The 56,772-nt window shown below is 62.4% G+C and carries 58 protein-coding genes (1 of these 58 only partly in view); 46 read left to right on the top strand and 12 right to left on the bottom strand.

Going from position 1 to position 56,772, the window contains the following annotated elements; all coding sequences use genetic code 11:
* From MU551_RS21710 to MU551_RS21745, 8 genes are all read left to right on the top strand, one after another.
* Positions 1–341, top strand: a 341-nt coding sequence (locus MU551_RS21710) for an HNH endonuclease signature motif containing protein (RefSeq protein ID WP_247048641.1), incomplete at its 5' end; no start/stop codon positions are given.
* Between the two features lie 230 nt (positions 342–571).
* Positions 572–1,582: a bifunctional riboflavin kinase/FAD synthetase gene (locus MU551_RS21715; protein ID WP_247048642.1), complete on the top strand. Its 1,011-nt coding sequence runs from the start codon at positions 572–574 to the stop codon at positions 1,580–1,582.
* Between the two features lie 29 nt (positions 1,583–1,611).
* Positions 1,612–2,466, top strand: a complete 855-nt coding sequence (kynA, locus tag MU551_RS21720) for a tryptophan 2,3-dioxygenase (protein WP_247048643.1) — start codon at positions 1,612–1,614, stop codon at positions 2,464–2,466.
* Positions 2,467–2,534: 68 nt separating this feature from the next.
* Positions 2,535–3,743, top strand: a complete 1,209-nt coding sequence (gene kynU, locus MU551_RS21725) for a kynureninase (RefSeq protein ID WP_247048714.1) — start codon at positions 2,535–2,537, stop codon at positions 3,741–3,743.
* A gap of 245 nt (positions 3,744–3,988) precedes the next feature.
* Positions 3,989–4,258: a 30S ribosomal protein S15 gene (gene rpsO, locus MU551_RS21730; protein WP_247048644.1), complete on the top strand. Its 270-nt coding sequence runs from the start codon at positions 3,989–3,991 to the stop codon at positions 4,256–4,258.
* Between the two features lie 247 nt (positions 4,259–4,505).
* Positions 4,506–6,773 carry a polyribonucleotide nucleotidyltransferase gene (locus MU551_RS21735; RefSeq protein WP_247048715.1) on the top strand — a complete coding sequence of 756 codons (2,268 nt, stop codon included), beginning with the start codon at positions 4,506–4,508 and terminating at the stop codon, positions 6,771–6,773.
* Positions 6,774–6,907: 134 nt separating this feature from the next.
* Positions 6,908–8,251, top strand: a complete 1,344-nt coding sequence (locus MU551_RS21740; RefSeq protein ID WP_247048645.1) for a M16 family metallopeptidase — start codon at positions 6,908–6,910, stop codon at positions 8,249–8,251.
* Between the two features lie 100 nt (positions 8,252–8,351).
* Complete coding sequence (locus tag MU551_RS21745) at positions 8,352–8,813, top strand: DUF1579 family protein (RefSeq protein ID WP_247048646.1); 462 nt, start codon at positions 8,352–8,354, stop codon at positions 8,811–8,813.
* Between the two features lie 48 nt (positions 8,814–8,861).
* Here the strand turns inward: MU551_RS21745 and MU551_RS21750 are convergent, their stop codons facing one another.
* Entirely contained in the window at positions 8,862–9,128 is a 267-nt protein-coding gene (locus MU551_RS21750) for a MoaD/ThiS family protein (protein ID WP_247048647.1), read from the bottom strand.
* Positions 9,129–9,132: 4 nt separating this feature from the next.
* Complete coding sequence (gene moaA, locus MU551_RS21755; protein ID WP_247048648.1) at positions 9,133–10,266, bottom strand: GTP 3',8-cyclase MoaA; 1,134 nt, start codon at positions 10,264–10,266, stop codon at positions 9,133–9,135.
* A 132-nt stretch (positions 10,267–10,398) separates the two neighbouring features.
* Between moaA and MU551_RS21760 the strand changes: the two genes are divergently transcribed.
* Genes MU551_RS21760 through MU551_RS21800 form a run of 9 tightly spaced genes read left to right on the top strand, consistent with a single transcriptional unit; the run spans position 10,399 to position 18,014 of the window.
* Positions 10,399–11,184 (top strand): response regulator transcription factor, encoded by a 786-nt coding sequence (locus MU551_RS21760; protein WP_247048649.1) that lies wholly within the window; start codon positions 10,399–10,401, stop codon positions 11,182–11,184.
* Positions 11,171–12,397 (top strand): sensor histidine kinase, encoded by a 1,227-nt coding sequence (locus MU551_RS21765; protein WP_247048650.1) that lies wholly within the window; start codon positions 11,171–11,173, stop codon positions 12,395–12,397. Before MU551_RS21760 ends, MU551_RS21765 begins: the two co-directional genes overlap by 14 nt.
* Positions 12,384–14,045 (top strand): molybdopterin-dependent oxidoreductase, encoded by a 1,662-nt coding sequence (locus tag MU551_RS21770; protein WP_247048651.1) that lies wholly within the window; start codon positions 12,384–12,386, stop codon positions 14,043–14,045. The genes MU551_RS21765 and MU551_RS21770 overlap by 14 nt, the downstream gene beginning before the upstream one ends.
* A gap of 23 nt (positions 14,046–14,068) precedes the next feature.
* Entirely contained in the window at positions 14,069–15,310 is a 1,242-nt protein-coding gene (locus MU551_RS21775) for a molybdopterin molybdotransferase MoeA (protein WP_247048652.1), read from the top strand.
* Positions 15,298–15,792 (top strand): cyclic pyranopterin monophosphate synthase MoaC, encoded by a 495-nt coding sequence (gene moaC / locus MU551_RS21780; protein ID WP_247048653.1) that lies wholly within the window; start codon positions 15,298–15,300, stop codon positions 15,790–15,792. Before MU551_RS21775 ends, moaC begins: the two co-directional genes overlap by 13 nt.
* Positions 15,789–16,301 (top strand): MogA/MoaB family molybdenum cofactor biosynthesis protein, encoded by a 513-nt coding sequence (locus MU551_RS21785; RefSeq protein ID WP_247048654.1) that lies wholly within the window; start codon positions 15,789–15,791, stop codon positions 16,299–16,301. The genes moaC and MU551_RS21785 overlap by 4 nt, the downstream gene beginning before the upstream one ends.
* Positions 16,291–16,749 (top strand): molybdenum cofactor biosynthesis protein MoaE, encoded by a 459-nt coding sequence (locus MU551_RS21790; protein WP_247048655.1) that lies wholly within the window; start codon positions 16,291–16,293, stop codon positions 16,747–16,749. The genes MU551_RS21785 and MU551_RS21790 overlap by 11 nt, the downstream gene beginning before the upstream one ends.
* A 23-nt stretch (positions 16,750–16,772) precedes the next feature.
* On the top strand, positions 16,773–17,531 hold the full coding sequence (gene dapB, locus MU551_RS21795) for a 4-hydroxy-tetrahydrodipicolinate reductase (protein ID WP_247048656.1): 759 nt from the start codon (positions 16,773–16,775) through the stop codon (positions 17,529–17,531).
* A 6-nt stretch (positions 17,532–17,537) separates the two neighbouring features.
* Complete coding sequence (locus MU551_RS21800; protein WP_247048657.1) at positions 17,538–18,014, top strand: hypothetical protein; 477 nt, start codon at positions 17,538–17,540, stop codon at positions 18,012–18,014.
* Positions 18,015–18,125: 111 nt separating this feature from the next.
* Here the strand turns inward: MU551_RS21800 and MU551_RS21805 are convergent, their stop codons facing one another.
* The gene (locus tag MU551_RS21805; protein WP_247048658.1) at positions 18,126–19,361 is read right to left on the bottom strand and encodes a heparan-alpha-glucosaminide N-acetyltransferase domain-containing protein; all 1,236 of its coding nucleotides are present in this window, start codon (positions 19,359–19,361) and stop codon (positions 18,126–18,128) included.
* 103 nt (positions 19,362–19,464) lie between these two features.
* On the opposite strand from MU551_RS21805, the gene MU551_RS21810 reads away from it, so the two are divergent.
* Positions 19,465–19,962 carry a hypothetical protein gene (locus tag MU551_RS21810; protein ID WP_247048659.1) on the top strand — a complete coding sequence of 166 codons (498 nt, stop codon included), beginning with the start codon at positions 19,465–19,467 and terminating at the stop codon, positions 19,960–19,962.
* A 9-nt stretch (positions 19,963–19,971) separates the two neighbouring features.
* Positions 19,972–20,724 (top strand): carbon-nitrogen hydrolase family protein, encoded by a 753-nt coding sequence (locus MU551_RS21815; protein ID WP_247048660.1) that lies wholly within the window; start codon positions 19,972–19,974, stop codon positions 20,722–20,724.
* 80 nt (positions 20,725–20,804) lie between these two features.
* Here MU551_RS21815 and MU551_RS21820 read toward each other — a convergent pair whose 3' ends face one another.
* Entirely contained in the window at positions 20,805–21,629 is an 825-nt protein-coding gene (locus MU551_RS21820) for an alpha/beta fold hydrolase (RefSeq protein WP_247048661.1), read from the bottom strand.
* A 161-nt stretch (positions 21,630–21,790) separates the two neighbouring features.
* On the opposite strand from MU551_RS21820, the gene dapA reads away from it, so the two are divergent.
* On the top strand, positions 21,791–22,699 hold the full coding sequence (gene dapA, locus MU551_RS21825) for a 4-hydroxy-tetrahydrodipicolinate synthase (RefSeq protein ID WP_247048662.1): 909 nt from the start codon (positions 21,791–21,793) through the stop codon (positions 22,697–22,699).
* A 42-nt stretch (positions 22,700–22,741) separates the two neighbouring features.
* Positions 22,742–24,433 (top strand): ribonuclease J, encoded by a 1,692-nt coding sequence (locus MU551_RS21830; protein ID WP_247048663.1) that lies wholly within the window; start codon positions 22,742–22,744, stop codon positions 24,431–24,433.
* A gap of 95 nt (positions 24,434–24,528) precedes the next feature.
* On the opposite strand, the gene MU551_RS21835 is transcribed toward MU551_RS21830, so the two are convergent.
* Positions 24,529–26,421: an anthranilate synthase family protein gene (locus tag MU551_RS21835; RefSeq protein ID WP_247048664.1), complete on the bottom strand. Its 1,893-nt coding sequence runs from the start codon at positions 26,419–26,421 to the stop codon at positions 24,529–24,531.
* Between the two features lie 259 nt (positions 26,422–26,680).
* Between MU551_RS21835 and MU551_RS21840 the strand changes: the two genes are divergently transcribed.
* The 4 genes from MU551_RS21840 to MU551_RS21855 all read left to right on the top strand — a co-directional run bounded on the left by MU551_RS21840 (position 26,681) and on the right by MU551_RS21855 (position 31,314).
* On the top strand, positions 26,681–29,596 hold the full coding sequence (locus MU551_RS21840) for a DNA translocase FtsK (protein WP_247048665.1): 2,916 nt from the start codon (positions 26,681–26,683) through the stop codon (positions 29,594–29,596).
* Between the two features lie 9 nt (positions 29,597–29,605).
* Positions 29,606–30,232 carry a CDP-diacylglycerol--glycerol-3-phosphate 3-phosphatidyltransferase gene (pgsA, locus tag MU551_RS21845; protein WP_247048666.1) on the top strand — a complete coding sequence of 209 codons (627 nt, stop codon included), beginning with the start codon at positions 29,606–29,608 and terminating at the stop codon, positions 30,230–30,232.
* Positions 30,229–30,708: a CinA family protein gene (locus MU551_RS21850; protein ID WP_247048667.1), complete on the top strand. Its 480-nt coding sequence runs from the start codon at positions 30,229–30,231 to the stop codon at positions 30,706–30,708. Before pgsA ends, MU551_RS21850 begins: the two co-directional genes overlap by 4 nt.
* Before the next feature lie 153 nt (positions 30,709–30,861).
* Positions 30,862–31,314: a helix-turn-helix domain-containing protein gene (locus MU551_RS21855; protein WP_247048668.1), complete on the top strand. Its 453-nt coding sequence runs from the start codon at positions 30,862–30,864 to the stop codon at positions 31,312–31,314.
* Between the two features lie 162 nt (positions 31,315–31,476).
* On the opposite strand, the gene MU551_RS21860 is transcribed toward MU551_RS21855, so the two are convergent.
* Entirely contained in the window at positions 31,477–32,007 is a 531-nt protein-coding gene (locus MU551_RS21860) for a MarR family winged helix-turn-helix transcriptional regulator (RefSeq protein WP_247048669.1), read from the bottom strand.
* A gap of 41 nt (positions 32,008–32,048) precedes the next feature.
* Here MU551_RS21860 and MU551_RS21865 point away from each other — a divergent pair, with 41 nt between their 5' ends.
* The 6 genes from MU551_RS21865 (at position 32,049) to dapF (ending at position 37,658) form a co-directional block, all read left to right on the top strand.
* Positions 32,049–32,273 (top strand): DUF3046 domain-containing protein, encoded by a 225-nt coding sequence (locus MU551_RS21865; protein WP_247048670.1) that lies wholly within the window; start codon positions 32,049–32,051, stop codon positions 32,271–32,273.
* 186 nt (positions 32,274–32,459) lie between these two features.
* The gene (gene recA, locus MU551_RS21870; protein ID WP_247048671.1) at positions 32,460–33,512 is read left to right on the top strand and encodes a recombinase RecA; all 1,053 of its coding nucleotides are present in this window, start codon (positions 32,460–32,462) and stop codon (positions 33,510–33,512) included.
* Positions 33,499–34,032: a regulatory protein RecX gene (locus MU551_RS21875; protein ID WP_247048672.1), complete on the top strand. Its 534-nt coding sequence runs from the start codon at positions 33,499–33,501 to the stop codon at positions 34,030–34,032. The genes recA and MU551_RS21875 overlap by 14 nt, the downstream gene beginning before the upstream one ends.
* Positions 34,033–34,114: 82 nt before the next feature.
* Positions 34,115–35,671: a tRNA (N6-isopentenyl adenosine(37)-C2)-methylthiotransferase MiaB gene (miaB, locus tag MU551_RS21880; protein ID WP_247048673.1), complete on the top strand. Its 1,557-nt coding sequence runs from the start codon at positions 34,115–34,117 to the stop codon at positions 35,669–35,671.
* A 3-nt stretch (positions 35,672–35,674) separates the two neighbouring features.
* Entirely contained in the window at positions 35,675–36,610 is a 936-nt protein-coding gene (gene miaA, locus MU551_RS21885; RefSeq protein WP_247048674.1) for a tRNA (adenosine(37)-N6)-dimethylallyltransferase MiaA, read from the top strand.
* Positions 36,611–36,713: 103 nt separating this feature from the next.
* Positions 36,714–37,658 carry a diaminopimelate epimerase gene (gene dapF / locus MU551_RS21890; protein ID WP_247048675.1) on the top strand — a complete coding sequence of 315 codons (945 nt, stop codon included), beginning with the start codon at positions 36,714–36,716 and terminating at the stop codon, positions 37,656–37,658.
* Here dapF and MU551_RS21895 read toward each other — a convergent pair.
* Positions 37,639–38,253, bottom strand: a complete 615-nt coding sequence (locus MU551_RS21895) for a class I SAM-dependent methyltransferase (RefSeq protein ID WP_247048676.1) — start codon at positions 38,251–38,253, stop codon at positions 37,639–37,641. The two genes, dapF and MU551_RS21895, sit on opposite strands and share 20 nt — an antisense overlap.
* 579 nt (positions 38,254–38,832) lie before the next feature.
* Between MU551_RS21895 and hflX the strand changes: the two genes are divergently transcribed.
* A complete protein-coding gene (gene hflX / locus MU551_RS21900; protein WP_247048677.1) occupies positions 38,833–40,401 on the top strand; it encodes a GTPase HflX in 1,569 nt (522 codons plus the stop codon).
* A complete protein-coding gene (locus MU551_RS21905) occupies positions 40,394–42,460 on the top strand; it encodes an ATP-dependent DNA helicase (RefSeq protein ID WP_247048678.1) in 2,067 nt (688 codons plus the stop codon). The genes hflX and MU551_RS21905 overlap by 8 nt, the downstream gene beginning before the upstream one ends.
* A 14-nt stretch (positions 42,461–42,474) precedes the next feature.
* Here the strand turns inward: MU551_RS21905 and lexA are convergent, their stop codons facing one another.
* Positions 42,475–43,224 (bottom strand): transcriptional repressor LexA, encoded by a 750-nt coding sequence (gene lexA / locus MU551_RS21910; RefSeq protein ID WP_247048679.1) that lies wholly within the window; start codon positions 43,222–43,224, stop codon positions 42,475–42,477.
* A gap of 583 nt (positions 43,225–43,807) precedes the next feature.
* Here lexA and MU551_RS23680 point away from each other — a divergent pair.
* The 8 genes from MU551_RS23680 to MU551_RS21950 all read left to right on the top strand — a co-directional run bounded on the left by MU551_RS23680 (position 43,808) and on the right by MU551_RS21950 (position 49,967).
* The gene (locus MU551_RS23680) at positions 43,808–44,113 is read left to right on the top strand and encodes a LysM peptidoglycan-binding domain-containing protein (protein WP_247048716.1); all 306 of its coding nucleotides are present in this window, start codon (positions 43,808–43,810) and stop codon (positions 44,111–44,113) included.
* Between the two features lie 76 nt (positions 44,114–44,189).
* The gene (locus MU551_RS21920; RefSeq protein WP_247048680.1) at positions 44,190–45,308 is read left to right on the top strand and encodes a histidinol-phosphate transaminase; all 1,119 of its coding nucleotides are present in this window, start codon (positions 44,190–44,192) and stop codon (positions 45,306–45,308) included.
* Between the two features lie 61 nt (positions 45,309–45,369).
* Positions 45,370–45,996: an imidazoleglycerol-phosphate dehydratase HisB gene (gene hisB, locus MU551_RS21925; protein WP_247048681.1), complete on the top strand. Its 627-nt coding sequence runs from the start codon at positions 45,370–45,372 to the stop codon at positions 45,994–45,996.
* Positions 45,993–46,781: an imidazole glycerol phosphate synthase subunit HisH gene (gene hisH, locus MU551_RS21930; protein WP_247048682.1), complete on the top strand. Its 789-nt coding sequence runs from the start codon at positions 45,993–45,995 to the stop codon at positions 46,779–46,781. Before hisB ends, hisH begins: the two co-directional genes overlap by 4 nt.
* On the top strand, positions 46,781–46,939 hold the full coding sequence (locus MU551_RS21935; protein WP_247048683.1) for a CG2302 family histidine operon protein: 159 nt from the start codon (positions 46,781–46,783) through the stop codon (positions 46,937–46,939). Before hisH ends, MU551_RS21935 begins: the two co-directional genes overlap by 1 nt.
* A gap of 55 nt (positions 46,940–46,994) precedes the next feature.
* On the top strand, positions 46,995–47,741 hold the full coding sequence (gene priA / locus MU551_RS21940) for a bifunctional 1-(5-phosphoribosyl)-5-((5-phosphoribosylamino)methylideneamino)imidazole-4-carboxamide isomerase/phosphoribosylanthranilate isomerase PriA (protein WP_247048717.1): 747 nt from the start codon (positions 46,995–46,997) through the stop codon (positions 47,739–47,741).
* A gap of 2 nt (positions 47,742–47,743) precedes the next feature.
* Positions 47,744–48,613 (top strand): SseB family protein, encoded by an 870-nt coding sequence (locus MU551_RS21945; RefSeq protein ID WP_247048684.1) that lies wholly within the window; start codon positions 47,744–47,746, stop codon positions 48,611–48,613.
* A gap of 55 nt (positions 48,614–48,668) precedes the next feature.
* Positions 48,669–49,967: an MFS transporter gene (locus MU551_RS21950; RefSeq protein ID WP_247048685.1), complete on the top strand. Its 1,299-nt coding sequence runs from the start codon at positions 48,669–48,671 to the stop codon at positions 49,965–49,967.
* 138 nt (positions 49,968–50,105) lie between these two features.
* On the opposite strand, the gene MU551_RS21955 is transcribed toward MU551_RS21950, so the two are convergent.
* Positions 50,106–50,492: a DUF1844 domain-containing protein gene (locus MU551_RS21955; protein ID WP_247048686.1), complete on the bottom strand. Its 387-nt coding sequence runs from the start codon at positions 50,490–50,492 to the stop codon at positions 50,106–50,108.
* 386 nt (positions 50,493–50,878) lie between these two features.
* Between MU551_RS21955 and infC the strand changes: the two genes are divergently transcribed.
* The 4 genes from infC to MU551_RS21975 all read left to right on the top strand — a co-directional run bounded on the left by infC (position 50,879) and on the right by MU551_RS21975 (position 53,810).
* Complete coding sequence (infC, locus tag MU551_RS21960; RefSeq protein ID WP_247048687.1) at positions 50,879–52,000, top strand: translation initiation factor IF-3; 1,122 nt, start codon at positions 50,879–50,881, stop codon at positions 51,998–52,000.
* 114 nt (positions 52,001–52,114) lie between these two features.
* Positions 52,115–52,309 carry a 50S ribosomal protein L35 gene (gene rpmI / locus MU551_RS21965; protein WP_009358635.1) on the top strand — a complete coding sequence of 65 codons (195 nt, stop codon included), beginning with the start codon at positions 52,115–52,117 and terminating at the stop codon, positions 52,307–52,309.
* Between the two features lie 117 nt (positions 52,310–52,426).
* A complete protein-coding gene (gene rplT, locus MU551_RS21970) occupies positions 52,427–52,876 on the top strand; it encodes a 50S ribosomal protein L20 (protein ID WP_247048688.1) in 450 nt (149 codons plus the stop codon).
* Between the two features lie 37 nt (positions 52,877–52,913).
* A complete protein-coding gene (locus MU551_RS21975; protein ID WP_247048689.1) occupies positions 52,914–53,810 on the top strand; it encodes a TrmH family RNA methyltransferase in 897 nt (298 codons plus the stop codon).
* Positions 53,811–53,935: 125 nt separating this feature from the next.
* Here the strand turns inward: MU551_RS21975 and MU551_RS21980 are convergent, their stop codons facing one another.
* Both MU551_RS21980 and MU551_RS21985 read right to left on the bottom strand, forming a co-directional pair.
* Entirely contained in the window at positions 53,936–54,205 is a 270-nt protein-coding gene (locus MU551_RS21980) for a GlsB/YeaQ/YmgE family stress response membrane protein (RefSeq protein ID WP_247048690.1), read from the bottom strand.
* 260 nt (positions 54,206–54,465) lie between these two features.
* The gene (locus MU551_RS21985; protein ID WP_247048691.1) at positions 54,466–55,713 is read right to left on the bottom strand and encodes an MFS transporter; all 1,248 of its coding nucleotides are present in this window, start codon (positions 55,711–55,713) and stop codon (positions 54,466–54,468) included.
* A 150-nt stretch (positions 55,714–55,863) separates the two neighbouring features.
* Here MU551_RS21985 and MU551_RS21990 point away from each other — a divergent pair, with 150 nt between their 5' ends.
* Complete coding sequence (locus MU551_RS21990; RefSeq protein WP_247048692.1) at positions 55,864–56,319, top strand: (deoxy)nucleoside triphosphate pyrophosphohydrolase; 456 nt, start codon at positions 55,864–55,866, stop codon at positions 56,317–56,319.
* Here MU551_RS21990 and MU551_RS21995 read toward each other — a convergent pair.
* Positions 56,306–56,772, bottom strand: partial view of an Rv2578c family radical SAM protein gene (locus MU551_RS21995; RefSeq protein ID WP_247048693.1) — the end only. 697 nt of this gene lie beyond the right edge of the window; 467 of the gene's 1,164 nt are visible here — the last part of the coding sequence; the start codon falls outside the window, past its right edge; its stop codon occupies positions 56,306–56,308. The genes MU551_RS21990 and MU551_RS21995 overlap by 14 nt on opposite strands.

Consider the following 56,772-nt stretch of genomic DNA (forward strand, 5'->3'; position numbering starts at 1 on the left):
CCATCCTCCTCGGCAGCGAAGGCCGCATCCTGGACATCGGCCGCACCACCCGGATCTTCCCACCCCACATCCGCAAAGCCATCACCGCCCGCGACCAAGGCTGCACCTTCCCCGGCTGCACCATCCCAGCCCCCTGGTGCGAAGCCCACCACACCACCTACTGGTCACACCACGGACCCACCAGCACAGAAAACGGCACCCTCCTCTGCAGCCACCACCACCACCTCATCCACCAAGAACAATGGACCATCCACATGCCCCACGGCACCCCCTGGTTCATCCCCCCACCACACATCGACCCCACCCAACAACCCAGACAAAACCACTACTTCCACCAATAACCACCGGAAGCCAAGCCGCAACAGAAAGGTGGTTCCACTACGGATTGTCGCCATGCGCGCCGAGGCTCCCGCTCGCAGATGCATCTCGTTCCGGCCCTCACATCCCGTGAAGCAGGGATGCAGGCAACGGCTGCCGGGTCGGTTGGCGCCGGCATTTGCGGGTAATCTAAAAGTGTTCCGGGCCCAGAGCGGCCCGGTGCGATTCCATGGCAGGCAGTAAGGCGAGGTTGATGGCCCACATCTGGAACGATCTGACTGAGGTCCCGGCGGACTTCGGCCCCTCGGTTGTAACAGTCGGAAATTTCGACGGCGTGCACCGCGGGCACCAGCAGGTGCTGTCGCAACTCATCCGCACAGCCCGACTCAATGGCGCAAAGTCCGTAGCGGTCACTTTCGATCCTCATCCCGCGCAGGTGCACAGGCCTGAATCCGCTCCCGAACTCATCATGGGTCTGCAGGACAAACTTGATGCCCTGGGAGAACTTGGCCTGGACGCCATACTGGTCATGAAGTACTCACTGGAACTCGCGAGCCTGACCCCTGAGGAATTCGTCGAGCAGGTCCTCGTTGGTGCCTTGAAGGCCAGCCATGTAGTGATCGGCCATGATGCCCGCTTCGGCCGAGGGAATTCCGGTGACCTCTCCACCATGCAGCAACTGGGGGAGAAGTTCGGCTTCAACGTCCAGGTCATCAGCGAGTTTGGTTCCGAGGGCTACCCCCTGCATTACCCCGAACCCGGGGAGGGCAACAACACCAGCGACGACGGAAACCGCCGCTGTTCCTCCACTTGGGTAAGGGAAGCACTGCGCGACGGCGACGTCGCCACCGCCGCTGCTGTGCTCGGACGTCCCCACCGGATGCGCGGCCAGGTGGTCCATGGCGCAGCCAGGGGACGCGCCTTGGGATTTCCTACCGCCAACCTGTCATCGGATGCCACTGGCTACATTCCTGCTGATGGCATCTACGCCGGCTGGCTCGTGGATCAGGCGGGCACGCGGTGGCCCGCCGCCATTTCTGTTGGCTCCAACCCCACTTTTGAAGGTGTCAGCCGCCAGGTGGAAGCACACGTCATAGACAGGCCGGAAGAATCGGTCGATGACTTCGATCTGTACGACCAGACAGTAGTGGTTGAATTTGTGGCCAGGCTGCGGGGCATGGTGGCGTACCGTGGGCCTGAAGCGCTCGTGGAGCAGATGCGCCTGGACGTCGTCCAGGCTCACGATCTGCTTGTGAGGCGCTGATTTCCGGTCCTTGGAAGGAAGGCGGCACTGTGGCTGTCGAAAACAACACCAGAAAGCTGGACAAGGGGATTGTGCGCGACTTCAGTTCGCGCATGAGCTATGCCTCGTACCTCCAGCTGCCGACACTGCTTAGCGCACAACAGCCTGTAAGCAGCCCCGAACACCACGATGAGATGCTCTTCATCATCCAGCACCAGACCACCGAGCTCTGGCTCAAGCTGGTGCTTCACGAACTCCAGAGCGCTGCCGAACACCTCCGTGCGGACAATCTCGGTTCGGCCCTGAAGGAAATAGCACGCGTTAAGCACATCCAGAAGACGTTGACCGAGCAGTGGTCCGTCCTGGCTACCCTCACGCCAACCGAATATTCCCAGTTCCGCGGCTTCCTCGGTAACTCTTCAGGGTTCCAATCCAGCCAGTACCGGGCCGTGGAATTCGTGCTGGGGAACAAGAACCGCAAGATGCTGCCCGTCTTCGAGTCCGATCCGGAAGCGCACGAACAACTGCGGCTCCTCCTGGAGGCCCCGAGCATCTATGACGAGTTTCTCGCTTATCTGCACCGGCAGGGTTTCGATATTCCCGAGTCGGTGTTGAACCGGGACGTGACCCGTGCCCACGAATTCAGCCCTGAGCTGGTCCCCGTCTTCAAGTACATCTACGAAAATGCTGTGGACAACTGGGGCGCCTATGAGGCGTGTGAGGAACTGGTGGATCTTGAGGACAACTTCCAGCTGTGGCGATTCCGGCATCTGCGGACCGTCCAACGGACCATCGGGATGAAAACGGGCACAGGCGGATCCACAGGTGCTGCCTTCCTGCAGAAGGCCTTGGAACTGACCTTCTTTCCTGAGCTTTTCGCTGTACGGACGGAGATCGGCCAGTGAAGCGACCAACACCCGTAGGCGCAGGATCGCACACATTCGTCGAGCCGGGCTCCAGCGATGACACCCTCTTGGCCCGTGCAAGGCAACTCGACGCCGATGATCCCCTGGCCGCGTATCGAGGCCACTTCATCGGCGCAGAGAGCTCGTTGTCCTACCTGGACGGCAATTCTCTGGGCCGCCCGTTGAAAAGAACGCGGGACGACATCAGCCGCTTTATTGAAGAAAGCTGGGGCGGACGTCTCATCCGGGGGTGGGATGAGGAATGGCTTGACCTGCCCCAGGCCATCGGCGACCAACTGGGACGCGCTGTTCTCGGCGCCGCCGCAGGACAAGTAACTATCGCTGACTCCACCACCGTGGTGCTCTACAAGCTGATCAGGGCAGCGCTTGCCGCCAGCACCGGTCCCGGCCGAAACGAAATCGTCCTGGACACCGAAAACTTCCCCACGGACCGGTACCTCGTTGAAGGAATCGCAAAGGAGCAGGGGCTCACCCTGCGGTGGATCACTCCGGATGCGGCCGCGGGCGTCACCCTCGAAGAGGTGCGCGCCGTCACGGGGCCGGCCACCGCCGTCGTCGTCCTGAGCCATGTGGCCTACCGCTCCGGCCACCTTGCGGACCTGCGGGGGATTACGGAAGCAGTGCACGACGCCGGTGCCCTGGTTGTCTGGGACCTTTGCCACTCAGCGGGGTCGGTAGAGATTGGGCTGGACGCCAGTCAAGTGGATTTCGCTGCCGGCTGCACTTACAAGTACCTCAACGGCGGGCCAGGGTCACCGGCGTTCGCCTACGTCAATGCCCGGCACCTTCCCGGACTGGCTCAGCCGATCTGGGGCTGGATGGGCCGCAAGGATGCTTTCGAGATGGCCGCGGGCTATGAAGCCGCGCCTGGAATCCGGGGCTTCCTCAGCGGAACGCCTACAGTATTGGCCATGATCCCCATGCGCGGCATGGTGGACCTGATTGAGGAGGCCGGCATTGAGTCAGTCCGCCGGAAGTCGAGTCTGCTCACTGCTTTTGCCGTGGAGCTGTACGACTCGTGGCTGGCGCCGCGGGGAGCCCAACTCTCCACGCCACGGGACCCAGACCAGCGGGGTAGCCACATCACGGTGGACCACCCGGCCTTCCGGGAGATGACGTCGGTGCTCTGGGAACGGGACATCATTCCGGACTTCCGGGCCCCGCATGGGCTCAGGATCGGTTTGTCGCCGCTGAGCACGTCGTTCAGCGAGCTGTACGACGGCATGGCCGCCATTCGCCAGCTGGTGGATGGCTGACGGGTGAACGACGACAGACGAGTGAACGGCTGAAGGCTGCACGACCAACATTGCTCGACAGCTTCTGCTCAGAGAGCCCTTGTTTCGACAAGATTAGGCCGCTGCCGGTAAACTAAACGATGGATCCGGCTGCAGTCCGTGGCGGCTGGTTCCTGTTGTGTTACGGCCTTCTCCGGAAAGTCGTAACAGCATCCCCGGCAGTGAGTTACTGATTCGGGCCTCACGGCACATCTCTAGGAGTTATTGTGGCACTTGACGCCGCTGTAAAGCAGTCCATCATCAAGGATTTCGCAACGTCCGAGGCCGACACCGGCTCACCGGAGGTCCAGGTTGCAGTCCTGACTCAGCGGATCAAGGATCTCACTGAGCACATGAAGGAGCACAAGCACGATTACCACACCCAGCGCGGCCTGCTGGCCATGGTTGGGCGTCGTAAGCGCATGCTGACCTACCTCAAGAACACTGACATTGCCCGCTACCGTGCGCTCATCGAGCGCCTCGGCCTGCGCCGCTAGTCAGACTTAGGGGGCGGCCCTTTCCTGCACGGAACGGGCCGCCTTCTTCACAAAAAATTCAATAGGAGGATCAACCGCATCACGCATTCGCGGTCCTCGGTAGTGATCCCCGGGAACGGCTTTGAAGAACGAAGCCCTGGCCCGTGGGTCTCGATCGATGACCGGGTGCAGTGCAATCCAGTAGACAGATGCTGGGTTGGGTTGATGCGGCTGGACTTCCGTTAAACAAGAAACGGAGGTGACTCTCTTGGAGGGTCCCGAAATCCAGTTCTCAGAAGCAGTAATTGACAATGGCCGCTTCGGCAAGCGTGTAATCCGCTTCGAAACCGGCCGCCTCGCCAAGCAGGCAGCCGGCGCAGCAATGGTGTATATCGATGAAGACACCGCGCTGCTTTCCGCAACCACCGCAGGCAAGCAGCCGCGCGAAGGTTTTGACTTCTTCCCGCTGACGGTCGACGTCGAAGAGCGTATGTACGCTGCGGGCCGTATCCCGGGTTCGTTCTTCCGCCGCGAAGGCCGCCCGTCCACCGAGGCCATCCTGGCCTGCCGCCTCATGGACCGCCCCCTGCGTCCGGCCTTCGTTAAGGGCCTGCGCAACGAGGTCCAGATCGTGGTGACCGTCCTCGCAATCAACCCGGACGAGCTCTACGACGTTGTAGCCATCAACGCTTCCTCGATGTCCACGCAGCTCTCGGGCCTGCCCTTCTCCGGCCCCATCGGCGGCGTGCGCGTTGCCCTCGTGGCCGACGAGAACGGCTCACAGTGGGTCGCGTTCCCGAAGCACTCGCAGCTCGAAAACTCCGTGTTTAACATGGTTGTTGCCGGCCGTATCGCGGGCGACGACGTTGCCATCATGATGGTCGAAGCCGAAGCAACTGACAACTCCTGGAACCTCATCAAGGAACAGGGCGCCACTGCCCCCACCGAAGAGGTTGTTTCCGAGGGTCTTGAGGCAGCCAAGCCGTTCATCAAGGCACTGTGCGACGCCCAGGCTGACCTGGCCGCACGGGCAGCCAAGCCCACCGTCGAGTTCCCGGTCTTCCTGGACTACGAAGACGACGTCTACGCAGCAGTTGAGTCGGCTGCCGCTGACAAGCTGGCCGCGATCTTCCAGATCGCCGACAAGACGGAGCGCAACGACGCTTCGGACGCGCTCAAGGACGAGGTCACCTCCTCGCTCGCCGGCCAGTTCGAAGGCCGCGAGAAGGAGCTCTCTGCAGCATTCCGCTCGGTCACCAAGCAGGTTGTGCGCCAGCGCATCCTCAAGGACCAGATCCGCATTGACGGCCGTGGCCTGACGGACATCCGCCAGCTCACCGCCGAAGTTGAGGTTCTGCCCCGCGTTCACGGTTCCGCGATCTTCGAACGCGGCGAAACCCAGATCATGGGTGTCACCACCTTGAACATGCTCAAGATGGAACAGCAGATTGACTCGCTGTCACCTGTCACGCGCAAGCGCTATATGCACAACTACAACTTCCCGCCGTACTCCACCGGTGAGACCGGCCGCGTCGGTTCCCCGAAGCGCCGCGAAATCGGCCACGGTGCCCTTGCCGAGCGCGCGCTCGTGCCGGTGCTGCCGTCCCGCGAGGAGTTCCCGTACGCCATCCGCCAGGTGTCTGAGGCTCTCAGCTCCAACGGTTCGACGTCGATGGGTTCAGTTTGTGCATCAACCCTGTCGATGCTCAACGCAGGTGTGCCGCTCAAGGCAGCCGTTGCAGGTATCGCCATGGGCCTGGTCTCCGACCAGGTTGACGGCCAGACCCGCTACGCAGCGCTGACCGACATCCTCGGTGCAGAAGACGCCTTCGGCGACATGGACTTCAAGGTCGCCGGTACGTCCGAGTTCGTCACCGCCATCCAGCTGGACACCAAGCTCGACGGCATCCCGGCGTCGGTCCTTGCAGCAGCCCTGAAGCAGGCCCGCGAAGCCCGCCTGCACATCCTCGAGGTCATCAACGCAGCGATCGACACTCCGGACGAACTCTCCGAGTTCGCTCCCCGCGTCATCGCCGTCAAGATCCCCGTAGACAAGATCGGCGAGGTCATTGGCCCCAAGGGCAAGATGATCAACCAGATCCAGGAGGACACCGGCGCTGACATCTCCATCGAGGATGACGGCACGGTCTACATTGGCGCCACCAACGGTCCGTCTGCAGACGCAGCACGTTCCGCCATTAACGCCATTGCCAACCCCCAGGTTCCGGAAATCGGCGAGCGCTACCTCGGTACGGTCGTCAAGACCACCACCTTCGGTGCGTTCATCTCCCTGACCCCGGGCAAGGACGGTCTCCTGCACATCTCCGAGCTGCGTAAGCTGGCCAGCGGCAAGCGCGTGGACAACGTCGATGACGTTGTTTCGGTGGGCCAGAAGATCCAGGTGGAAATCACCAAGATTGATGACCGCGGAAAGCTGTCCCTGTCTCCCGTGGTTGCCGAGGAAGAAGGCGCGGGCGAAGAATCCGACGGCGTTCACGCTTCGGCTCCTTCCGAGGGCGCTGACATCTCCGAGTAGTCAGTAACACCAGCAATAACGGCGGGGCCGGTGGATAATCCACCGGCCCCCAGCCGTTAAGCCCCTGAACCTTTAGAACAGCAGCCGCTGATAGCATTGCAGGCAGATTTGACCTGCATCATTGAAAGGCCTTAATGACTGTCGTACCCCTGCCGCTCAAGCAGAACCAGCCCGGTGACACCCTGATCCACGGAGCCGACGGCGGGGCCGTGGTCCGGCGCTCGGTGTTGCCAGGTGGTGTGCGCGTCCTGACGGAGGAGATGCCGGGGCAGCGTTCAGCAACCATCGGGTTCTGGGTGGGGGTCGGGTCCCGGGATGAGGCTCCGGGCCAGCACGGTTCAACCCACTTCCTTGAGCACCTTCTGTTCAAGGGGACCCGCAGGCGCACCGCCCTTGAAATCGCGTCCGCCTTTGACGAGGTGGGAGGGGAGTCGAACGCTGCCACTGCCAAGGAAAGCACGTGCTACTTCGCCCGGGTGCTGGACTCAGACCTCCCCATGGCCATTGACGTCATCGCCGACATGATCACCGGTGCTGTCCTGGACCCCCAGGAGATGGAGCAGGAGCGGGACGTCATCCTGGAGGAGATCGCCATGGACAGCGACGACCCCACTGACGTCGCCCACGAGCATTTTGTGGCGGCGGTGCTTGGAACGCATCCTCTCGGCAGGCCCATCGGCGGAACCCCTGAAGCAATCATGGCAGTGGCACGCGACTCCGTCTGGGACCACTACCGGCGCTATTACCGCCCTGACGAGCTGGTGATTACGGCCGCCGGCGGTCTTGATCACGACGTCGTCTGCCGCCTTGTGGTGGACGCTCTGCGTGCCGCTGGCTGGGAACTCGAAAGTGGCGCGGAGCCCGTCCAGCGGCGCTCCACAGCACCGGCCCAAATCACGGGCACGGCGGGGCTGCACGTCGTCAAACGACCAGTGGAACAGGCCAACATCATTGTGGGTTGTCCCACGATTGTGGCAACGGACGACCGCCGGTTCGTCATGAGCGTGCTGAACGCTGTCTTGGGCGGCGGGATGTCGTCCAGGCTGTTCCAGGAGGTCCGTGAGAAGCGCGGGCTTGTCTATTCCACGTACTCCTTCGCGTCCTCCTACGCCGATGCCGGGTACTTCGGCATGTATGCAGGCTGCACCCCGTCCAAGGTGCGGCAGGTCCTCCAGCTCCTGGGAGCAGAGCTCGATAAGCTCGCCCAGGATGGAATTTCAGAGGATGAACTTCGCAAGGCTGTGGGTCAACTTTGCGGCGGAATCGTCCTGGCCTTGGAAGATACCGGATCCCGGATGTCACGGCTGGGCCGGGCCGAGTTGGTTTCGGGGGAGTACCAGGACATCGATGAGACCCTTCGCCTCATCAAGTCCGTGACCGCAGCCGAGGTCCAGATGCTGGCACGCGAGCTTGCCTCCGCTCCACGAACAGTGACTGTGGTGGGACCTTTCGAGGAGAGCGAAACGTTCGGGCTCTGACCCCCTCGTCGTCGTTGGGCCTTCGGATTGTGACTGCTCTGGACACCGTCTGTTGCTATGGCAATGATGGTGCCATAGGCCGCGCCAGTCGGGAGGAAGCATGGACGGTGGGCAGCCAGGCAAGGGGAACTCTGCCCTGGAGGTGTTCCTCGGACACTGGACGGGCGTCACTGAGCTTGCCGCAACTGCATGGAGCCCGGGGCGGACAGCGCAGGCAGAGGTGACCTTTACACGCGCAGCAGGAGGCTTCGCCGTCGTGCAGAGCTACCGCCACGTCGAGGCAGACGGTACCCACTTCGAAGGGCATGGAGTCTTCACGGTGGATCCTGACCATCACGACACCCTGTGGTACTACGTCGACAGCATGGGAGGACCCCCTGGGGTTCCCGCCCGCGGCACCTGGCACGAAGGAACGCTGACAGTTGAGCGTCGCAGCGAGGATGGAACGGCAAGGCACCGTTTCCGAGTGGACGACGGCGTGTTGACGCACACAGCCGACCTTAGGCTCCGGGATGACCACGGTTTCCGCCCGTTCATGAGGTCAGTCTGTCGACGCGTCTGACTGATCGGCCACGTCTGACTGATCCGCGGTGTGCGCCTGCAGTTGAAGCTAACCGCCCGCGAAGGGCGGAAGTACATCCACGACGTCGTCTTGACTCACCACAACGGACCGGTCGCGGACAGCTACCTCGTTCAACAGGAAACTGCTCCGTGACAGGAGGCGGGCAAGCGGAGGGGTCCCGGCAGGAGGCTCTGGACGTGCCACCTTGAGCACGGCTGCGAGGAGGTCCTCCACGGAAGATCCCGCGGGGAGTTCGAAGCGCTCTTCCTCCACACCTGCCGCGGCACGCGCGGCAGCGAAGTAACGGACGTTCAAGGGTTCAGCCTCCGATGGCGCTCATGCTGCGGTCCGGCTGGACGAAGTCCGGGGCGTCGAGTCCTACATGTTCCATGCCGTGAGCCTTGGGCTTGAGCCACATCGCATCCTGCCACCGTTCGGCGAGCTGTTGGTCAGTCGCTCCTGTCCTTAAGAGTCCCAGAAGGTCGAATTCCTCCCGGGAGAACAGGCAGCTCATGATCTTGCCTTCGGCTGTGATGCGCGTCCGGCGGCAATCCGAACAGAACGGTTCCGTGACCGAGGCAATGATGCCGACAGTGCCCAGCACGGGCCCGGTGGCGTCACCGGAACCAGCATCCCGCCGTCGTACTTCAAAGCGTTCGGCTGGAGCACCGTCCCGGGCACGCGGGTCCGGACCCAGGACGTAATCCACCGAAAGCAGTTCGCGGATTTCAGCGGCTGTGATCATGTTCCGGCGGGTCCACCCGTGGTCGGCGTCGAGAGGCATCTGTTCGATGAAACGCAGCTCGTAGCCGCGTTCCAGTGCCCATGCGAGCAATGAGGGGGACTCTTCGTCGTTTATCCCGCGCATCAGGACGGCATTGAGCTTCACCGGTCCCAACCCGGCAGCCCATGCGGCGTCGACCCCGGCGAGCACCCTGTCCAGGAAGGGGCGGCGGGTCAACTGGGCGAAAGTCTCTTCGTGGAGGGAATCGAGGGAGACGTTGATACGGGAAAGCCCCGCTGACTTCAAGGCAGCGGCCTTCTTGTCGAGGCCCACTCCGTTGGTGGTCATCGAAATGGGAAGTTCCGGATGCGCCTTGCGCAGGGCGGAAATGATATCAATCAGGTCGGCCCGGACGAGGGGCTCCCCGCCAGTGAGGCGCAGTTCGCGGACTCCCAGGTGGTCCACACCGATACGGACAATGCGGACAATCTCTTCCGCGGTCATCACGGCCTGCTTGGCCAGCCATTCGAGGCCTTCGGCGGGCATACAGTAGGTGCAGCGCAGGTTGCATTTGTCTGTCAGCGACAACCGCATGTCGGTGGCACGGCGACCGTAGCGGTCCACCAGGCCGGGGGCGAGACCGGCCGGACGGGCGGCGGGCAGAGGTGTCCGGTCACCCGAACCGGAGCCGCCTTCTCGCGGCTGCGGCATGCCTAGCTGAACACTCATGAAATCAGGCTACGCCACCAGCGGGGCATCCATCACGCCTGTGACTTCCGTGGATCTTACGGAATGCGAACGGTTGGCCCTTCGGGTGCTGAAACGGATGCCCGGCAGCGGACACGAACCTATGCTGAAGACGTGACCAAGTTCCCGGTGCCAGCCCACGAAAGCGGGAATCTGGCCGAAACAGGCAATCGGCGTATCCTCCTTGTCGAAGACGAACAGATCCTCGCGGATGTCGTCCGGAATTACCTGCTGCAGTCCGGATTCCAGGTGGACGTCGCGGGGGACGGGTTTACCGCTTTGCGGTTGGCGTCCGAGCGTAATCCGGACCTGGTCATCCTGGACCGCATGCTGCCGGGCCTGGACGGCGTTGAGGTGTGCCGCCGACTCCGGCGAAGCATGGAAGTCCCCGTCATCATGCTCACAGCGCTCGGGACCGAAGACGACCGGATCCTGGGTCTTGAAGCCGGCGCGGACGACTACATAACCAAGCCTTTTTCACCCCGCGAGCTGGTGCTGAGGGTCAAATCCGTCCTCCGGCGCAGCATCCAGGCCTTCAGCCCGGAACCTCCCGTTGAAATTGGCGGGTTTGATCTCAATCCAGCTGCCAGAACCGTGACGCATAACGGCCAGCCGCTCACGCTCACAGCCAGGGAGTTCGACCTGTTGGCCTTCTTCCTCCGCCGGCCAAACCAGGCCTTCAGCCGGGAGGACCTTATCCGTGCAGTGTGGGGATGGGATTTTGGCGATCTTTCCACTGTCACGGTCCATGTGCGGAGGCTCCGGGAAAAGATTGAACGCGATCCGGCCCGGCCCATGCTCCTCAAAACGGTATGGGGGGTCGGCTACAGGCTGGATCCCTCTACCGTGAGCGAGCCTCGGCTGGCCGGAGACGAGGGTGTTGCAGATGCAGGCCGCTGAGCTGTTCGGCATCGTCGCGTGGGCCTTGCTGTGGGCGGTGGTGATCGGTGGCGCCTCCATGCTGGTCCTCAGGTCCCTGCGCCGGACCTCCCTTGCCATCCAGATTTCCGTCGCTGTTCTTGCCACGGTCGCAGTGCTGACGGCGGGCATGGTGAGCGCCTTCAACGCGATGTTTATTTCCGCCCGGGACCTCGAAGTCATGTGGTACATCCTGGCCATTGCCGCCGTCGTCGCCGTAGCCATGTCCTTGATGCTGGGGGCACGGGTATCTCGGAACGCACGCGCCCTGGCTGATGCTGCCCGCGATCTTGGCCACGGGAAGGAGGCCGGCACCGCCGTTCCCGTCATGAGTTCCGAACTGGCAGCGCTCGCCGAGGAACTGCAGCTGAGCAGCAGACGGCTGGAAGAATCCCGCCAGCGTGAGGCGGCGGTGGAGAAATCGCGCCGGGAGCTGGTCTCCTGGATTTCCCACGACCTTCGGACGCCGCTGGCCAGCATGCGGGCCATGGCCGAAGCGCTGGAGGACGGAATGGCGGAGGACGCCGGCAGCTACCACCGCCAAATCATCTCCCAGACAGACCAGATGGCAGGAATGGTGAATGACCTCCTGGAGCTGTCCAAGATCCAGGCCGGTACCCTGCAGCTGACTTCCGAGCCACTTGACCTTTATGACCTTGCCAGTGACGCCATCGCGGATCTCGCGCCGTTGGCTGCCCAAAGGAACATAAGGCTCGACGGCGGAGGGGAACGCGAGTGCCTTGCCGTGGCGGACGGTCCATCGCTGGGGCGGGCCATCCGCAACGTCGTGCTCAATGCCATCCTGTACAGCGCCAGGGACTCACTGGTGCACGTAGAGGTTGGCCGCGACGGGAAGGATGCAATGGTGTCCGTCAGGGACAGCTGCGGCGGGATAGCCGAGGAGGACCTGAAGCATGTTTTCGAGACCGGTTGGCAGAAGGACCTTGCCCGGAGCCGTGCCGGGCAAAATCGGGGGACAGTCACCGGCACTCTGGAAGACGGACGGACGCCTTACAGCGGGGCCGGGGTCGGATTGAGCATGGTGGCAGGGATTGTCCGCTCTCATGGAGGCACGGTATCCGTGCACAATGTGGGGGAGGGATGCCGCTTTTCCATCCGTATCCCGGCGGAGGGTTCGAAGCAGACGGGATTGCCAGGCGACGGAAATCAAGGAGGCAGCCATGGAAAGGCCTGAGCGGTGGGCGGCGTCAGCGGGCATCGTGGCCATCGGAGCCGGTGTGGCAGGTGGTGAGCTCGTAGCTGGTTTTCTGAGTCCTTCCCTTACCCCTATGACAGCGGTAGGCGGAGCGGTCATTGATGCCGTGCCTCCTGCCGTTAAGGACTGGGCGATAGCGGCGTTCGGCACCGCGGACAAGCTTGCATTGCTGGTCGGCATGATCGTAGTTATTGCTGCGCTCGCGGCTGTGGCCGGTGTCGTGGAACAGCGCCGGCGTTTCGCAGGCGTATGGCTGATCGGCATCTTCGGCGTGGTGGGATTCCTCGCAGTGCTTGGCCGTGCTCAATTCACCGGACAAGCCCTTGCCGGGCCTCTGGTCGCGGCTGTTCTGGGTGTCGTCCTTCTGCGCCGGCTCATTCAACAACTGGAGAATTGGCAAGCGGCAGCACTGATCTCCGGAGGCGTCCTTGCGGCCCCTGGCCTCCAGGGGCAGGCGGGCCAGGAGCGGGCGGGCCAGGAGCCTGCGGCCCGAAAGCCAGCGGCCGAAGGGCAGACACTTCAAAAGTCCGCGCTCCGCGAAGACGCACGCAGCCAACCTGCCCGGCGCCGGTTTCTGCAGGGTCTGGGATGGGCAGGAGCCTTGGCCGCCGGCGGGGGTGTCCTGGCGGCCGTCCTGAACAGTGCTGTTGTCGGAGTGAATGACGTGCGGCGGAAGCTGGTCCTTCCCCCGCCGCGCTCCTCAGCTCCGCCTATCCCGACCGGTGCCGAAGTGGCCGTGGACGGAGTCGGCCCGCTTGTGACCCCCAACGCCGACTTTTATCGGATCGACACCGCCTTGAGGGTGCCTGCGCTGGATGCCGACGCCTGGACCCTCAAAGTCACGGGAATGGTGGAGCGGGAGGTTCAGCTGGATTTTGCTGAACTTCTGGCCAAGCCGCTGATTGAACGCCATGTGACCATCGCGTGTGTTTCCAATGAAGTGGGTGGGGATCTCATCGGCAACGCCTTGTGGCTTGGGTGGCCTCTGCGTGAGCTGCTGTTGATGGCCGGGGTTAAGAGCGGCGCAGATATGGTGCTGTCCCGGAGCGCCGATGGCTGGACGGCGGGGACTCCGCTGGAAACGCTGACGGACAGCAGGGATTCCCTTCTGGCGGTAGGCATGAACGGCGAACCCCTGCCCCTGGAGCACGGGTTCCCGGTCCGCATGATCGTCCCGGGGCTCTACGGCTACGTGTCGGCCACAAAATGGCTCACCGAGCTGAAGGTGACCAGGTTTGCGGACGACGTCGGCTACTGGACTCCGCGGGGCTGGAGCGAACGGGGTCCCATCAAGATGTCATCCCGGATCGATGTGCCCACCACGGACAGGGTGGTGAAGACGGGCGCAACCACCTTCGCCGGCGTGGCCTGGGCGCAGCACACGGGGATCAGTAAGGTGGAGCTCCGTGTGAACAGGGGGAAGTGGCAAGAGGCGCGGTTGGCCCCGGGCATTTCCCGCGATACGTGGTACCAGTGGCAATTGCCCCTGGAGTTCACACCGGGGCAGTACGAAGTGCAGGTTCGTGCAACCGATCTGGACGGCGCTGCGCAGGTGGAAGAACGCCGGCCCGTCGCCCCTGACGGAGCTACCGGCTATCACACAGTTAGAGTGGTCGTGACGTCGTAGCAGCTCCCACCGAAGGCAGGATTATGGACTCCACCCCGCACAGGCACAGCAGCGTGGAGGCGCACAGATCGGTGGGCGAGCACAGGTCAGCAGTCAGGGATCTGCTGAAACCGCTCACATCATCCGGCCGGACAGAACGCCTCCCCCTCCTCGATGCGCTGGGCCGGGCGCTCGCGGACGACGTCCACGCACCCCTCGACCTGCCGCCGTTCGCTAACTCCCAGATGGATGGCTTTGCCATCCGCAGTGCTGACGTTCCTCCCGGAGGCACTGAACTGCGGGTGGCCGCTCCGGTTCCTGCAGGTGCCGGCGCATCGATCCTGGAGCCCGGAACCGCCGTCCCCATCATGACCGGGGCCATGATGCCCGTGGGGGCCGACGCCGTCGTGCCTATTGAACGGGCAGTTCCCGATTCCTTTCCCGCCCCCGGTGCCGAGGCGCTGGTCCGGTTGCCCGCCACCGCGGCGGGAACTTTTATCCGCGCAGCTGGCAGCGATATCGCTTCAGGCGAGCTGGCGCTTTCTGCAGGAACGCATCTGGGCCCGGGCCAGCTCGGGCTCCTCGCCGGACTGGGGATGGCGGATGTGGAGGTGTACTCACCGGCAAAGGTACTGCTGATCACCACCGGAGACGAAGTAGTGGAACCAGGGCTTCCGCTTGATCCCGGGAAAATCTATGACGCCAACGGCACCCTCCTGGCGGCCTCCATGGAGCAGGCCGGCCTCCACGTGACCCGCACCGGAATCGCCACCGACGACCCGCAGGAACTACAGGCACTGCTGCGCGACCATTCCCAGGGGATGGACCTCATTGTTTCCACCGGAGGCGTCAGCAAGGGCGCCTACGAAGTGGTCCGCCAGGCCATGGAGGATTACGACGTTGAATTTCTCCACGTCGCGATGCAACCCGGCGGTCCGCAGGGGATAGGAACCTTCGACGGCGTGCCCTTCCTCGGCTTTCCCGGGAACCCCGTCAGTTGCCTCGTTTCCTTCGAGATGTTCCTCAGGCCAGTGCTGACCTCCTTGCTGGGGGCTCCGGCCGCGCGCCCGGCGGTCAAGGCCCGCCTGGCGGAGCCGCTCACATCCCCTGAAGGGAAGCACCAGGTCCGCCGCGGCACCTTCCTTGCTGACGGCAGTGTCAGGCTTGAGGGCGGGCCGTCGTCCCACCTGGTCCATGCCCTGGCCCATTCCAATGCCCTGGTACATGTCCCTGCCGGGACCGCGGCGCTCGCTGAGGGCGCAGAAGTGGAAGTATGGATCCTGTGAACGATCAAGACAACGCCGCCGCCCTGACCCATCTGCGAAGTGACGGAACCGCCCAGATGGTCGATGTTTCAGCGAAAGCGGAAACAACCCGCGAGGCAACAGCGACAGCCACAGTGCGCAGCACCGCCGAAGTCCTCTCCCTGCTTGGGTCAGGCGGCCTGCCCAAGGGAGATGCCCTGGCCGTTGCCCGGGTGGCAGGGATCATGGCCGCAAAAAAGACGCCTGAGCTCATTCCGCTGTGCCACCCCTTGCCCATTTCCAAAGTGACAGTGGATTTTGAGCTGGCAGAGGATTCAGTGGTCGTGCTGTCGACCGTCCGGACCCGGGGGGTCACCGGCGTCGAAATGGAAGCCCTTACGGCGGCGTCGGTAGCCGCCCTCAGTGTCTACGACATGATCAAGGCAGTGGACAAGCACGCAGTCCTGACCGACATCAAAGTGCTCGCCAAAAGCGGCGGCAAGAGCGGGGACTGGGCACTGTGAGCACTTCCGAACCACACCGCCACGGAGAGATCACCGGGCGGAAGGCCGGCGTCGTCATCGCCTCAACGAGGGCTGCGGCAGGGATCTACCAGGACGAAACGGGACCGGTCATCATCGATTGGCTGACCGAGCACGGCTTCGAGCCGTTCCCTGCCATGGTGGTTCCGGACGGGGAACCCGTGGGGGCCGCTATCCGCGCGCTGCTGACCCAGCGGCCCGCCGTCGTCATTACCAGCGGAGGCACTGGACTCAACGCTGACGATCTCACCCCCGAGATGACCCTTCCCCTGCTTGATCGTGAAATCCCGGGAATCATGGAGGGCATGCGGCAGGCTGGCCGGGCGAAGACGCCTATGGCCATGTTAAGCCGCGGTTATGCGGGGGCGGCAGGGTCAACGTTCATCGTGAACCTGCCGGGATCGCCGAAAGGTGTCATGGACGGATTGACGGTGCTTGATCCGGTCATCGGGCACCTCTGTGATCAATTGGAGGGAAGCAATGGGCATTGAATCCAGCTTCGAAGTGGTACATGCCGTCTTGAGCGACCAACCCATTTCGGTGGATCAGGCCATCGCCGCTGTCGAATCGGATACGGCCGGCGCCGTGGTCAGCTTCAGCGGAGTCGTTCGGAACCACGACGGCGGCAAGGCGGTTGAGCGTCTCAGCTACAGCGCCCACCCCACGGCACACCAGGTAATGGCCGACGTCGTCGCACAGCTTGTTGCCGAATATTCCGCTGGAGCGGAGGGACCCGTCGTGAGGATCTGGGCCGCCCACCGGGTGGGAACACTGGAAATTGGCGACCCCGCCCTGGTTTGCGCCGTTTCAGCAGCGCATAGAGGCCAGGCGTTCGCCGTGTGCTCGGAATTGGTGGACCGGATCAAGGAACAGGTTCCCATCTGGAAGGAACAGTTTTTCAGTGACGGGACTGTTGAGTGGGTGGGCGCAGGCGCCTGACCCCCGGCGGTAGGGTTAACGCCATGACCGAACAACTCGCAGTCGCCGTCCTGGGCGCGAACGGGCGCATGGGCGCCGAAGCCGTCAAAGCGATCGAAGCCGCGCCGGACCTGTTGCTCGTCGCGGCATTGGGACGCAAGGATTCCCTCGACTCGCTCGTTGACTCAGGTGCCGCTGTTGTAGTGGACCTGACAGTCCCCGAGAGCACCGAGGCAAACGTCCGGTTCGCCGTCGAACACGGTATGCACGCGGTGGTCGGCACCACGGGTTGGAACGGGGAACGCCTTGAAGGCCTCCGCTCCCTCCTGGCTGGCTACCCTGCTGTCGGGGTTCTTATCGCACCAAACTTCGCGCTCGGTTCGGTCCTCGCTTCCGCGTTTGCAGCCAAGGCCTCCAAGTACTTCGAGTCAGTGGAGATTATTGAACTGCACCACCCGGACAAGGTGGACGCGCCGTCGGGTACAGCGTTCCGCACCGCCCAGTTGATCGCCGCCGAGCGCAGCGCCGCCGGTGTCTCTGCAAGTCCCGACGCCACGACCTCGGAGCTCCAAGGGGCCCGCGGATGTGACGTCGATGGCGTGCGGGTCCACAGTGTGCGCCTGCGGGGTCTGGTGGCCCATCAGGAGGTGCTGCTGGGTGGCCCGGGGGAGCAGCTGACATTCCGCCATGATTCGTTCGACCGCGCGTCATTTATGCCCGGCGTGCTGCTGGGCGTTCGCGGTGTCAGCGGCAGGCCCGGCCTCACACTGGGGCTGGACGGCTACCTGGATCTCGGGCTGTAAGCCGCCGTGCCCAACATCCTGGCGAGTTTGAGAAAAAGCCGCACAAAAATCTGGGTGGGTGCTGTCACGCTCCTGCTCGTCTTCTACCTCGTGGTCGCGTTCCAGCGCTCTGTCCTGCTGCTGCTTGATCCCAACCTTGTTGCCAAGGCCATCGGGGCCGGCTATCTGGTCCTTCCAGTCATCGGCGCCTGGGCATTGATCCGGGAGCTGATGTTCGGTGCCCGTACAGAGCAGATGGCCAAGGTCCTGGAAGCCGAGGGCGGGCTTCCGGTGGATAACCTTCCCCGCACCCCTGCCGGCCGGATCATCAGGGAAGCGGCTGACCTCGAGTTCGAGAAGTACCGTGAAGAGGCTGAGGCAGCCCCCGGGGACTGGCGTTCGTGGTTCCGGCTGAGTTGCGCCTATGACGCGGCCGGGGACCGGAAGCGGGCCAGGGCGTCCATGAGGGATGCCGTGAAACTGTTTCGGGGCATGCCCGGCTAGACGTGCCGATGAGCCCGGTCATCGGCACAGATGCGCCGGTGGCGGCCGGACTGGGGCCGGCTACCGGAGTGGCGGTCACGCGACGCGCTGTGGTTACCGGACGCGCTGTGGTTACCGGACCTGTGCCGGTTGGTAGCGGCCTACCTGGTTTGCCGCGTGCGCTACCCATTCAAGCGGCCCGCGCCATTTGAGGATGGCGAAGAGGGTTCCAACCAACACTGCAGTGGCCGCATGGGCGAAGTACATGCCATCCTCGGTCCACCCCTGTGGCAGAGGTTGGCGGTACATGGCGGCAACGACCCACACGTGCGCTGTGTAAAGGGTCAGGGTCATGGCTCCCGCACCCCTCAAAGGGAGGAGAAGGTCCAGGGCAAGCCATTCCCCGAGCCTTCCCAGCAAGAGGCAGGCGCCAACAACTGCTGCCGCCACTGCCGAGGTGTGAATCAGGTCCAGCGTGGTCCCCGAGTGTGGAGCGCTTGATGCGAGCCACCACCACGAACCGGTTTGTTGCACGCCGGACAGATTGACCTGAAGCACACTGTCCAGGGGATAGGAAGGATCCCCGATCAGTGCCTGCAATGCATCCTTGCCGCCCCAGTCATTCATCATCACCACGCCGAACCACTTGGCGACGACGGCAACCCCCGTTCCAACGGCCAGCAGCAGAACGGGGACTGCGGCCTTGGTCAGGGCAAGCCGTCCGATGACCAGGCCGACGAGCAGGTAGCTGAGCCACTGGAAGACCGGGTAATACCCCGTGAACAGCAAATCACCCAGGAGTTGGGCCGGCGTCCCCAGATCCTCCCATTTCGGATTGTGCCCCAGCTTCAGGGGAGGGGAGGCCGAAAGAAGCCAAGGCCTCAGCATGAATGCGACAAGGGGAGAGACCAGGATCCAAGTACCTGCCGTGATGCAAAGACGCTTCACGCTCATCCCCAGGAATGGCAGCACGCACAGGAACAACAATGCGTAGTGGACCAGGATCACAGCGACGTTGACATCGAGGCCACCAAGGAAGAGCCCGACGACGGCAATCACCAAAGCCCTGAGCGCCACACCGCGCCTCGCGGCCCACAGTTGGTCCCGCGCCAGTGGGCGCTCTTTCCCTGTGGACAGGGCAAGCCCGATTCCTGCCAGCACCGCAAACAGGGCAGCAGCCCGGCCCGAGAAGGTCAGGCCAACCCATGTCGGGGTCAGAGCCGCGGTCCGCTCAAAGGTGGGCAGTAAATGGGTGGCCATCATGCCGAGCAGCGCCAGGCCCCGGGCTGCGTCAATACCGGCCAGCCTGCCAGTTGATTGACCGCGCTTGGTGGTCCGGCCGGCTGCAGCGGTGCCACGGGAGGTCATGAGCCGATCGTCTCACATCCCGTCCCCGCAGGTCCGGTTGATACTCCGGGCGCCCAGGAACAGGCACTTGTGTTCGAATATATGTTCGAATAGCATGAACGGCATGAGCAGTCCTATGGAGCCGGTTTTTCCTGAACGCAGCGTTCCTCAACACAGCTTTTCTGAGGGCCGCTTGCCTGAACGCAGCTTGCCTGAACGCGGTTTTCGTGAGGGTGGTCTTCCCGGACGTGAGCCCGATCCGTCAGGAGTCCTGAAAGCCATGAGCCCCGGTGTTGTGGATTTCCTGTTCCGGCGGCTGGTAGCCGGCGAGTCTTCAGAGGATGTCCAGTGGAACGGGGAAGGCGCCGCGCTGGCGGCGCAGCCAGTGGGAGCTGAGCTGGCACGGAGGCTTGCTGAGACTGATGTGGAGGCACTGACCCCCACGGAACTTTTCCACTATGTCCGGGCCGCCCAACGCCTCGCGGCGTGGGCTGAGTCGCTGAAGGAGGAGGCTGTTCAGCGATACTGCGGCGGGCCTGATTCCGGCAAGGGCCTGCCGCTGCCGGAAGGAAGGGATGCCGGTGCCGGCAACAGTGGACGGCGCCGGGGCATTTCGACCTAAACTGGCGCTGTGACTTCCCCCTTGACCGTCTCTGTCATCCAATACCGAGCCCTCTACGGGGGTGTGGCAGCCAACGTGCCCGAACATGTGGCGCTCATTGAGGACGCCGCTTCCCACGGCACGAGGTTTGTCGTTTTTCCGGAGCTCTCGGTTACTGGCTATTCCCTGGCACTGCTCCAAGAGCCGCAGCAGTGGATCACCGATGGTGATCGGCGTCTGGATCCGATCAGAGAGATCTGTCGCCGGACGGGAATCACAGCAGTAATTGGTGCGCCCTGGGCGGAGGAAGACGGTACCCGGCGGCTTGCGGCACTTGGCATCCATCCTGAAGGAACAATTGATCTCGCCTTCAAATCCCGACTCCACGGGCCGGAACTGGAACTGTTCACGGCGGGCGACGGGGTCAGGTTGATCGAGGTGGATGGCTGGAAGGTGGCCCTGGCAATCTGTTACGACGCTGCGCACCCTGACCACGCCGATTCTGCCGCCCAAGCGGGAGCCGATATGTATGCTGTGTCTGCTCTCTACACCGACGTCGAAAGCCACCGGCTCGGTCTGCATCTGGGCGCCCGCGCCATGGACAACAGGATGTTCACGCTGGTAGCCAATCTCGGAGGCATCACGGACCTCGGAAGCTCATGCGGGCTCAGCGGGTTCTGGGGGCCGGACGGACTCCTGATCAAGCAGGCGGCCGGAGTTGGCTCCGAGGTGCTCACCACCACCTTGCGTCACGGCGCGATTGAACGCTACCGCGCCGGATAGCCCGCCTCATCGCTTAGCCGGCGTCATCGGTTGGTCCGCCTCATCGCTTAGCCGGCGTCAGACAGGTCGAGGCCCGGATCTCAGACCGGGATGTCCGCCAGGAAGCGATTTACATCAGAGGAAATTTGCTCCGGATTCTCCCAGAGGAGCACGTGCCCCGCTTCTTCGTAGATCCGAAGACGTGACTGCGGAATCCGTTGGGCCAAGGTTTCCTCATCCTGACGGGACAGCAGATCGTCTCTTCCGCCCCAGAGAATCAGGGTCGGGGCAAGAATTTCTCCAGCCTCCGTCGGTGGAACGGCGTTACCGAGTCCAGCCAGGCTGCTCTTCCAGATCCGGGCGGGCACTTTGCTGCCATCGCGGACCCGGTCCTCAAGGTATTCCTTGGGAACGGGCTGAAACAGCGTGAACCAGGAGAGGGAGTCGCGCACCCAGCTTTCCGGTACAGGATCGGGCAGCTGGTCAACTTCGTCGGCAAAAGGAGCCCTGCCATGGAGGCTAAGTGGGGAGCCAATCAACACAAGTGCTGCGACCCGTTCCGGATGCGAAACGGCAAGCTGCTGGCCGACATACCCTCCGCTGGAGGAGCCGATGACCACGGCCTTGGGCAGAGCAAGCGCGTCCAGAAGAGCGGCAAGATCGTCCGCCACCTCGGGCAGGGAGTAGCCGGTCTCCGTCTTATCGGAATCTCCGTGGCCTCGAAGATCCGGGGCCACCACGCGCCTCCCCGCTAGCAGCGGACGCAGGCGATCAAAGCTGCCCCTGGATTCCGTCCAGGCATGAACAAGGAGCAGAGGAGTGTCAGTCAGGTTCCCAGCGCCGCTGCTGTCGCGTTGACGGTCTTCGATCAGGCACGCCAACGACACCCCGGTTCGCAAGCGTATCGAGCGGACTTCCGGCCTCATCGCCCTAGTCTAGGAGGCTGGCTGCCGGCAAGAGAAGCTCTTCCGGACCCTTCGCAGTGACAAAAGAGTGGACACAAGAGTACTGACTTCTCAACGCGTTTGACGTTCATCACCCCGATGCCGTTGTTCTAACACGCTGCAGACAAGGTAACGTTTTTCCTATGGCTGACTCTGACATTCGCTCGCACCGCTTCGGGACCCTCCTGACCGCTATGGTCACCCCTTTCACTTCCGACGGTGAGGTCGACTATAAGCAGGCCGCAGAGCTCGCCAACAAGCTGGTCGACGACGGCTGCGACGGCCTGGTGGTAACCGGAACCACAGGGGAAACCTCCACCCTCACCGACGCGGAAAACCTCGGAATGTTCCGTGCCGTAAAGGAAGCAGTCGGAGGCCGCGCCGCTATTATTGCCGGCACCGGGACCAACGACACAGCACACTCAGTGCATCTTTCCCAGCAGGCTGCAGCCTTGGGCGTAGACGGCCTCCTGATCGTCACGCCTTACTACAACAAGCCCAGCCAGGGTGGCGTCCGCGCCCACTTCGAGAAAATCGCATCATCTACCGATGTCCCAGTCATGGTCTACGACATCCCGGGCCGGTCCTCCATCCCGATCCAGCCCGAAACCATGATCCGTCTTGCCCAGCACCCGAATATTGTCGCCGTCAAGGACGCCAAAGCAGATTTCGCTGCCGCCACACGGGTTATGGCTGAGACCGACCTCCTCTTCTACTCCGGCGACGACGGACTGACCCTTCCTTGGATGGCCATGGGCGCCGTGGGGCTGGTGGGGGTCACCACCCACGTTGCCACCCGCCGCTTCCGCGAACTGATCGACGCCGTCAACGCCAACGACCTGGGAACTGCGCGCAAGATCCACTTGGAGCTTGAGCCCGTAGTGCGCGCAACAATGACCCGCGTCCAAGGGGCCGTCGCGGCCAAACAAATTCTTAAATGGCAGGGAGTCCTGCCCAACTCGATTGTCCGTTTGCCCCTCGTGGAGCCGGACGAAGCCGAGATCGAAACCATCCGCGAGGATTTGGCGCAAGGAGGGCTGGTCTTTTCCTGACGGATTAGGACCAGCACTCTTCCGCCTGGAAAGAAGTGCATTATGACCCAAGTAGCCCTACCCGGCCTTGTCACGCCTCCGAAACTTCCGCAAGGCACTCTTCGTATTGTCCCGCTGGGAGGACTTGGCGAGATCGGCCGCAACATGGCGGTCTTCGAAATCGACGGCAAGCTCCTCGTTGTCGACTGCGGTGTCCTCTTTCCTGAGGAAACCCAGCCGGGCGTTGACCTGATCCTGCCCGATTTCTCTTACATCGAGGACCGGATGGATGACATCGTCGCTGTCGTCCTCACGCATGGCCACGAGGATCACATCGGTGCGGTTCCCTACCTCCTGCGCCTCCGCAACGACATCCCCCTGATCGGATCGCAACTGACGCTTGCCCTCATCGAGGCGAAGCTGCAGGAACACCGCATCAAGCCCTACACCCTCACTGTCACCGAAGGGCAAGTAGAGAAGTTCGGCCCCTTCGAATGCGAATTCGTGGCCGTGAACCACTCGATCCCCGACGCTTTGGCTGTCTTCATCCGCACGGCCGGCGGCACGGTCCTGCACACGGGCGATTTCAAGATGGATCAGTTGCCCCTGGACGGCCGGATCACCGACCTTCGTCACTTTGCCAAGCTGGGCGAAGAGGGTGTCGACCTGTTCATGTCGGACTCCACCAACGCCGACGTTCCCGGGTTCACCACCGCTGAAAAGGAAATCGGACCCACCCTGGACCGCCTCTTCGGCCAGGCAACGAAACGTATCATTGTCGCCTCGTTCTCATCGCACATCCACCGGGTGCAGCAGGTACTGGACGCTGCGGTCAAACATAACCGCAATGTCGCCTTTGTGGGCCGTTCGATGGTCCGCAATATGGCAATTGCCGCGAAACTTGGCTACCTGGACGTGCCGGACGGCGTCGTCGTCGATATCAAGAACATCGACAACCTTCCCGACAACCGCGTGGTCCTTATGTCCACCGGCTCACAGGGCGAACCGATGGCTGCATTGTCCCGGATGGCCAACGGAGACCACCGGGTAATCGTGGGCGAGGGTGACACCGTTATCCTGGCGTCCAGCCTCATTCCGGGCAACGAGAACGCCGTCTACCGCATCATCAACGGGCTGCTCAAGCTCGGTGCCGACGTAATCCACAAGGGCAACGCCAAGGTCCACGTGTCCGGCCACGCCGCCGCAGGCGAACTCCTTTATTGCTACAACATTCTTGAGCCGCTGAACGCCATGCCGGTGCACGGCGAAACCCGGCACCTGATCGCCAACGGCAAGATCGCCGAGGAATCGGGAGTGCCGGCCGAAAGCATCCTGCTCGCCGACAACGGCACTGTAATCGACCTTAAAGACCATCGGGCCGACGTTGTTGGCCAGGTGGAGGTTGGCTTCGTCTATGTCGACGGTTCCAGTGTCGGTGAGATCACAGACGCCGATCTGAAAGACCGCCGTGTCCTCGGGGACGAAGGCTTCATCTCCATCATCACGGTCATCAACCGGGCAACCGGCAAGGTTGTCTCCGGGCCGGAAATCCATGCCCGCGGCGTTGCCGAGGACGACTCTGTGTTCGATGACATCATTCCGAGGATCAATGCAGCACTGGAAGAAGCAGTGCTCAACCACACAGATCACACAACCCATCAACTCCAGCAGGTTGTCCGCCGCGTGGTCGGGACGTGGGTCAACCGCAAGCTCCGCCGTCGCCCCATGATCATCCCGGTGGTTCTGGAGGCATAGTCTCAGAACACCGTTTCATGCTCCATCAAGTACGAAAAGACCCGGTTCTGAGAACCGGGTCTTTTTCGTATCCTCCGCCTGAGTCCTATACCGGCTCAGTCATATACGGGAGCTCTATCCCTCGCCAACGTGTATCCCACGAGGCACTCCAGTGTCGCGAGGCCATCGGACGAAAGAACCGACTCCAAGTGTCCCTGAATCGAGGCGACTCCAGCGCCTCTCAGGGCCACGACAAAACCGTCCTCTGCCGAGATATCGAGATTGAGCCTTGGGGTGACAAGCTGGTCGCCTTCCGCCACCGGGCTGAAGGTGTTGTAGAAGCCAAGGGCAGCGCCCGTCCCGAACACATTTGTCTGCAGCCGCACCCCCTGACGTGGTGTCGGCAAGGCCTCGACTGGAAGCCCGGCAAGCATCGACAGAATCTGGTGGCTCAGGCAGACAGCCAGCAAAGGCCTGCCGAGATCCAGCCGGGAACGCAGGAGAGCGCGCACCGTCTCGAGCCGGACGTTATCGAGGTCGCGGGGGTCTCCCGGACCAGGACCGAACACCACCAGATCCGGCGTCAAAATGTCTTCCACCGAATCCCAGCGGGCCACAGAAGTCCGCAGCCCCAAGTGGCGCAGCTGGTGGGCAAGCATCTCGGTGAACTGGTCCTCGCAGTCAATGACCAGGGCTGTAGTGCCGGCGAAGGGAGGATGTTGTTCCCATCCTTGGGAGCGGATCCAGAAGCTCGCCAGCTGATGATTCCGCTCCACGAGCGCTTCAGCAACTCCTGGCTGGGCGTTCAGGTTGATTGCCGGCTGCGGTGGAGCCTGCGGGATAAGCCCCAGGGCAGCGAGCATCCCCGACGCCTTTGCGTGCGTCTCCGCCACCTCGCCTTCCGGGGTGGACAACCGAACAAGAGTCGCTCCTGCTGACAAAGTGACAAGTCCATCGCCGTCGAGATGGGCGGTGCGAATAAGGATCGGTGCATCGAGCTCATAGGAAACGGCACCACTGCCATCCGTCCGCGACTCGAAGAACGCCAGGACGCCTGAGTAGTATCCCCGCCCACCCTGTTCATGGCGTTGGATAACGGTGCAGGCGTTTTCCATAGGGGACCCGGTGACTGTCGGGGCGAACATTGTGGCCCGGAGAACGTCCCGGAGGTCCAAATCAGTACGCCCCTCGAGCAAATACTCCGTATGGCTGAGCCTGGACATTTGCTTCAGGTACGGGCCCAGAATGCGGCCACCCGTCGGGCAAATGCTGCTCATCATCTTCATTTCCTCGTCCACCACCATAAAGAGTTCGTCGCTCTCTTTGACGTCGGACAGGAACTTCAGGACGCCTTCAGGCGTCGGGCCCTCGGCCGGGTGCCGGAACGTTCCTGAAATCGGATTCATCGTCACCAGGCCGTCCCTGACGGAGACGTGCCGCTCGGGGGTTGCCCCTACCAGGGAATGGCCGGGGGAGTGGACGGCGAAGGTCCAGTACGCGCCCTGCTCTGACAGGAGCAGCGTACGCATCCAGGCGAGCACGGCTGTTGCAGGCGAGACGGAGGTGGAGCCCCGGAACGATCGGCGGATGACGAAGTTGGCGCCTTCGCCTCGCCCGATTTCCTCGCTCACAACACGGCGCACTATCTCTGCATAGTCCTCGTCTGTGGTGTCGAATCCCAAAGAGCCGATGGGTACCTCAACCTCGGGAAGAGCTGCCAGGGCATCATCCAGGGTCACGGTGTCGCGCTCTTTCACCAGGAGGCAGCGGAGCGGGGCGCCGTCGTCTGTGGCGGCAAATCCGCGCTCCCTAACCTGGCGAAAGGGCACAAGCGCCAGGACATCACACCCGCTCCGACTCCCGTCGAGCGGGATGTCTGCCAGCTTTTCCACATCGACGATCTCGCCGGTAAGGACGTCGACGAGGTCAGACTCGTGGCGCCGGATGACAGCGAAAGGGGTTGAAGCATCGGCGGAGGATTCGACGAGGCGGGAGAGGAGCGAGGTCATTGGCAGTCCCTGAAATTGAGTCCACCTCACCGACCGGTGCCGCAAAAAAACGACCGCCTGGCGAGGCGGTCGTGAGCGTAATGGTGCGCGCGTCTGTCCGCCTAGGAGGCGGACCACCAAGAGGAGCAGGTCGAGAAGCGCATGGGCTGATTGTAGGTGGCAGGATCGGATCCATGCAAGCTCGGGCCGCCGGGCAACATGGATCAGCCGGGCCCGGAAATCCGCGGAATTCCGGCCTGCCTCAGGTAGCGTGGCAGCTATGGCGACACGTACTTCCTCCACGCCTAGAGGAAACTCCCGCAGCAAATCAGGCACCGCCTCCGGCCGGGGCACAGGCTCCTCCGCGCCCAAAACCGCCCGGTCCACCAGCGGCACCGCTGCCCGAACCCGGCAGATGCCCGCCGTCGTTCCCCACCAGCCGTGGCCCATGCGGATGCTGTCCGGTGCCTGGTTGGGGATCGGCCACCTCATTGGCGGCGGTGTTCGCCGCATAGGCCATGACGTCAGCGATCTGGCACCGGAGGACCGCAGGGACGGAGCGGGGCTCTTCAACTTTGCTCTCGCCGTCTTCATCGCAACGTTCGCCTGGTGGGGGATGAAGGGCTGGTTCCCCGATGCCGTCTATGCCGTGGTCAACGGGACCTTTGGCTGGATGTCACTGCTGCTTCCGCTAATGCTGCTGGTTTGCGCCGTCCGTCTGTTCCGGCAGCCGGCAGACAGCCGCGGTAACAACCGGATCGGCATCGGCTTCCTGATCATGACCTTCGCCGGGTCGGCTCTGGCGCACATCATAGGTGGCCAGCCGACCGTGTCGGATGGCTTCGAGGGCCTCCGGCAAGCAGGCGGAATGCTGGGATTCCTGGCGGCGTCCCCCTTGGCCGCTATTCACGTCGCCGTGCCGCTGATGGTCTATGGACTGCTCGCATTCACGTCCCTGCTTGTTGTCACGGCAACTCCCTTCGGAGCCATTCCACGCCGGCTCAAGGGCGCTTATGAACATCTCATGGGCATTGATCTCCAAGAGCCCGGGGATCACGCGAACGGTCATGACCGCAGCTACCTGTACGGCGATTCGGCGGCGGAATCACCCAAGAAGAAAAAGCGCATGCGGCTCTTCGGCAAAGACCAGGACACCGACGCCGGTCTGGAAGGCTACGTCGGGGACGAAGCCTTTGAGACTCCGGTCATCGACGACGACGAGCCCGGCTCCAAGGGTGACAAGCGGTCCGCGGCGGCCGCGCCCGGGGTCCGGCGACCCACCCAAGCCGAAATCGCCATCGAAAAGATCAAGGCGGCCCAGGGTCTTGGCTCCCGGACTGACATGGCCGGGGAGAACGCCACCGAGGCCATTCCCCTCGTGACACCCGGCATGGTGGCCGCTGGATCCCTTAACGCGGCCCCGTCGAAGCCGTCAGGTGTTCCGGTGAACCCCGTACCCGCGAATCCTGTGGCCCCCGCCCCGCCGCCGACGCCCATCCCGCAGCGTACGGAGCAGCTTTCGCTGGCCGGGGATGTCACCTATACCCTGCCGTCGTCGGATGTCCTGACGCCCGGATCCATTCCCAAGGAGCGCACTGAAGCCAACGACGCCATCGTGGCCTCGCTGACCGAAACGCTCAACCAGTTCAATGTGGAGGCGCAGGTCACCGGCTTCAGCCGCGGACCCACTGTGACGCGTTACGAGATTGAGTTGTCACCTGGCACTAAGGTGGAGCGCGTTACTGCCCTGTCCAAGAACATCTCCTACGCTGTGGCCAGCTCGGATGTGCGCATCCTGAGCCCGATTCCCGGCAAATCGGCGATCGGCATCGAGATCCCCAACACCGACCGCGAGACGGTGTCGCTTGGTGATGTGCTCCGCAGCCAGAATGCCCGTCGTACGGACCACCCCATGGTGATGGGGGTTGGCAAGGACGTCGAAGGCGGCTACGTTGTCGCGAACCTCGCGAAGATGCCTCACCTCCTCGTCGCCGGTGCCACCGGCGCGGGTAAGTCTTCCTTCGTCAACTCCATGATCACCTCAATCCTGATGCGGGCCACCCCGGACGAGGTGCGGATGGTCATGGTGGACCCCAAGCGCGTGGAGCTCACCGCCTACGAGGGCGTACCCCACCTGATCACACCCATCATCACCAATCCGAAGAAGGCGGCGGAAGCCCTGCAGTGGGTGGTCCGCGAGATGGACGCCCGGTACGACGACCTCGCCAACTACGGCTTCAAGCACATTGACGACTTCAACAAAGCAGTCCGTGCCGGGAAGGTCCACCCGCCCGTCGACTCCAAGCGTGTCATCCGCCCGTATCCGTATCTGCTGGTGATCGTAGACGAACTCGCCGACCTCATGATGGTGGCTCCCCGCGATGTGGAAGATTCCATCGTCCGCATCACGCAGCTTGCCCGTGCCGCGGGAATCCACCTGGTGCTGGCCACCCAGCGCCCGTCCGTGGACGTTGTCACCGGCCTGATCAAAGCCAACGTGCCATCCCGAATGGCCTTTGCCACCTCCTCCGTCACTGACTCCCGCGTGGTCCTCGACCAGCCGGGGGCCGAGAAGCTCATTGGTCAGGGTGACGCCCTCTTCCTGCCGATGGGCGCCTCCAAGGCCATGCGCGTACAGGGTGCTTGGGTGACCGAATCGGAAATCCACAAAGTTGTTGAGCACGTCAAGGGCCAGCTCCAGGCAACCTACCGGGACGACGTCGCCGCCGAGGCCCCCAAGAAGCAGATCGACGACGACATCGGCGATGACCTCGAGGTGCTGCTGCAGGCCACGGAGCTCGTGGTGACCACCCAATTCGGTTCCACCTCAATGCTCCAGCGCAAACTCAGGGTGGGGTTTGCGAAGGCGGGCCGCCTGATGGACCTGCTGGAGTCCCGCGGTGTGGTGGGTCCGTCGGAGGGATCGAAGGCACGCGATGTCCTGGTCAAGCCTGACGACCTCGCGCCGGTATTGGCAGCAATGAAGGGACAGGAAGCGCCGGCCACCCCTGACTCGCACACGGCAGCCCTGAGTGACAACGCCAATGCCAACATCGCCCAGGGCGGTTATGCAGAAGACCTCGTCGCTTCAGACCTGGAGAACCGCAAGCAGAACGTTGAGTATTACGACGGCGCCGACGGCACCCCGGACGACGAAGATGGCTCCGAGGACGCCTGGTCGCTCACCGGACGGTAGCCTAGGAAGGTGACTAGCACCGAGGCCCACAGCACCGGTTCCTCCTCGGGAATCTGGAATCTGCCGAACATCCTGACCATGCTCCGGATTGTGTTGGTGCCATTCTTCGTGTGGTTCCTTGCCGCCGATAACAGCAGCCACGGCTTCTGGCGTTGGGCGGCCGTGGTGGCGTTCGCCGTCGCGATTTACACCGACAAGCTCGACGGCGACATCGCCCGCAGCCGCGGCCTCGTAACCGACTTCGGAAAAATTGCCGATCCCATCGCGGATAAATTGCTCATCGGATCAGCGTTGGTGATGCTGTCAATCCTGAACGAACTGCCATGGTGGATCACCATACTGATTCTTGTCCGCGAGTGGGGCATCACAGCCCTCCGGTTCTTCGTCATCCGCTACGGTGTGATTCCGGCCTCGCGTGGCGGGAAGCTGAAAACCGTAGTACAGACCCTGGCGATCTTCCTCTACGTCATTCCGCTGGCAGCCCTGGCGCCATGGCTGGGAGTCCTTGCTCTCGGAGTCATGCTTGTTGCGGTCGCGATCACTGTATGGACAGGCGTGCAGTATGTCGTGGAAGCGCTTAAACTGCGGGCACAGGGCCTGCCTTCCAAACGGCGGCCGGACGGGAGCGCGTCATGAGCAACCTTCACAGAAGTGCGGAAGCCGCAGTCACGAAGGCCCGGGAACACGGCATCACCGTGGCGACCGGTGAATCCATCACTGCCGGCATGATCGCAGCGGTTTTGGCCGATACCCCCGGGGCCTCAGCCATGCTGCAAGGGGGCGTGGTGGCCTACCAGAACGAGGTCAAGAGCGCTGTTCTTGGCGTATCGTCGGAACTCCTGGCGGAAGTCGGTTCAGTGGATGGCAGGGTTGCGGAAGCCATGGCAGCAGGTGTCCGGACCCTCTGCGGCGCCGATATCGGAGTATCAAGTACCGGCGTCGCCGGCCCCGAACCGCATGATGGTCAAGCGGTTGGCAGGGTGTTCATAGGCATCGCCACTGCGGCAGGATCTTTTGCGTCATCCTATGACTTCCAAGGGAACCGGGCGGAGATCCGTGGGCAGGCGTGTGCGGCGGCCCTGGAACAGTTGCTGAAAGCGCTTCCTTCCTAAAGCTACCGGGCGTAAAGTAGCCGGGAACAAAAATTGAATCCCAATAGTTGTTACATTGTGTCGCTTCCGGATCGCGGAGGCGCCTAGGATAAAAAGACCACACTGGTTCCCCTGAATGGTGAACCTGAAGTATGAGGGAGCAAGGCGATACAGATGGTAAAGCAGCCCGTATCCGTAAACGGCGTTGTCCGCTGGAAGGATGTGGGCCTCGCCGATCAGGCTAAGAGCGAACAGAAGGAGCGCAAGATGGTTGTTCTTCGTCACGAAATTGGTGATGTCCTTCGCGATGTCCGCCAGCGCCAAGGCCGTACCCTCCGCGAAGTCTCACACAGTGCCCGGGTTTCGCTCGGCTACTTGAGCGAAGTGGAACGCGGCCAGAAGGAAGCCTCTTCGGAGCTGCTTTCATCGATCTGCTCGGCCCTGGATGTTCCCTTGTCCGGCATGCTCCGCGAGGTCAGCGACCGCGTGGCCATTGCTGAGGGAGTGGCAGTTCCGGACACCGTCCCGCAGGAGTTCTCCCAGCGCTATGGCCGTGACCTCGAGCGCGAGCTGAACACAGACCTTAACGACGAACTCACTACGGGCCTCCTGTCAGGCGCCCGCTGATCCGTTCCGGACTGAGCTGTGACCCGGATCTTGAGATTGCCCGACTGACTTCGAGACCTCATGACTTCAAATCGACTGCTTGACTAAACGAAGGGCCCGCCGCAGTTGCGTCGGGCCCTTCGTTTTTGTGTTGTGCTCCGCGTTCTCTGCGCCGGATCTGCGCTACTGCACATGATCCCTTTTTGATTCGTCCTTGGGGAAGCCATCCCGCTCGTACGTAGTGTTCAGCTTTGCAATGTACCGGGCCAGAGTCTGAAGCTCCGAGACCGGCCATTCCCCCAACCGTTCCCGGAACACCTGATTGCGGGCGTCCTGGACCTGATGCATCTTCTCCTCGCCACGGGGAGTGAGCCGAATGGATTGTGCGCGGCCGTCCACAGGATCGGCTTCCTTGAAAATCAGGCCAATGCTCTCGAGAAAGGCAATCTGCCGGCTCACGGAGGGTTTCCCAACGCCAACGCAGGACGCCAGATCGGTCAGGCGCATGGGTCCTTCCCTCCGGATGATGGTCAGAAGGCCGTACGCTGCAGGCTCCATATCGGGGTGGACCTGCCGGGAGAGCTGCTGCGAGACCGAGCGTGCCCTTCGCCAGAAAAGGCTCAATTGCTGTTCCACGGACTGCAGGGCAGCGTCGACGTCGTCGGCGCCCGCAAAATCCTCGGGCGAACCTGGGCTGTCAACTGGGTTGCTCATGGCAACAATTCTAGAGTCAGCGTCCGTGAGAGACTCTATTGGTGCGGATTAGCGAATTTTGGCGGCTCATGGACGATGAATTTGGCGCCGGCTACTCGCGGGTTCTGAGCAGTTCATTGGTGCTGGCTGCTGTTGGTGGACGAACGGCGGACCAGGCCTTGGCTGCTGGCGTCAGCCCACGTGCCGTATGGCTCGCCATCTGCGAGCTGCAGGATGTTCCCCAGGAGCGACGCCTCGGCAGGGACATCAGCCCGCGTCGCGATTAGCGCCGGCTGACACGCCGGTCACTTGTTCGAATATCTGTTCGGGTAGGACTATGCTTTTTTGAGAGTGTTATCCACATAAGCAAGGTGTCCCGGCCAGAATGTCGGTGGGTGCAATTAGCGTCGTTGATGACAAAGAAACGGCCGCTGAGGCCACTCCAAAGCGAGAAAGCATTAGAGGTGTGAACCATGGCGGCAGCCCCGGATCGTGAAAAGGCGCTTGAAGCAGCGCTCGCGCAGATTGACAAGCAGTTCGGCAAAGGCTCCGTCATGCGCCTCGGAGACGAGGTCCGGGCGCCGATTGAGGTTATCCCCACCGGTTCCATCGCGCTGGACGTGGCCTTGGGAATTGGCGGGCTGCCCCGCGGCCGCGTCGTGGAAATCTACGGACCCGAATCGTCAGGTAAAACTACTGTTGCCTTGCACGCCGTAGCTAATGCCCAACGACTGGGCGGCATTGCTGCCTTCATCGACGCCGAGCACGCCCTCGACCCCGAGTACGCCGCGAAACTGGGAGTCGATACAGATGCCCTCCTGGTGTCCCAGCCGGACACCGGAGAGCAGGCGCTCGAAATCATGGACATGCTGATCGGCTCCGGCTCGCTGGATGTCATCGTCATTGACTCCGTGGCAGCCTTGGTTCCGCGTGCGGAAATCGAAGGCGATATGGGTGACAGCCACGTGGGCTTGCAGGCACGGCTCATGAGCCAGGCACTCAGGAAGATCACCGGGCGCTTGAGCCAAACCAAGACCACCGCGATCTTCATTAACCAGCTGCGTGAAAAGATCGGCGTCTTCTTCGGGTCACCGGAAACCACCACAGGCGGTAAGGCCCTGAAGTTCTATGCCTCCATCCGTATCGACGTCCGCAGGATCCAGACGCTGAAAGAAGGCGCGGATTCGGTCGGAAACCGGACCAAGGCAAAGATCGTCAAGAACAAGATGGCACCCCCCTTCAAAATCGCGGAGTTCGACATCATCTACGGTCAGGGGATCTCCCGTGAGGGCGGCATCATCGACATGGGTGTCGAGCACGGGATCATCAAGAAGTCAGGTTCCTGGTTCACCTACGACGGTGACCAGCTCGGTCAGGGTATGGAGAACTCGCGCCGCTTCCTGCGCGACAACCCCGAGCTCGCCGCCGAGTTGGAACGGCTCATCAAGGAGAAGCTCGGCGTTGGAGTGAAGCCCGCAGCAGAAGCCGAAGCCGCACCGAAGCTCAAGGCCGTTGACGGCTTCTAACCGCACCAGGGATCCGGCTGCGCTCGATGCGGAGCCGGATCCGGCATCAGTCGCCCGCGCCATAGTGCTGAGGCAGCTGACAAATTCGCCCAAGAGCCGCCTTCAGTTGGCCAGGAAACTCGCCGAACGGAACGTACCAGAGGACGTTGCGGAGGCAGTTCTTGACCGCTTCGAAGAGGTTCGCCTGGTTGACGACGCTGAATTTGCTGATGCCTGGGTACGAAGCCGCTCCCAGTCACGAAAACTGGCACGCGGCGCCCTGAAGAGGGAGCTTGCGGAGAAGGGCATTGATTCAGAGACGGCATCCCAGGCGCTCGAGCAGATCACGGATGAAGCCGAGGAGTCCGCTGCGCGCGAACTCGTGATGCGGAAGCTGCGCGGTTCCGGCCCGTTCGAGGATCGAAGCGAGCGGGACAAGGCCACGCGCAGGCTTGCTTCCATGCTGGCACGGAAGGGCTACAACCCGTCCGCAGCCTTCAGGATTGTCGCGGAGGTCCTGGATTCGGCCGGCGATCCGTGATCGCTGTGAATCCCGGACACAGATCAAAGCCTCTCGCAGACCCCCACGAGCAGCCAACCGTTTCAACCGTTACCCTTAATGGGTGAGTTTGACCATTCCTTCGCCGGCAGCCGGCACCCATTCCGCTTCAGCCGCTTCTCTTGCCCCGGAAGCGCCACGCCCACGCACCTACGAGGTTCGCACCTTCGGTTGCCAGATGAACGTTCACGATTCAGAGCGTATGGCAGGCTTGCTTGAGTCTGCAGGGTACGTTCCGGCTGCGGCGGATCAGGCTGATGTTGTGGTGTTCAATACCTGTGCTGTGCGGGAGAACGCTGACAACAAGCTCTACGGAAACCTGGGCATGCTGGCGTCTGTCAAGGAAGCCAATCCCGGAATGCAGATTGCTGTTGGTGGATGTCTGGCTCAAAAGGACCGTGAGACGATTCTCCGAAAAGCTCCCTGGGTCGACGCCGTGTTTGGCACTCACAATGTGGGCGCCCTGCCTGCTCTGCTCGAACGGGCACGGCACAATAATGAGGCCCAGCTTGAGATCCTGGAATCCCTCGACGTGTTCCCATCCACGCTGCCCACCAAACGCGACTCCGTCTATTCGGGGTGGGTCTCCATCTCTGTAGGCTGCAACAACACCTGCACGTTCTGCATCGTGCCCGCACTCCGAGGCAAGGAGAAGGACCGCCGGCCGGGCGACGTGCTGGCAGAGATCCAGGCCCTTGTTGATGACGGCGCCATCGAAGTGACCCTCCTTGGCCAGAACGTCAACTCTTACGGCGTGGAGTTCGGAGACAGGCAAGCGTTCTCGAAACTGCTGAGGGCTTGCGGGAGCATCGATGGGCTGGAGAGGGTTCGTTTCACCAGTCCGCACCCCGCAGCCTTCACGGACGACGTCATTGATGCCATGGCCGAGACGCCCAATGTTATGCCGCAACTGCACATGCCACTGCAGTCTGGGTCGGACAAGGTACTCAAGGACATGAAGAGGTCCTACCGTTCCACCAAATTCCTTGGAATCCTGGACAAGGTCCGCGAAAAGATTCCCCATGCAGCGATCTCCACGGACATCATCGTCGGATTCCCCGGTGAGACGGAGGAGGACTTCCAGGCGACTCTGGATGTCGTGGAGAAGTCACGCTTTGCGACAGCATTCACCTTCCAATACTCCAAGAGGCCCGGGACGCCTGCCGCTGACCTGCCCGATCAGCTCCCCAAGGCAGTTGTCCAGGAGCGTTTTGAACGGCTCACCGCTTTGCAGGACCGGATCGCGGCTGAAGAGAACGCGCGGCAGCTTGGCAAGCGTGTCGAGGTGATGGTGACGGCCCAGTCCGGACGAAAGGCAGGGGAGACCCATCGGCTTTCCGGGCGCTCCCAGGACCAGCGGCTCGTGCACTTCACCGTTCCCGAAGGCGCAGAAGCTCCCCGGCCTGGTGACCTTGTTACGGTCACTATTACTGAGGCCGCTTCCTTCCATCTGGTCGCTGACCCTTCCTCACCCCAGGATTACAGTCTGCGCCGGTCACGTGCTGGCGACGCCTGGGACAGGTCCCAGGCAGACTCCTGCGGAGTGCCCGCCCCTTCAGGGAAACCGGGTAAAACCGGAGTCTCCCTGGGGATGCCCTCCCTTCCCGTCCGCGGACGGTAGGGAATGCCAGACCCCCGCACCGGTGCAGGAAGCGCCCACGCCGAAGGGTCACCACCGGTGATCGCGGTCGTGGGGCCGACTGGCTCCGGCAAGTCTGATCTGGCTGTGGGGCTGGCCCTCGAACTTGATGGTGAAGTCATCAACGCTGATTCAATGCAGTTTTACCGGGGCATGGACATCGGTACGGCCAAAATCAGCATGGAAGAACGCCGGGGAGTGCCCCACCATTTGCTGGATACCCTCGATGTCACCGAGGAAGCCAGTGTTTCAGACTTCCAGCGGCAAGCCAGAGCGGTAATCGATGCGATCCATAGGCGCGGAAAGAGGGCTATTCTAGCGGGCGGTTCCGGCCTCTACCTACGGGCGGCCTTGGATGTGCTCGAGTTTCCCGGTACCGATCCCGCCATTCGCCGACGCCTCGAGCACGAGGCCGCGTCCGAGGGGGAGGCCGGCCTGCGCTCCCGCCTCGAACGCCTGGACCCCGTGTCGGCCGCACGCCTTGGAGACACGCGCCGGGTCATCCGCGCCTTGGAAGTCTATGAGTTGACCGGTCGGCCTTTCAGTTCCTACATGCCCACGCGCGAGTACGTCCGGCCCACGGTGCAGATCGGGCTTGAAGTGGATAGGGACGTTCTCCGGGCACGCCTGGCCCAACGCGTCCATGGCATGGTGGAGAACGGCCTCCTGGAGGAGGTAGGGCGGCTGGAATCACGGGGACTGAGGCAGGGGAAAACCGCCTCCCGTGCCCTCGGGTACGCGCAATTCCTGAAGGTACTCGATGGTGTCAGTGACGTGGCTGAAGCGGCGGAGGAGACCATTGTGGCCACCAGGCAATTCGCCCGCCGGCAGCTGACATGGTTCCGTGCGGATCCCAGGATTGCCTGGCTGGATTGGCAGGACCCTGCGCTGCTGGAGAGGGCAATAGCCGCCTGCCGATGACTTTGACAGCGGACGTTCCAGGGCATTTCACGTCGGGTTTCCGGCGAAGGGGCCTCGGCGGACGGTTTTCCGGGGAACAGGACCAAGACGGTAACCTTGGAGCATGAATGACACCCTTGAAGAGACCCCCGCACACGCTCATCAGGGCCTGAGCGGCTTGGAGTTCTCGAAGGGGCACGGCACGGGAAATGACTTCGTCCTGATAGCCGATCCGGCCGGCACCTGGCCTGTGGGGCCTGAACAGGTAGTCGAACTGTGCGACCGCCACCGTGGAATCGGCGGGGACGGGCTGATCCGCGCTGTTCCGTCACGTTTCCTTCCTGAAGGCCGGGACCTGCTGGCCCAACATCCGGACGCCGAATGGTTCATGGACTACCGCAACGGTGATGGCTCCTTGTCCGAGATGTGTGGAAACGGAGTGCGTGTTTTCGTGCACTTTCTCATCGCCCAGGGACTTGTCCGTCTGGACGACGGAGCTGCTTTGACGATCGGTACCCGCGGAGGCGTGAAAGTGATAGTCCGCAGCGGTTCCGGATATGCGGTGGACATGGGGCCTTGGGAATTCATCTTCCCCGAGGACGCGGCAGCCCGGGCCATGGACTCCCTCGTAAGCGCAAGCGGACTCGAAGTGGCGCGGCCTGCTCTCTCCGTCAGCATGGGAAATCCGCATACTGTAGTTGCCCTCGCAGAGCTTTCCGAGCTCGAGGCAACGCAGCTGTTTACCGCCCCTCACGTGGATCCCACCCCGCCCAACGGCACCAACGTCGAGTTTGTGGTGCCGTCCGAACCACTTGTCCATGACGGTGTAGGGACCATCACCATGAGGGTTCACGAGCGGGGCGTCGGGGAAACGCAATCGTGCGGGACCGGCGCCTGCGCAGCAGCAGTCGCAATCCGGCACTGGGCAGGCGAGGGCGCTCCGAATGCGTGGAACGTCACAGTTCCAGGCGGCGTCGTCGGCGTGAAGTTCTTCCCCGGCCCCGACGGGCGCGAGCACGTAGAGCTCAGCGGTCCCGCCGTCATTGTTGCTAGTGGGACGCTTTCCTGACCTTAAGGATCCGGAAGGACTTCGAGGTACTCTCGCGGGTCACCGTGAAGGATGAATCCAGCTCTGCTCCTAACCACCGCTGCAGCGAATCAGATCCAAGGTTTTTTTGGACCACCAGCCAGGCGGAACCGCCAGGGGCAAGCCGGGGAAGCCAGCGCAGCAGTAGCGAATGAAGTTCGTCCTTACCGATCCGGATCGGGGGATTTGACCAGATCGTGTCGAAGCTGATCCGGGCATCTACCTCATCCGGCAGGCTGGCCCGGAGATTTTCCAGCCCGAGTGCGGCTGCATTTTCGTTCGTCAGGGTCACGCATCGCTCGTTGACGTCCACGGCGTAGACGGACGCATGTGGTGCCCGCAGTGCCATTGTCAGGGCGATTGGACCCCAGCCGCAGCCGATATCAAGCAGGTTCCCCTGGGGTGAGGGCGCAGGTACCTCGGCCAGTAGAACGGCCGTTCCCTTGTCGATGCCCTCGGGGCTGAAGATCCCTGACGACGTATGGAGCTTCCGCGTTTCACCGGCAAGTTCGACAGTCAGGGGCTTGCGGGTGAACGGCCCTGCCGGCTGGGCGCTGAAATAATGTGCGGACTCCATAACTGGCCAGATTAGTTGGCCCGAAGCTGGATGGGAAACCGGGGGTTGGACCATCTGTTACGCTTTAAACCATGTTCTTGATCTTTGAGTAGCGGCATTCAGTCCGGCACAGACGCGTTGGCATAAATTGCCCGCCTGATGCTCCGCTTAATGCCCGTCCGCAGCGATGCAGGTAATTCCTTCCGCTTAGCGCGCTCAGCACCAGTGCTTCAAGTCAAGAACCATCAGGCGAACAACTCCCGGCCCACACCACCCAGGCAGCATCCAGGGTCCAAGGGCCGACGCGTGGCGGCTAAAGACGAATGATCCAACTGGCAGGTCAACCGGGCGCCCGATCCACAGGAGTCCATCATGATCAACCAAGGCGATTGACAACCCCACTGGAATTCACTCTGGCCAGCCGACCGCTTTCCGCAGGCGCTCCCAGACACCAACGTCCCCAAACCATGCCCGCCACGGCACCGCAGCCGCGGCCACCTGGAGGAACAATTGACCAACAGCCGTCAGCCCACCGCGAATACAGCACCGCAGCCCGGCAAAGGGCACTATTCTGAAGATGTAGAACCTCTTAAGGAGACCATGACCAGTCAGCACAACACCGGACCAGATTCAGCCGCCCAGGATATGTCCCCTGAGGAGATCCAGGCTGTAATTGACCGGATTCTCGCCAAGGATGTACCGGCCAGGAATGTCCGGAAGGCGGACGATGACAGTAAGGCTGTCTTCGGCAGGGCCCAGGCCATATCAGGGCTCGACGACGAGCACACCAGCTATGACGGTGATCAGCAGGATCTCGAAGAACGACGCGCTCTGCGCCGTACCGCGGGACTTTCCACAGAGCTTGAGGACGTTACCGAAGTCGAGTACCGGCAGCTCCGGCTCGAACGCGTGGTCCTGGCGGGGTTGTGGGCAGAAGGAACCCTGGCAGATGCTGAGAACTCCTTGCGGGAGCTGGCAGCACTGGCAGAAACCGCGGGCTCAGAAGTGCTCGACGGTCTCGTCCAGCGCAGAGCCAAGCCCGATCCCGGAACTTTCCTTGGCTCAGGCAAAGCACTCGAACTGAAGGACATCGTTATGTCCACGGGGGCGGACACCGTTGTGGTCGACGCCGAATTGGCCCCATCACAGCGGCGTGGCCTTGAAGACATTGTCAAGGTCAAGGTCATTGACCGTACCGCGCTCATCCTCGATATTTTCGCCCAGCACGCCAAGAGCCGCGAAGGTAAAGCACAGGTAGAACTGGCCCAACTCGAATACCTGTTGCCGCGCCTGCGTGGTTGGGGTGATTCCATGTCCCGCCAGGCCGGTGGCCAGGTGGGTGGGGCAGCGGCTGGAATGGGTTCGCGCGGTCCTGGTGAAACCAAGATCGAATTGGACCGGCGACGAATCCGGACGCGGATGGCAAAACTGCGGCGGGAAATCGCCGCCATGAAGCCTGCGAGGGAGACCAAGCGGGCCAACCGCCGTCGTAATGCGGTTCCATCTGTTGCGATTGCCGGGTACACCAATGCCGGCAAGTCTTCGCTCCTGAACAGGCTGACCGACGCCGGTGTCCTGGTGGAGAACGCGCTGTTTGCCACGCTGGACCCGACGGTTCGCAAGGCAGAAACCGCCGATGGGCTGGGCTACACGCTGGCGGACACCGTGGGTTTTGTGCGTTCATTGCCCACCCAGCTGGTGGAGGCGTTCCGCTCTACCCTGGAGGAAGTGGCCGATTCCGACCTCATCCTGCACGTAGTGGACGCGTCCCATCCCGATCCGGAAGGCCAGATAGCGGCCGTCCGTGCGGTTTTCAGCGAAGTGGATGCACGGAAGGTCCCAGAGATCATCGTGCTGAATAAGGTGGACGCTGCGGATCCGTTCGTGGTGGAGCGGCTGAAGCAGCGCGAACCCCGGCACGTGGTGGTTTCTGCCAGGACGGGCCAGGGTATCAGCGATCTGCTTAAAGCCATCAGTGAATCCATTCCGAGGCCAAGCGTCAAGCTGGAACTGCACATTCCATATAACCGGGGTGACCTGATCAGCAAGCTCCACGAAACGGATGCGGAGATCCTTACCCTCGATCATGATGAACACGGCACGCGTGCCGTGGTGATGGTCCGCGAAGGTCTTGCCGCTGAGCTGGAATCCTTCGTCAGCAATGACTGAAGCGGATCCGGAGGCGAATGCATCGGCCAGTGAGCGGTTTGTGGTTGAACTGCTCGACCGGGCTGTCTCCGGAATGGGCGGCGAGAGCCGCACCGGTCAGCATGAAATGGCCAGGCAGGTGGCGCGTGCAATAGACAGCGGCGACCACCTGCTTGTCCAGGCAGGAACAGGGACAGGTAAGTCTCTCGCGTACCTCATTCCACTCATCGCCCATTCGCTTGTCAGCGACAAACCCACTCTCGTCTCTACCGCCACACTGGCCCTGCAGACTCAAATTGTGGGAAGGGACTTGCCCCGGCTGCTGGAAACGATAACCCCGGCCTTGGACCGGCCCATAAAGGTGGCACTCGTCAAGGGCCGCGCCAACTACGTCTGCCGGCACAAGCTCGAGGGCGGGTTCCCCTCCGAAGAGCCCTCTGAGGGGCAGTTGTTCTCCTTGGGGGAGGACACCAGCGTGCCGCACTTTGCCGCCGCCATGGGTGGTCCGTCGTCCCAACTGGGCAAAGAAGTGGTCCGGCTGCGGGACTGGGCAGAAAAGACCCCCACCGGTGACCGCGACGAGCTCATGCCAGGCGTGACGGACCGGGCCTGGCGGCAGGTGTCTGTCACGTCCATGGAGTGCCTCGGGGCGCAGAAGTGTCCCATGGCAGCCGAATGCTTCAGTGAACTGGCCCGTCAAAACGCGGCAGAGGCCGACGTCGTCGTCACTAACCACGCCATGCTGGCGGTGAGCGCATTCGAGGGCCTGGCGGTGCTTCCTGAGTACGACGTTGTGGTGGTGGACGAGGCCCATGAACTTCAGGACCGCGTCACGGGAGCTGTCTCCGGGCAGCTCTCCGTTGCGATGGTCCATGCGGCGGCCTCAGGGGCACGCAAGCACACGGGCATCACCGTTGACGCCCTCAACTCTGCCGCTGCCAACCTGGAAGTCGCAATTGCCGGGATTCCCAGCGGACTGCTGCCCAGCGGTCTCAACGACGAACAACTCGACTGTGTGGACCAGCTCCGCGATGCATGCCGTGCGGCGCTCTCCGATTCCAAAGGGGACAGTTCCACCCCGGCCGACGGCGGGCGGCAGCTGGCGCGTTCACGCCTCCTGGTGATCCTGGAACTGTGTGAACGGCTTGTCTCAGCACGTGAAAACGCCGAGGTGGTGTGGATTTCGCGAAACAGCACCTTTGATCCGCAGCAAGGTTACTCCGCACCGGACGATACCTCTCCGGCTTTGATCAACGTCGCACCGCTGAGCGTAGCCGGCCGGCTCCGTGAGGGCCTGTTTGAGGGACACACCGTTGTGCTGACGTCTGCGACCCTCGCGATCGGTTCCGCTTTTGAGCCTGCGGCCGGGGGCTTGGGCCTCGTAGGACCTGGTGCGCCGAGTTGGACCGGCATCGACGTCGGCTCGCCTTTCGACTATCCGAAACAGGGGATTCTGTACGTGGCGGGTCACCTGCCGAAGCCGGGCCGAGGCACCTCACCCGAGGCCCTCGACGAGCTCGAAAAGCTGATTCTTGCATCCGGGGGCGGGGCGCTGTGCCTGTTCTCCTCACGCCGGGCGGCAGAAGACGCTGCGGAAGCTCTGCGTCCACGGCTTAACGTGAACATTCTCTGCCAAGGTGATTCAACTATGACTGCTCTGGTCCGGCAGTTTGCGGATGAGCCTGACACCTGCCTCTTCGGCACCATGTCCCTTTGGCAAGGAGTGGACGTTCCAGGGGGCTCCTGCCGTCTCGTAGTCATCGACAGGATTCCCTTTCCCCGTCCTGACGATCCCCTCATGACGGCGCGGTCCCGTGCGGTAGCAAAGGCAGGCGGCAACGGCTTCATGTCTGTTTCTGCCACGCATGCCGCCATCAGGCTTGCCCAGGGTGCCGGCCGCCTCATTCGTTCAACGGGGGACAAGGGCGTGGTCGCCGTGCTGGACTCACGGTTATCGACTGAGCGGTACGGCAACTTCCTGCGCGCTGCCCTTCCGCCGTTCTGGCCCACCACCGACCCCACGATTGCGGTGGCGGCACTCAAACGGCTGGCCGAGGAAACGCGGGTGGCCAGTAGTTAGTTGCAGGGCAGGACTTAGATGGATCGCAGGACCGAGACCACTTTGCCCATAATGGTGGCCTGATCGCCCAGGATAGGCTCGTACTGCGTGTTCTGTGGCAGCAGCCAGGTATGGCCGTCCCGCTGGCGGAACGTCTTGACTGTCGCTTCATCGTCCAAGAGTGCGGCCACGATATCGCCGTTGACTGCATCGCTCTGCCGGCGCACAACCACCCAGTCACCATCACAGATCGCGGCATCAATCATGGAGTCGCCAGCGACTTTCAGCATGAACAACTCGCCATGGCCAACGAGCTGACGGGGGAGCGGCATAAACTCCTCGACCAGTTGTTCGGCGAGAATGGGCCCGCCTGCAGCGATGCGCCCGACCAGGGGAACCATGGCTGTGTCTGTTGCGCCGGCGAGTTCCGTCACGGGTTGACGGCCCACGCTCCTGAGCCGGGTTGGCTTTTCCGGCCGTGAAGGCTCCGTTCCGCCTTCTTCCAGGGTCAGCGGCATCAACACTTCCATGGCCCGCGGGCGCTTCGGATCCCGGCGCAGGTAACCGAGTTTCTCCAGCTGCGACAGCTGATGGGTGACGCTGGACAGACTCGCAAGGCCGACAGTGTCCCCGATTTCGCGCATGGACGGGGGGTAGCCGTTGTCATTGACCGATCGCTGAATGGTCTCCAGGATCCTCTTTTGGCGAAGGGTGAGGCCCTTGGGCGTCCGGGCGTTCTGCGAGGCCCTTGGGGTGGCCTTGCTGCCCGCGGCTTGTGCTGCCATTTTCGCCAACGCCTTTCCATTTCTCCCGGCTTCTGAGCGTCAGCCGGGAACGTTCTGCCTGAATGTCAGACCCTGCTGATCAACTGCAGATGTGGTTGTCCTGATCAATCTTTCTTTGATCAAACGTAGGCCAGCCAAGGGAGTTTTTCAAACATTTGTTCTAGTGAGTCTCGACAATGTTCGATCATAGATGCTAAAACTTACTCAGTAAGGTTCGAATATGTGTTCTAGTCAGCTTTCTAATTCGCTTATTCCGGTCATCACTTCCGTTCAAACGTTCGAAAATGGAGGCCGCTGGCAAATGAATACCTTGCAATCAACGAACACAACGGGCAGCACAGTAGGGTCCAGGAGGACGGTCATGTCAGCTACATCTGCGTTCCACGAGTTCTTTCCGCAATCGGTCTCCGGGGAGCCTCAATCGGCGACGACGTTGCAGAGTTCCCTCGCCCGGCAGGAGACCGCCCCGTCGTATGAGTCGGAAGGAACCCACGCCAGTCAGGAGGCCCACGCCCACGAAGGAGCGCGTGCCTACGACGGTGCCGGCGCCTACGACGCAGCCCCTGGCCGGGTCCATGCGCCGCTGCGGCTTACCCGACGCGGATGGATTGTCCTGGTGGTCTTGCCCCTTATGTTGCTCACCGCATTCATGATGTCGCTTTCGGGTTTCCTTACGTCTCCGGCCAAGGCGGCTGACAGCGTCTCCGAGCTCTCGCTGACTCGCACTGTGAGCGTCACTGTGCAGCAGGGCCAATCGTTGTGGGCTATCGCCGGAACCGTTGCGCCTGATCGGGATCCGCGGGATGTCGTCGCGGACATCGTGCAGTTGAATAACCTCGACGGCGGAGCGGTCAGTCCGGGGCAGCAGCTCTTTATTCCCTCCGCGTGAACCACGTTTGGGCTCCCGGTAACCCTGTGGGCGTCACAGTTTTCCGGCCCCGGCATCCGGCACTTAAACTGTTTTGGTGACTGACCAGCTAGCGCGCTTGAACCGACTGCCACTCCGCGACAATCTCCGGGGCCTGACGCCTTACGGCGCGCCGCAATTGGATGTGCCCATCCTGCTCAATGTGAATGAAAATACCCATGGTGTGCCAGAGGATGTCCTGAAGGCAATTTCGGAGGCTGTCACGGCTGCCGCCGCAGGCCTGAACCGATATCCCGACCGGGAGTTCAGTGAGCTCCGCTCTGCTTTGGCTGAATATCTGGGGCATGGCCTTGGGGCTGAAAACATTTGGGCTGCCAATGGATCTAACGAAGTCCTGCAGCAGACACTGCAGGCCTTTGGCGGACCTGGCAGGACGGCCATGGGCTTTCCCCCCACGTACTCCATGTACCCCCTGCTTGCCAGCGGCACTGACACTGAATACGTCACGGGGCTGCGTGCTGCAGGCTACGGGCTCAGCGCCGAGTACGCGGCAGAACAGGTCCGGGAGCGTCAACCGAACATTGTGTTCCTGAGCTCGCCCAACAACCCCACCGGCACCGGCCTGGGGCTGGATGTAGTTGAGGCCGTCTACGGAGCCGGCGAGAAGAGCCAAACCATTGTCATCGTGGACGAGGCCTATCACGAGTTCGCACACGACGGTACTCCCAGCGCGCTTACGTTGCTCCCCGGTCGGGAACGCCTGATCGTAACGCGCACTATGAGCAAAGCGTTTGCGCTGGCCGGTGCCCGGCTCGGCTACATGGCGGCAGCGCCGGAAGTCACTGATGCCTTGCGCCTGGTCCGCTTGCCGTACCACCTGTCAGCCGTCACCCAGGCAACGGCTCTCGCCGCGCTCCAGCACAGGGAAGCCTTGATGGCTGATGTTGAGGACATCAAAATGCAACGCGACAGGATTGTCTCGGAGCTAACGCGAATGGGGCTGAAGCCAGCGGCATCTGATTCAAATTTCGTTTTCTTCGGGGGACTGGAGAATCCGCACGCAGTCTGGCAAGCGCTGCTGGACTGCGGGGTCCTGATTCGCGACGTCGGCATTCCGGGTCACCTGCGGGTTACGGCGGGAACCGAGGACGAGACCACAGCGTTCCTTGAGGCACTGGAGCGCATCCTTACAGGGCAAACCGCGGTTCCAGCCTAAACTTGAACCAAGACCCAGAAGCCCCAGGCTTTCAGGCCCTTCTTCCTAAGGACACATCACCATGAGCAACACCGGATCCATTGCTGTCGCGGCACGGACTGCGCGCATGGAGCGCGCCACCAGTGAATCATCCGTGCTGGTCGAGATCAATCTCGACGGAACGGGAACATCGGATATCGATACTTCGGTTCCTTTTTACGATCACATGCTCACGGCGCTCTGCAAGCACTCCCTGATCGATATCACGGTCAAGGCCACCGGTGACACCCACATCGACGTTCACCACACTGTGGAAGACGTCGCCATTACCTTTGGGGAAGTCCTGAAAGTGGCCTTGGGTAACAAGGCAGGCATCCGCCGCTTCGGAGAAGCCACTGTTCCCCTTGATGAAGCACTTGCACACGCGGTGGTTGACGTCTCCGGCAGGCCATATCTCGTCCACGGCGGGGAACCTGCCGGCCAGGAATACCACCTCATCGGCGGGCACTTCACGGGTTCACTCACACGCCACGTCTTCGAAGCCATCACCCTGCACGCGGGAATATGCCTTCACATGAACGTCTTGGCAGGCAGAGATCCCCACCACATTGTGGAAGCACAGTTCAAGGCGTTCGCCCGGGCACTGCGCGCGGCCGTGGAAACCGATCCGCGCGTGGACGGAATTCCATCAACCAAAGGGGCATTGTGACCGGAAAACTCCTCCAGGATGGCGCCATCGTTGATCCGGACGCCACGGTCAAGCCCGCTTCACCGGAGGGTAAGCCAACCGTCACTGTCCTGGACTATGGCTCGGGCAATGTCCGCTCTGCTGTCCGGGCGCTGGAGCGTGCCGGAGCCGAGGTAATCCTGAGCGCCAAGCCCCAGGACGTCCTCAACGCGGATGGCCTCGTGGTTCCCGGCGTCGGCGCTTTCGAGACCGTCATGAACGAACTGAAAGCCGTAGACGGTATTCGGATGATCGGCCGGCGCGTCGCCGGCGGCAGGCCCGTCCTGGCCATCTGTGTCGGGCTTCAGGTGCTGTTCGAAGCCGGCGTTGAGCACGGCACAGAGGCCGAGGGCATGGGCGAGTGGCCTGGGAAGGTTGAGTTGCTTCCGGCCGACGTCGTGCCGCACATGGGCTGGAACACGGTCAAGGTCCCCGAGGGTTCGCACCTCTTTGAAGGTGTGGAGAATGAGCGCTTCTACTTCGTTCACTCCTACGGCGTCCAGACCTGGGACTTCGATGTTATCCAGCCGCGGATGGCTCCGCCGCTGGTCACCTGGTCGGAGCACGGTGCCCCCTTCATTGCTGCGGTTGAAAACGGTCCTCTGGCAGCCACCCAGTTCCACCCGGAGAAGTCCGGTGATGCAGGTGCCCGTCTCTTGCGTAACTGGGTCAACGGCCTGCGTCATGCGGGGCGCACTGAGGCTCCTGCTTCCATGGAATCCACTTCCTCCAACCTGTCTCCAGCTCAACCAGAAGCAGACGCCTAGTGTGGTCCATAGTGCTGATGGGCCTCGCCGGTTTGCTGGTCGGCGGGGCGTTGTCCTTCAGGCAACAGAAGGCACCGTTCTGGATCCAGATCGTGTTCTATACGCTTGCTGGACTGGCGCTGCTGGCCGCTTACCTGCTGACTCTGCCCGCCGCTTAGCGAGCATCACTGCCAGCCACCTTTCCTACTCCGCTCCACCACCCCGAGGACCATGATGATTGACGAAACCCAGTTGCCTGTACTTGAACTGCTCCCGGCCGTTGACGTAGTGAACGGCCAGGCCGTGCGCCTGGTCCAGGGCGAAGCAGGCAGCGAAACCAGCTATGGAACTCCACTCGAGGCGGCGCTGAACTGGCAACAGCAAGGAGCGGAGTGGGTTCACCTTGTTGACCTCGATGCCGCCTTCGGCCGTGGCTCGAACTCGGAGTTGCTGCGGGAGGTCGTTGGCAAACTCGACATCAAAGTGGAACTTTCCGGTGGACTGCGGGATGACGAAACACTGGAGAAGGCGCTGGATCTGGGCGTCGCCCGGGTAAATCTTGGCACTGCTGCCCTCGAAAACCCGGAGTGGACGCAGCGTGCCATTGACCGCTTCGGTGACCGTATCGCCGTCGGACTCGATGTCCGGGGAACCACCCTTGCAGGCCGCGGCTGGACGAAGGAAGGCGGCGACCTGTGGGAGGTCCTGGAGCGCCTTGAAGCGGCCGGTTGCGCCCGCTACGTGGTCACTGACGTCACCAAGGACGGTACGCTGCAGGGTCCAAACGTGGAATTGCTGCGCCAGATGGTGGAGAAGACCCGCAAGCCTGTGGTTGCTTCCGGTGGCATCTCGAGCCTCGAAGACCTCAAGGTGTTGCGTTCACTTGTCCCGCTGGGTGTCGAAGGAGCCATCGTGGGCAAGGCCCTCTACGCCGGTGCCTTCACGCTGCCCCAGGCGCTCGACGTCGCCGGGCGCCGCTGACAGTGGAAGACGCATCCGGCTCCCGGCCTTTGCCGGGCCACATCGCTGCAGCCTTGGCCAGTGCCGGGGGTGCTGCCGATTCGGCGGGCCAGCCATGGTCAGGGCGCAGCCTCGCCGGTGAGGATGCCAGGATCCACAACTTTGAGGACGACGACGGCACAGCCGACGCCGGATATCTCGCCGCGGTTTCCGCTATGGTGGCTGGCGCCGGTGACGAAGACGACGTTGTGCAGGCTTTGGCCCATGCCAGGGTTTTTGTTCCGATAGTCGCGCAATTGGGCGAAGAGGGGCAGGGCGCAGCAGGGCTCCAGGCGGACAAACAGGCAGACATGGCACTCGTGACGCTGAAGGCTCCCGACGGACGGACCGCCTTGCCGGTCTTCTCCTCTGCTGAGTCGCTGCATGCATGGCACCAGGAGGCCAGGCCTGTTGCCGTCTACGCTGCCCGGGCTGCCTTGTCTGCTGCCGCCGAAGGCGCCGAACTGATGGTGGTGGATCCGGGCTCGGACGTCACCATAGTTGTCCGGCGGCCTGCGGTCTGGGCATTGGCTCAGCAACTGCCGTGGTCACCGTCCTATGCCGACGCCGAGGTGGCGGATGCTGTGACAGCATCTGCCTCCGGTATTACCTCGATCCGGAGCATTGAGCTCCACCGTGGCGGGGGAGTAGGCACCTCCACAGCGGGAGGCCTGCAGCTCAAAGGCGGCGGTCCCGGTCCCGAGCTGCGCATTGTCCTGTACTTGGTGGACGGACTGGACGCCGCCGGAGTCCAGGAAGTGGTGACAGGCATGAATAGCGCCTGGGCCAGGAATGAATTGTTGGCCGAGCGGGTTGACTCCATCGAGGTCAAGCTGCGGCGCGCAGTAGAGTAGCTCTCGGCCAGGGGATGGATCCTCCTGCCGTAGGCAAGATTAAGGATGTAAACCCGTGAATTTCGCTCTGTACAGGGAGCTTCTTGCTGTTCGGCCTGTCCGGCGGCTGTTGATCGTCGGCATGATCGCCCGCATTCCACATTCAGCCGCCGGGATACTTCTTACCCTGCATATAGTCCTGTCCCTGGGGCAAGGCTATGCGGCAGCCGGGGCCGCCGCCGCCGTCATGACCATTGGCATCGCCGTCGGCGCGCCGTGGCGTGGGCGGCGCGTTGACACCGTCGGCTTGCGGAAGGCCCTGATACCTTCGGTGATTTCGGAGGCCCTGATCTGGTCGGTCGTTCCTCATGTCAGCTACGAGTGGCTGCTGCCGCTGGTCTTTGTCGGCGGACTGTTCACCCTTCCGATCTTCAGTGTGGTACGTCAATCCCTTGGCGTCATGGCGACTGGCGAGCAGCGTCGTACCGCGTTCGCCCTCGATGCAATCTCCACCGAGATGGTTTTTATGATCGGCCCTGCCGCAGGAGCGATCGTGGCCACCACTGGATTCTCGGTTCTGGGGCTCACGGTGGTGGGCATAACGACGTCGGCTGCGGGACTTTTCCTGATGTGGTTCAACCCGCCCACCCGAAGCGAGGCTCCTGACGAGGAATGCGCAACCGAGCAGCAGCAGGCAGCTGAACTGGCAGTCGTGGCTGCAGCTCCGGCGCACGTCCAGGAGGCAGCGGCGGGGTTGAAGCCGGCGGGCACCGAAGAGCGGTCCCCGTCGCGCCTCAGGGGTGCCGTCGCTCGCAACTTCACGTGGTTCACAGCCTCAGTAGCAGCAGTCTTCTCAGTGGCGGCGGGCGCGGGCATGGTACTGAGCGGGACCGACGTCGGGATCGTTGCGTTGCTTGAGACTGGCGGCCACGAGGCCGAGATCGGGCTTGTCTTCTTCTTCTGGTGCGCCGCTTCGGTGGCCGGTGGTCTGATTTACGGAGCCATGCACCGCCCGGTTTCCCCCTTGGTCCTGCTGCTGGGAATGGCGGCGCTGACCATCCCCATGGGCTTCGCACAGGACACCTTGACGCTCGGACTCCTGTCGCTCCTGCCGGGTCTCCTATGCGCTCCCGTTTTGTCGGCTGCGTCGGAAAAAGTCGCTGACCTCGTGGACGAGGCACGCCGGGGCGAGGCGATGGGCTGGTACGGTTCTGCTCTCACCGCCGGCGTCGCTCTCGGCGCCCCTCTGGCCGGGCTTTTCATCGACGGGATCGGACCGTCTGCAGGATTTGTATCCGTCGGAGTGGCAGGCGTAGCCATCTGCCTGTTGGGGCTCCTGCTTCAGCAGCGGCGTCGGAGCCAGACGGCGTCTTAACCAAACCCGGTTAAGTAACTAAATGATGACGACGGCATGACGACGACGGCCCGAACCTTCTGAAGATGGACCTTCTGAAGGTGCGGGCCGCCGTCGTCAATCAGCAGTAAAAGCGGTTACCAGGGCAAACAGTAAGGGCTAGTTGACCGGCCCGGTGTACTTTTCCCCAGGGCCTTTGCCGGGAGCGTCCTGGATGGTGGATTCTTCCCGGAATGCCAGCTGCAGCGAACGAAGCCCGTCACGCAATGGTCCCGCATGCTGGGAGCCGATTTCCGGTGCGGCTGCGGTGACCAGGCCTGCGAGGGCGGTAATAAGCTTCCGGGCTTCGTCGAGGTCCTTGAGTTCCGCTGCATTGTCCTCAGCTGCAAGGCCCAGCTTCACGGCTGAAGCGCTCATCAGGTGGACTGCGGCAGTGGTGATGACCTCGATTGCCGGCACCTCGGAGATGTCACGGATCTGTTGGGCCACATTGCCCTGCTCATCCGCGGGCTCATACACGTGTGAATTACTGTCTGGAGTGCTCATACTGGTAAGCTTGTCACAGACCGACTGGATGTCGTTATTTTGCTATGGATGCCCATTCCCGCCAATGTGCGGAGAACGGGTATCTTTCTGTAGAATTGACTTCTAGTTTGCAAGCGGAGATCTCTCCCACCCGCGTCAGCCGTTTTCCACGAGGAACTTTCTTGTGGCAGCAAGGCTGCCGGGTACCGGTCGGGCGGTTCAATCAGGCGAATGCCTGTTCGAAGCGCGTGCCACCTCACTATGAGGCGGGCACATCCGATCCTCGAGGCCTTCGATTGCTCCGGCAATTGGGGGCCTTCTCTGTTTGCCGGTGGAGTACTCATCACAACCACAGGAGCTTTAACATTAGCGAGCCAAGAATCAATGAGCGTATCCGCGTCCCCGAGGTGCGGCTGGTCGGCCCTGCAGGCGAACAAGTAGGGATCGTCCGTATTGAGGACGCGCTGCGTTTGGCTGCCGAATCCGATCTGGATCTCGTTGAAGTTGCGCCGCAGGCTAAGCCTCCGGTGTGCAAGCTGATGGACTTCGGCAAGTACAAGTACGAGGCTGCCGTCAAGGCACGCGAGGCCCGGAAGAACCAGACCAACACTGTTCTGAAGGAAATCCGTTTCCGTCTGAAGATCGACACCCACGACTACGAGACCAAGCGGGGCCATGCGCTTCGTTTTCTCGGTGCCGGGGACAAGGTCAAGGCCATGATCCAGTTCCGTGGCCGTGAACAGCAGCGCCCGGAAATGGGTATCCGCTTGCTTCAGCGCTTCGCGGATGACGTTGCCGAGGTCGGCGTTGTTGAGTCCAGCCCGCGCATTGATGGCCGCAACATGGTCATGGTTGTTGGTCCGCTGAAGAACAAGGCCGAAGCAAAGGCAGAAGCACGCCGTGCAACTCAGCGTGCCGAGGCCAAGGCTCAGAACGAGGCCAAGGCTTCCGGCCGCGTAGACACCAGCGGAGACAACCAGGCTTCCCTGACGCAGTCGCTGGCCGATCTTCTGCCCGAAGGTTTCCTGACTTCAGCTGATGAAACCACCGAAGGCGTTCAGCCGGAGGCAGTTGAAATCGATGGTGAGGACACTGTCCAGGAACAGCAGGTGTCCGCTCCTGACGCAGGGAACGAGGCCTCCGTGAAGGAAGCCGAATCCCCCGTTGACGAGGCGCCTGCCCAGGATGCTCCCGTCGCTGAAGCGCAGGCTGTTGAGGCTCCGGTAGCTGAAGAAGCTCCGGTAACCGAAACGGTGAAGAAGGAAGCAGTCGAGGCTCCCCGCCAGGCCGCTCCCAAGACGCCGGCTCCGAAACGTGAGGCTCCGGCTGCACCTAAGGCGCCAGCGGCCAAAGCTCCTGTTGCGAAGGCGCCGGAAGCCCAGGCGCCTGCTTCGGAAGCTGCTGCGGCTCCTAAGCCGGCAGCAGTACCGTCGCCGCCGAAGCCCGTGGCCCGGCCTGCGGCACCGAAGCCCGCTGCCAGGCCTGCAGCCCCCAAGGCTCCCAAGCCTGCGGGGAAGAAGACCAACTAGTTCAAAGCTGCAGAGGCATTGCTTCCGCAGTAAGCAACCAGCATGCCGCCCCACAGGCGGCTGCTCGAAAGAACTGCAGACACTGTCTGCGGATACGTAAGGAGATCGGTTCCCATGCCGAAGATGAAGACCCACAGCGGTGCTAAAAAGCGCTTCAAGCTGACCGGTAGCGGCAAGCTGCGCCGCCAGCAGGCCAACCGCCGTCACTACCTCGAGCACAAGTCATCGCGCCTGACCCGTCGCCTTGCCGGCGACAAGATCGTCTTCAAGGGCGACGCCAAGGTCATTCGCAAGATGCTCGGCATCTAATTTCCAAGTTCTCTGGCTGATGCCTCCTGGCAGCAGTCAACTACCAAAAAGCCTTCTCAGGCCGGCCGGGTTTCCGGCAGTAGACGCTTGGGATCAGAATTCTAAAGGAGTACGCACGTGGCACGTGTGAAGCGGGCGGTAAACGCCCACAAGAAGCGCCGGGTTATCCTCGAACGCGCCAAAGGTTACCGTGGACAGCGCTCACGCCTGTACCGCAAGGCAAAAGAGCAGCTGCTGCACTCGTTTGTGTACAGCTACGGCGACCGCAAGAAGAAGAAGGGCGACTTCCGTCGCCTCTGGATCCAGCGCATCAACGCTGCATCGCGCGCCAACGGCCTCACCTACAACCGTCTGATCCAGGGCCTCAAGGCCGCTGAGGTCGAGGTTGACCGCCGTATGCTGGCCGAACTCGCAGTGTCAGACGCCAACGCGTTCGCCGCTCTGGTGAAGATCGCCAAGGACTCCCTGCCTGCTGACACTTCAGCTCCTGCCGTCAAGGCGGAGACTGCGCCTAAGGCCGCAAAGGCCAAGGCCGCGAAGAAGCCGGTTGCCGCAGCCGCTGAGTAATTCAGGAACTGCTGGCAACAGCAACTAAAGTTCTTGTATGAACGAAACCGGGCGCCCGCAAGTCTTTCCACTCTCCAACCCCCGAGCTGATCGGGTGAGGGACGTGGCAAAGCTTGCAGGGCGCCCGGCCCGTTTAAAGCGGGAGCAGTTCCTTGTTGAAGGGCCGCAGGCCGTGCGGGAGGCCCTTGTTCTCCACGCCAAGCGAATTGCGGCCGGTGAGCCCGGGGTGGTGCAGGACGTTTTCGCGAGTGAGGCCTGCCTAGACCGATATCCCGAGTTTGACGAGCTCGCCGAGGGCACCAACGCCAGGCTCGCCACCGAGGAAGTGCTCGCGGCGATGGCAGATACCGTCAATCCACAGGGCATTATCGCTGTGTGCGGCTTCGTTGATGTGAGTCTTGAAGCGGTTCTCGAAGCCTCACCGCGGCTGATCGCCGTTCTGTGCCAGGTCAGGGACCCCGGAAATGCAGGAACAGTCCTCCGGGCGGCCGACGCAGCCGGCGCCGACGCTGTGGTGCTCACTCAGTCCAGCGTGGACATCTACAACCCCAAGGCAGTTCGTTCGACTGCCGGTTCCCTCTTCCACCTGCCGGTTGTGCTCGGTGTCGATGTCCAGGACTTCGTGGATCAATGCCGAAACCGTGGAATCGGAATCCTGGCTGCGGACGGATATGGCCAGCTGAACCTCGACCAGCTGCAGGACGAAAACGCGGCCCGCCGGCTTGGGCTGGGGGAGGGCCCCTCTGACTATCACCTGGAGCGGCCCACAGCCTGGCTCTTCGGCAACGAAGCCCAAGGCTTGTCTGAGGAAGAGCTTGCCCTCGCTGATCACCGGGTGGCCGTGCCGGTTTACGGGGCAGCTGAGAGCCTGAATCTTGGTACCGCCGCTACCGTCTGCCTCTATGCGAGTGCCCGGTCGCAGCAGCAGGGGTAGAGGTTTAGGCGGCTGGCCGCCTAACAGGGCTTGTGGCTTAAGCAGCTGCGGGGCCCACCTGGTGGTGAGTCCCGCATCTTGATGCGCCCCTGACATTGTGCCGTCAGCGGCTGTAATTCGATTGGTTATGTAGTGGTTTTGTTGCGGCCGGTGATCGCGCCATAGATGCCGGCCACGACGAGGCCGCCGACGATTGCGAGGATCCAGGAACCAAGGTTCCAGAACTCCATCCTGCCACCGCCAAACAGAAGGTCGCCGATCCAGCCGCCAACAATCGCGCCGACGACGCCGAGCACAAGACTGGTTACCCAGCCCCCGCCGACCCGCCCGGGCATTACTGCCTTGACGATTGCTCCAACAATGAGTCCGAGAATGATCCAGCCTAGAAAGCCCATTTCTCCTCCTACATATTCGTCGGGATTCCTTTACAGCTCCCGATTATGGCTTCAAGCTAACATACAGCCGGCACCTTGTCAGCAGACTTACTTTTGCCTGAACGGGACGCCGCTGCCTGCCTTCGTGGTGCATCAGGGAGTGCAGCACGGGCACGGTATTCCTAGCGGAAGCAGTACCGATGGTGCGGGTTATCTACCTGGAACCCGATCTGGAGCGCCTCGACGCCTGACGCGGTCACGGACACGCACTAGCGGAAATTTCAAGAAGGCTGCGGGCCCTTCCTGCCTTGAGGCAGGCTAAGGGCCAGCGGCCTTTTCCGTTCCAGGAGGCCGCTGAGGAGAGCGACCCCCAAACCGAGGATGGCCAGCACTGCGCCCACCAAAGCAGGAGCCACGTAACCCCAGCCCCAGGCGATGACGAGGCCGCCCAGGAACGCCCCGAGGGCGTTGGCAACATTGAGGGCTGCGTGGTTCAGGGATGATGCAAGCGAGGGCGCGTCCGGTGAGGCATCGAGGAGCCGGGTCTGGAGCGCAGGGATAAGCAGCGACCCCGCGGCGCCAACAACGAACACCATAGCGAACGCAGACCACGGCCAGTGTGCTGCAATCGCGTAGACCACCAGCGCCACGGCGATCCCCGGGAGCACCCAATAGATGGTGCCCATCACTGACTTATCCGCGATCCGGCCGCCGACGATATTGCCTGCCACCATCCCCAGGCCGTAAAGGGCAACAACCACTGGCAGCAGCGACGCCGGTATCCCTGCCACGGATGTCATGGTGTGGGCAATGTAGGTATACGTGGCAAAGAAGCCGCCGAAGCCCACGATGCCGATCAGGATGGCCAGCCACACTTGTAGCCGCTTCAAAGCTCCCAATTCCCGGCGGATGCTCGCGTCCGCATGAGCATGTTCAAAGGGGACGTACTTCCAAAGGCAGGCGAGGGTAGCAAGGCCGATTATTCCTACCAGGACGAACAGCAGGCGCCAGCCGAAAGTCTGGCCCAGCCAGGTTGCGAACGGAACGCCGACCACATTTGATATGGCCAGGCCGGACATGACCATGGAGATTGCCCATCCCCGTTTTGTGGGAGCCACCAGGGAAGCAGCGATGACAGCTGCGACGCCGAAGAAAGCTCCGTGCGGGAGCCCCGCGGCGAAGCGGGAAACCAGCATCGTCCCGTAGTCAGGGGCAATGAACGATGTCAGGTTGGCGAGGCTGAAGAAGAGCATCAGCCCCATCGCCAAGTGCTTCCGCGGAAGTCTTGCACCTACCGCTGCCAGCAGTGGAGCCCCAATGACCACGCCCAGTGCGTAGGCCGAGATCAGGTGCCCTGCCTCTGGAGTGTCGATATTGAGCCCCCGCTCCACTTCCTGCAGCAGGCCCATCATGGTGAACTCCGTGACTCCAATGCCGACACCGCCCATGGCGAGCGAGAAGATTGCCAAAGCAAGCTGCCGGCTGCTGAGCCTCGGTTTGACGGCGGGGACGATGGTGACGACGGACATAAGCCTGCTTTTCAAGAGACGGCGACGGAAGGCGCGGCAACGGCACCAATAAATCAGATTTTAGCTGCTTCGGCATAACCCCGATGAAGTGGGGGGTATTCCCAGAAGGCTGAGCAACTGCTTCTCCATTGTCCCCCATAGACTGATGCGGTGACTGGACTGATCAGAGTGGTGGGCGGAGCTATCCTCGATTCGCTTGAAGAACCAACGCGGCTGCTCAGCGCCCGCCGTACGTCGCCGCCGAAATTCGCCGGCATGTGGGAGTTCCCCGGGGGCAAAGTGGAAGCCGGCGAGTCAGCGGAGAATGCCCTCCATCGGGAGTTGAGGGAAGAACTCGGCATCGGGGTCCGACTGGGAGCAGAGCTTGACTCAGGACTGGAGGATGGCTGGCCGCTGAACCCGAGTGCTTCAATGCGTGTGTGGTTTGCCGAAATCACGGAAGGCGTCCCGGCACCTCTGGAGGACCACGACGAATTGTGCTGGGTGGAACTCGGTTCCGAGGCTCAAGCTCTTAACCTTCCGTGGATTCCGGCCGACTTTCCAATCGTGCGCAGCCTGTTGGAGGTGCTCACGCATGAGTTCCCGACCCGAATCAGAACAAGGTAGCCTGCGGGTGGCTTAACCGCCGAGCACGCACTCCTGTTCCGGGATCCGGTCCAGGCATGCTGCCCGCCGGATACTGGGCTTCCTCGTCCCTGGCATCAAGCGGGCCAGCCGGCTCATCGCCTGCTTTCTGAGTAGTTCCGGTCTCCATGTCTCTGTGGCTGAACCCAGAAGCGTCCGAGAAGCCGTGCAGCTTCTTAAAGTATTTGACGCGACCGGCCAGCCACGTCCGGTATTCCTTCGAGGCATACGAACCTGAGCCATACAATCGGCCGTATTTACCAGCGAGTTCCGGGTGGTGAGCGGCGATCCACTTCATGAACCACTCCCTTGTTCCGGGTTTCAGGTACAGCGCCCCCGCTGTAACCCCGGTTGCGCCGGCTTGCGCGAGAGAACTAAAGAGGTGGTCCAATGCCTCATCGCTATCGGAAAGCCACGGCAGAATGGGCATTGCCA

Origin of the sequence: Arthrobacter rhizosphaerae, from assembly GCF_023062595.1 — a bacterium.
In the GTDB taxonomy this organism is placed as follows: Bacteria; Actinomycetota; Actinomycetes; order Actinomycetales; family Micrococcaceae; genus Arthrobacter; species Arthrobacter rhizosphaerae.

Excerpts from the sequence above, each read along its gene's own strand:
- moaA (WP_247048648.1), bottom strand. The coding sequence starts at position 10,266 with ATGAGTGTTCAGCTAGGCATGCCGCAGCCGCGAGAAGGCGGCTCCGGT.
- MU551_RS21770 (WP_247048651.1), top strand. The coding sequence starts at position 12,384 with ATGGAAAGGCCTGAGCGGTGGGCGGCGTCAGCGGGCATCGTGGCCATC.
- MU551_RS21905 (WP_247048678.1), top strand. The coding sequence starts at position 40,394 with ATGACTGAAGCGGATCCGGAGGCGAATGCATCGGCCAGTGAGCGGTTT.
- MU551_RS21835 (WP_247048664.1), bottom strand. The coding sequence starts at position 26,421 with ATGACCTCGCTCCTCTCCCGCCTCGTCGAATCCTCCGCCGATGCTTCA.
- rpmI (WP_009358635.1), top strand. The coding sequence starts at position 52,115 with ATGCCGAAGATGAAGACCCACAGCGGTGCTAAAAAGCGCTTCAAGCTG.
- priA (WP_247048717.1), top strand. The coding sequence starts at position 46,995 with ATGATTGACGAAACCCAGTTGCCTGTACTTGAACTGCTCCCGGCCGTT.
- hflX (WP_247048677.1), top strand. The coding sequence starts at position 38,833 with ATGACCAGTCAGCACAACACCGGACCAGATTCAGCCGCCCAGGATATG.
- MU551_RS21805 (WP_247048658.1), bottom strand. The coding sequence starts at position 19,361 with ATGACCTCCCGTGGCACCGCTGCAGCCGGCCGGACCACCAAGCGCGGT.
- MU551_RS21895 (WP_247048676.1), bottom strand. The coding sequence starts at position 38,253 with ATGGAGTCCGCACATTATTTCAGCGCCCAGCCGGCAGGGCCGTTCACC.
- MU551_RS21980 (WP_247048690.1), bottom strand. The coding sequence starts at position 54,205 with ATGGGCTTTCTAGGCTGGATCATTCTCGGACTCATTGTTGGAGCAATC.
- MU551_RS21715 (WP_247048642.1), top strand. The coding sequence starts at position 572 with ATGGCCCACATCTGGAACGATCTGACTGAGGTCCCGGCGGACTTCGGC.
- dapB (WP_247048656.1), top strand. The coding sequence starts at position 16,773 with ATGACCGAACAACTCGCAGTCGCCGTCCTGGGCGCGAACGGGCGCATG.
- hisB (WP_247048681.1), top strand. The coding sequence starts at position 45,370 with ATGAGCAACACCGGATCCATTGCTGTCGCGGCACGGACTGCGCGCATG.
- MU551_RS21810 (WP_247048659.1), top strand. The coding sequence starts at position 19,465 with ATGAGCAGTCCTATGGAGCCGGTTTTTCCTGAACGCAGCGTTCCTCAA.
- moaC (WP_247048653.1), top strand. The coding sequence starts at position 15,298 with ATGGATCCTGTGAACGATCAAGACAACGCCGCCGCCCTGACCCATCTG.
- miaA (WP_247048674.1), top strand. The coding sequence starts at position 35,675 with ATGCCAGACCCCCGCACCGGTGCAGGAAGCGCCCACGCCGAAGGGTCA.
- MU551_RS21850 (WP_247048667.1), top strand. The coding sequence starts at position 30,229 with ATGAGCAACCTTCACAGAAGTGCGGAAGCCGCAGTCACGAAGGCCCGG.
- MU551_RS21840 (WP_247048665.1), top strand. The coding sequence starts at position 26,681 with ATGGCGACACGTACTTCCTCCACGCCTAGAGGAAACTCCCGCAGCAAA.
- MU551_RS21985 (WP_247048691.1), bottom strand. The coding sequence starts at position 55,713 with ATGTCCGTCGTCACCATCGTCCCCGCCGTCAAACCGAGGCTCAGCAGC.
- MU551_RS21790 (WP_247048655.1), top strand. The coding sequence starts at position 16,291 with ATGGGCATTGAATCCAGCTTCGAAGTGGTACATGCCGTCTTGAGCGAC.
- MU551_RS21955 (WP_247048686.1), bottom strand. The coding sequence starts at position 50,492 with ATGAGCACTCCAGACAGTAATTCACACGTGTATGAGCCCGCGGATGAG.
- MU551_RS21745 (WP_247048646.1), top strand. The coding sequence starts at position 8,352 with ATGGACGGTGGGCAGCCAGGCAAGGGGAACTCTGCCCTGGAGGTGTTC.
- MU551_RS21830 (WP_247048663.1), top strand. The coding sequence starts at position 22,742 with ATGACCCAAGTAGCCCTACCCGGCCTTGTCACGCCTCCGAAACTTCCG.
- MU551_RS21975 (WP_247048689.1), top strand. The coding sequence starts at position 52,914 with ATGAACGAAACCGGGCGCCCGCAAGTCTTTCCACTCTCCAACCCCCGA.
- dapA (WP_247048662.1), top strand. The coding sequence starts at position 21,791 with ATGGCTGACTCTGACATTCGCTCGCACCGCTTCGGGACCCTCCTGACC.
- MU551_RS21860 (WP_247048669.1), bottom strand. The coding sequence starts at position 32,007 with ATGAGCAACCCAGTTGACAGCCCAGGTTCGCCCGAGGATTTTGCGGGC.
- MU551_RS21820 (WP_247048661.1), bottom strand. The coding sequence starts at position 21,629 with ATGAGGCCGGAAGTCCGCTCGATACGCTTGCGAACCGGGGTGTCGTTG.
- dapF (WP_247048675.1), top strand. The coding sequence starts at position 36,714 with ATGAATGACACCCTTGAAGAGACCCCCGCACACGCTCATCAGGGCCTG.
- MU551_RS21740 (WP_247048645.1), top strand. The coding sequence starts at position 6,908 with ATGACTGTCGTACCCCTGCCGCTCAAGCAGAACCAGCCCGGTGACACC.
- MU551_RS21855 (WP_247048668.1), top strand. The coding sequence starts at position 30,862 with ATGGTAAAGCAGCCCGTATCCGTAAACGGCGTTGTCCGCTGGAAGGAT.
- MU551_RS21765 (WP_247048650.1), top strand. The coding sequence starts at position 11,171 with ATGCAGGCCGCTGAGCTGTTCGGCATCGTCGCGTGGGCCTTGCTGTGG.
- lexA (WP_247048679.1), bottom strand. The coding sequence starts at position 43,224 with ATGGCAGCACAAGCCGCGGGCAGCAAGGCCACCCCAAGGGCCTCGCAG.
- MU551_RS21775 (WP_247048652.1), top strand. The coding sequence starts at position 14,069 with ATGGACTCCACCCCGCACAGGCACAGCAGCGTGGAGGCGCACAGATCG.
- recA (WP_247048671.1), top strand. The coding sequence starts at position 32,460 with ATGGCGGCAGCCCCGGATCGTGAAAAGGCGCTTGAAGCAGCGCTCGCG.